Raw genomic sequence first — 57,671 nt, 5'->3', positions numbered from 1 at the left:
ACGAGGCGCACGAGCGTCTCCACGCGCCGGTCAAGGTTGCGGTGCATGAGGTCGGCCGACCCGATGAAGACCTCGGGGCCGGACTCGGGACCGTCGGCGATGGCCGGGCCGCCCGAGTTGGCGAACGCGAAGATGCGCGAGTGCTCGAGGAACCGTCCCAGGATGGACCGCACCCGGATGTTCTCGCTGAGCCCCGGCACCCCGGGGCGGATCGCGCAGATCCCGCGGACCACGAGGTCGACCTTCACGCCTGCCTGCGATGCCCGGTAGAGGGCGTCGATGATGGTCTCGTCGACGACCGAGTTGACCTTGAACTTGACCCACGCCTCGCGGCCTTCGTGGGCCGCGACGGCCTCGCGCTCGATCCGTTCGACGAGGCCCGAGCGCACCGAGCGGGGCGCGACGAGCAGGCGGTGGAACCTCGACTGGGGCGCGTAGCCGCTCAGCTGGTTGAACAGGCGCGTGAGGTCCTGGCCGACCTCGGGGTCCGCGGTCAGCAGCCCGAGGTCCGTGTAGAGGCGCGCGGTCTTGGGGTTGTAGTTGCCCGTGCCGACGTGGCAGTAGCGCACGAGCCCCTCGGGCTCCTGGCGGACCACGAGCGAGAGCTTGCAGTGCGTCTTGAGGCCGACGATCCCGTACACGACGTGCACGCCCGCCTGCTCGAGCTTGCGCGCCCAGGAGATGTTGGCCTGCTCGTCGAAGCGTGCCTTGATCTCGACGAGCGCGAGGACCTGCTTGCCGGCCTCGGCCGCGTCGATCAGGGCGTCGACGATCGGCGAGTCGCCCGACGTCCGGTACAGCGTCTGCTTGATCGCGAGCACGTTGGGGTCCGCGGCGGCCTGCTGGAGGAACGTCTGGACCGAGGTCGAGAACGAGTCGTACGGGTGGTGCAGCAGGATGTCGCGCTCGCGGATCGCCGCGAACACGTCGGTCGGGTTGGCGCTCTCCACCTCGGCGAGGAAGCGGTGCGTGGTCGGCACGAACCGCGGGTAGTGCAGGTCGGCGCGGTCCAGGTCGGCGATGAGGTTGAGGCCCGTGAAGTCGAGCGGCGCGGGCAGCTTGTAGACCTCGTCGTCCGCGACGTCGAGCTCGCGCACGAGCAGCTGGCGGATGCGGGGGCTGATCCCGTCCGCGATCTCGAGGCGCACGGGCGGCCCGAACCGCCGACGCAGCAGCTCCTTCTCCATGGCCTGGAGGAGGTTCTCGGCGTCGTCCTCCTCGACCTCGACGTCCTCGTTGCGGGTCACGCGGAACGTGTGGTGCTCGCGCACCTCCATGCCCGGGAAGAGGTGGTCGAGGTGCTGGGAGATGACGTCCTCGAGCGGCACGAACGACGTGGGGCCCTTGTCGGGGTCTGCGGCCTGCGTGCTGGGTGCGGACGGGCGGCCCCGCGAGTCGACCGCGATGAAGCGCGGCAGCAGCGGCGGCACCTTGACGCGCGCGAAGTGCTCCTTGCCCGTCGTCGGGTTGACCACGACGACCGCGAGGTTGAGCGAGAGCCCCGAGATGTACGGGAAGGGGTGCGCGGGGTCCACGGCCAGGGGCGTGAGCACGGGGAAGATCTGCTTGCGGAAGAACTTGTGCAGGCGCTCCTGCTCGCGCGTGTCGAGCTCCTCCCAGCGCAGCAGCGAGATGCCCTCGGTCGCGAGCGCGGGCTGCACCTGGTCGGCGAACACCGCGGCGTGGCGGGCCATGAGCTCGTGCGCGCGCTCGCTGATCGCGTCGAGCACCTGGCGCGGGGTGAGCCCGGAGGCGGCCGTGACGGCGAGCCCGGTCGCGATGCGTCGCTTGAGGCCGGCGACCCGGACCATGAAGAACTCGTCGAGGTTCGACGCGAAGATCGCGAGGTAGCGCACGCGCTCCAGCAGGGGCTGGTTGTCGTCCTCGGCGAGCTCGAGCACGCGCTGGTTGAACGCGAGCCAGCTCAGCTCGCGGTCGGCGAAGCGGTCCGCGGGCAGGGGCTCGGCACTGAGCACCTCCAGGTCGACGGTCCCGGTGACGGGCTCCTCCTCGGCGATGTGCTCGGCGATGTGCGCCGCGAGCTCGGGGTCGAGGGCGGGCCGGGGACGGGCGTCGCGAGGAGCCTCCGGCTGCTGGTCCGGGCGCGCGGGGGTCCGGACGCTGGGACGGACGGTGGAGTCGGTCATGGCTTCATGGTGGCATCACTCGGTGAACTTTGGGTGACGGGATGCACAGTCGGCGGGCCGTACTGCACGTCCACGGTGTCCTTGCCGAAGCCCGCTCCGAGGTAGGTGCGGGTCGCGGCGGCGTTGTCGCCGTCGACGTAGAGGACCGCGCGTTCGAGGCCCTGGCCCGCGAGGTGCGCGAGCCCGACGGCGGTCAGCACCTTCCCGAGTCCCTGGCCCTGGGCGTCGGGGTCGACGCCGACGACGTAGATCTCGCCCTCGCGCGTCGCCCCGGCAGGTGACACGGACGGGTCCGTCGGCACCTTGGTCCACAGGAACCCTGCGAGCGAGCCGTCCTCGCGCTCGAGCAGGAAGAAGCCCTCGGGGTCGAACCAGTCCTCGGCGACGCGGGCGTCGAGGTCGGCCTGGGTCAGGCGGCCCTGCTCGGGGTGATGAGCGAACGCGCGCGCGTTGACGCGGAGCCACGCTGCGTCGTCGGGCCCGGGGCGGAACGTGCGCAGCCGCAGGCCCGCGGGGACCTCGGGGCGCTCCCACGTGCCGGAGCGCAGGTCGAGGCCCATCTTCCACAGCTCGCGCACCACGACGAGCCCCGCGTCGGCCGCGAACGCGCGCGCCGCGGGCAGGTCGCCGTGCGCCCACACGTGCAGCGTGCGGCCGTGCTGGCCCGGCTCGCCCGAGCGGGCGGGCAGGGTCGCGTCGCGCTGCGCGGTGCGCAGCAGCATGCGGCCGGTCCGGCGGCGGCGCGCGGCCGGGTGCACCACGAGCTCGGCGCTCGCGACGTCGCCCCCGCGGTCGATCTGCGCGTACCCCGTGACGGTTCCCGCGTCGTCGTACGTGACGACGTGCGTGAGGTCCTCGTCGTCGACGCCGAGGCGCAGGAGCGGCTGCTCGGAGAGGGGAGCGACGCCGTCGGACTCGTGCGCGGCGGTGGACAGGGCGCGGACCTCGTCCGCGGTGGCCGGGTCGAGCGGGCCGATCTCGAGGGGGGAGTGCATGGCTCCATCCCATCACGACGGGCGCAGGGTCACCGACTCAGTCGTCAGAACCAGGGCGGGCTGTACCCCGTGCTGGTTCTGACGACTTATCAGGTCCGTCGCTCACGGCTGCGCGAGGTGCTCCGAGACGAACTCCAGCCCGTACGGCAGGCCCGCATGGACCATGGCCCACGTGTGTCCCTGGCCGGGCTCCTCGCGCAGCCCGACGGTCTGACCCCGTGCGGTGAGCGCGGCGGCGAGCCGGCGGTTGGCCTCGCGGTCGAACCGCGGGGCCTCGGTCCCGCCGTCGAGGAAGACCGCGACGGGCGCGGTGAAGTCCATGGTCGGGAGGTAGTGGCTGGGCGAGTTCGCGTCGAGCTCCTCCTGCGTCGCGAGCATCGCGCGCCCGCCGTCGCCCGGGTCACCGTAGGGCTCGAGGGCCATGATCGCGCTGAACGTGTCGAGGTGGCGCAGGCCCAGGTTGAGCGCGCAGAACCCGCCCGACGACGCCCCGCCGATCGCACGGTGGTCCCGGTCCGGGACCGTCGGGAAGCTCTTGTCGACCCACGGGATCACGATGTCGGTCACGTAGGTCTCGACCTGCGCGCCGCCCGTCGTCGAGTCCAGGCACTCGGTGTCGCGCGGTGAGGGGCCGGTCCCGTTGACGTCGACCGCGACGAGGATCATGGGCTGGACGAGCTGCGCCTCGAGCAGCGTGTCCATGACGTTGGCGCTGTCGGCCGCCGCGAACCAGTCGCTCGGTTGGCCGGGGCTGCCGTGGAACAGGTAGACGACGGGGTAGCGGGTCGGGGCCGACGGGTCGAAGCCCGGCGGCGTGTAGACCCACGTGGTGCCGTCGGCCATGCGCAGGTCCGGGGCCGGCAGCGGCGTCGAGGTCACGGATCCCGCCGCCGACGTGCCCGCGCGCTCCGAGGGCTTGTCACGATGGCTCGGCGGTGGGTCGACGATCCCCCAGCCCGCCATCGTGGTGCGGAACGCCGCAGCGTTGGGGACGTAGCCCGCGTACGCGTTGACCGCGACCGTCACGGACAGGACCACGAGGAGCCCTGACGCGACCGTCCCGACCCAGGCGCGCCACGCGCCGCGGCGGCCGGGCCTCGCGCTGTCACCGCGACCGGCGTCCGCGCTGCCGCCGCTGTCCTCGGTGCCGACGGCGCTGCGCGACGCCCGACGTCGCCGGTCCCACACGACGAGCGCGGCGACCAGGACCGCTGCGGCCGCGAGCAGCCCGGCCGTCCACCAGGACGACACCCAGTCGCTGCGTCCCGCGAGCTCGCGCAGCACGGCGGGCGGCAGGGTCGGGGCGGTGTCGGGCTCGGGCAACGGGGCTGCGTCGGCCAGCAAGGACGCACCCGGCAGGGCTGCGCCGGGAAGGACGTGGAACGGGCTCACCCTCCCAGGGTGCCCGCCGCGCACAGGTTCCACCGGGCGAACGCCCAGGTGGCCGCCAAGGTGCACGGGACGTTCACGGACGTTCACGACGTGTCCCCACGCCCGCCGCCGCGCTGTGCGGCGCGTCACGGTCACGGGCCGGATGAGTCCCGCGGCCCGCGCGGTTGGTACGGGTGTGAGCACCTCGTCCGCACCGGCACTTCCGGCACTGCTTTTCGAGCAGCCTCAGCCCGTCGAGCAGTCCCAGCGCGTGCAGTCGTCGCCGGCGGCCCAGCCCGTCGACGTCGACGTCCTCGTGGTGGGCGCGGGGCAGGCCGGGCTCTCGGCCGCGTACCACCTGCGGCGGCGGGGCTTCGTGCCGCTCGGCCTCGACGGGATCCCGTCGGCCGGGCCCGACGACGGAGCCTCCCCGGGGGACCAGCGCACCTTCGTGGTGCTCGACGGGGCGCCCGCGCCGGGTGGTGCGTGGCAGTTCCGCTGGCCGTCGCTCACCATGGCGCAGACGCACGCGGTGCACGACCTGCCCGGCCTGGCCCTGGACCCGGGCGACCCGCGCGAGAGCGCGAGCACCGCCGTCGGGCGGTACTTCGGGGCGTACGAGCAGGTCAACGACCTGCGCGTGCTGCGGCCCGTCGGCGTGCGCGAGGTGCGCGACGACCCCGGGTCGGGCGCGCTGCTGGTCGAGGCGACCACGCCCGACGGGCCCGTGACCTGGCGCGCCCGGACGCTCGTGAACGCGACCGGGACGTGGACCAAGCCGTTCTGGCCCTGGTACCCGGGGCGCGAGTCCTTCGCGGGCAGGCAGCTGCACACGCACGACTTCGGTGCGGCCGAGGACTTCGCGGGCCGGCGCGTGGTCGTGGTCGGCGGCGGTGCGTCCGCGACGCAGTTCCTGCTCCAGATCGCGCCGCACGCGGCCTCGACCACGTGGGTCACGCGCCGCGAGCCCGTGTGGGTCGGCGGTCCGTTCGACGAGAACCGGGGGCGAGACGCGGTCGCGCTCGTCGACGAGCGCACGCGCGCGGGCCTCGCGCCGGAGAGCGTCGTGTCCGTCACGGGCCTGCCGCTCACGCCTGTGTACGAGGCGGGGATCGCCTCGGGCGTCCTGCGGCGCCTGCCCATGTTCTCGCGCGTGGTGCCCGACGGCGTCGCGTGGGACCCGGGAGTCCGTCCCGACGGCGTGACGCACCAGGGCGCGGACGTGATCCTGTGGGCCACGGGCTTCCGGGCCGCGCTCGACCACCTCGGGCCGTTGGGGCTGCGCGGGCCGGGCGGCGGGATCGTCATGGACGGGCCGACCGTGGTCGCCGACCCCCGCGTCCAGCTCGTCGGGTACGGGCCGAGCGCGTCGACGATCGGGGCGAACCGGGCCGGCCGGGAGGCGGTGCGGGCGGTGCTGCGGGTGCTCGACGGTGCGGTGCCGAAGGGGCCGAGTCGGCTGGTGGTGCCGGTGGAACCGAGTGGGTCGGTGGTGCCGGGGCCGGCGTGAGCCTGCCTGCGCCGGCGGACCGTCGTGCCCTGACTGACAGATCCGGTCGTTCGAAGAGATGGGTTGTCAGAAGTGAGCCGGGGGATACCCCGGTGTGGTTCTGACAACTCAGCGAGGGTGGGGGCGCCGATACGCTTCCCAGGTGACTCCTGAACGCTTCCCCGGACCCGACGGCCTCCCTGCCGGCGACTCGGCGGGCACCCACGCCGGCGACTCGGCGGGCACCCACGCCGGCGACTCGGCGGGCACCCCTGCAGGCTTCCCCGTCGACCGCATCCAGCGACGGACCGTCACGGTCCTCGCGGCGAGCCAGGTCTTCGGCGGGATCGGGGTCGCGACCGGCATCTCGGTGAGCTCGCTCATCGCGTCCGAGCTCTCGGGCTCCGACGCGATCGCCGGCCTCGCGCAGACCACGGCCGTCGTGGGTGCCGCGATCGTCGCGCTCCCGCTCTCGCGCCTCGCCGAGCGCCACGGTCGACGGCGGTCGCTCACGTCCGGCTACGTCGTCGCACTCCTCGGCGCGGCCCTCGCAGCGGCCGCGACCTTCCTCCAGACGTGGCCGCTGCTGCTCGCCGGCATGCTGCTGTTCGGCGCAGGCTCCGCGACGGGCCTCGCCTCGCGCTTCACCGCGACAGACCTCGCCCGCCCCGAACGCCGGGCCACCGACCTGTCCGTCGTGATCTGGGCGACGACGATCGGTTCGGTGCTCGGACCGAACCTCGCCGGGGCGACCGAGAAGCTCGGCCTCTTGCCGGGCCCGGTCGGGGTGCACGGCGCGCACGGCACGTCGGCCGCACCCCTGCTCGTCGCAGCCCTGGCGTTCGCCGCGGCCGCCGCGTCCGTCTGGCTCCTGCTGCGCCCCGACCCGCTGCACGTGGCTGCGGCACGAGCAGCGGCAGGCACGACGACGGACGGCCCGGTCGACGCCGGCGCTACCGAGAGCGTTCCCGCCCGATCCAGGACGCACGTGACCGCCGCCGACGCACCTGTGGAGGCGCCGCCGTCGGGCCTCGTGGACGTGTCGCCCGCCGAGACCCAGCCCGACCCGACGCCCCCGCGACCTGGATTCCGTGCCGGTCTCGCCGCCGGCTGGGCCGTGATCCGCGCGACCACGACCGCGCAGCTCGCGCTCGCAGCGATCGTCGTGAGCCACCTGGTCATGGTCGGGCTGATGTCCATGACCCCCGTGCACATGGGGCACGGCGGTGCGAGCCTGCAGATCATCGGGATCGTCATCAGCGCGCACATCGCGGGCATGTACGTGCTCAGCCCCGTGATCGGGTGGGCTGCGGACAAGGTCGGCCACGCGCGCGTGCTCGTCCTGGGGGGAGTGATCCTGCTCGCCGCGGCCGTGATCGTCGCCGGTGCGCCGAGCGACGACTCGACGCGGCTGACCGTCGGGCTCGTGCTGCTGGGAGTCGGCTGGTCGTGCGGGCTCGTCGCCGGGTCCGCGCTCCTCATCGACGCGACGCCCGCGACCGACCGGACCCAGGTTCAGGGGCTCTCGGACTTCGCCATGAACCTCGGCGGTGCGCTCGGCGGGGTGCTCGCGGGCATCGTCATCGCGGTCTCGTCGTACGCCGCGCTCGGGTGGGGAGCCGCGGTCCTGCTCGTCGCGTACCTCGTGCTGGTCGCGGGACGGCTGCTGGGGAAAGATGGGCGGCGATCTCCCGGACGCCTGCCGACCCGATCATGAAGGAAGCACCCCCTGTGACTGCATCTGCCTTGCCAGAGACCCGCACCGCGCTCGACGTCCTGTCGACCGTCTTCGGGTACGACGAGTTCCGGGGCGACCAGGCCGAGATCATCGACACGGTCGTCCGCGGCCAGGATGCGCTCGTCCTCATGCCCACGGGTGGCGGCAAGTCGCTGTGCTACCAGATCCCAGCGCTCCTGCGGCCCGGGACAGGCGTGGTCATCTCGCCCCTGATCGCCCTCATGCAGGATCAGGTCGACGCGCTGTCCGCCCTCGGGGCACGCGCCGGGTTCCTCAACTCGACGCAGTCGGTGCCCGAGCGGCGCGTGGTCGAGGAGGCGTTCGTCGCCGGCGAGCTCGACCTGCTCTACCTCGCCCCCGAGCGCCTCGGGGTGCCCGAGACCGTGCGCCTCCTCCAGGCGGGGAAGGTCTCCCTGTTCGCGATCGACGAGGCCCACTGCGTCTCGGCCTGGGGCCACGACTTCCGGCCCGACTATCTGCGGCTGACCGTGCTCGCCGAGACGTGGCCCGACGTCCCGAGGATCGCGCTCACCGCGACGGCGACCCAGCAGACGGCCGACGAGATCGTCCGACGCCTCGAGCTGCACGACGCACGCACCTTCGTCTCGAGCTTCGACCGCCCCAACATCACCTACCGCATCGCGGCCAAGGACTCCCCGCGCACCCAGCTCGTCGACCTGATCCGGGCCGAGCACGCGGGGGATGCCGGCATCGTCTACTGCCTCTCGCGCGCCTCGGTCGAGACCACCGCGGAGCACCTGAACGCGCACGGGATCCCGGCCCTGGCCTACCACGCGGGCATGCCCGCTGGTGCCCGCGCCGCCAACCAGTCCCGCTTCCTGCGTGAGGACGGCATCGTCATGGTCGCGACGATCGCGTTCGGCATGGGCATCGACAAGCCCGACGTGCGGTTCGTCGCACACCTCGACCTGCCCAAGTCGGTCGAGGGCTACTACCAGGAGACGGGCCGCGCCGGCCGTGACGGCCTGCCGTCGACCGCGTGGCTCGCGTACGGGCTCCAGGACGTCGTCCAGCAGCGCCGCATGATCGACACGTCGGAGGGCGACGCCGCGCACAAGCGCCGCATGGGCGCGAACCTCGACGCGATGCTGGCCCTGTGCGAGACCATCACGTGCCGCAGAGCCCAGCTCCTCGCCTACTTCGGCCAGGACGGGCCCGCGTGCGGGAACTGCGACACGTGCCTGACCCCTCCCCAGTCCTGGGACGGGACCATCGCCGCGCAGAAGGTCCTCTCGACCGTCCTGCGCCTGGAACGCCAGGGGCAGCGGTACGGAGCCGGACACATCGTCGACATCCTCACCGGAAAGACGACGGCCCGGATCACCTCGCTCGGGCACGACCAGCTGCCCGTCTTCGGCGTCGGCGCGGACCTGGACGCCACCGAGTGGCGCACGGTCGTCCGGCAGATCCTCGCGCAGGGCCTGCTCGGCGTCGACAGCGACGGGTACGGCACCCTGAGCCTCGCCGAGGCCGCGGTCCCGGTGCTCGGTGGCAAGCAGGAGGTCCACCTGCGCCGGGACGTGCGAACCAAGACGTCCCGTACCCGCAAGACTGCGGCCGTGGCGGCCGACGCAGAGATGACCCCGGACGCCGCAGCACGCATGGAGACGTTGCGCGCGTGGCGAGGCGCGACCGCCAAGGAGAGCGGGGTGCCGGCCTACGTCGTCTTCCACGACGCCACCCTGCGAGCACTCGCGCAGCGCAACCCGACCTCGATCGACGACCTGTCCGACATCAGCGGGATCGGCGCGGCCAAGCGCGAGCGGTACGGTGCGGCCATCCTCGAGCTGCTCGCCGACGGGTAGCGCGCGCGGCCGGGCAGGTGGTGCCCGGCTGGTTTGGACCCGGCCGGTTTCGCCCGGCCTGGTGTGCGGCGCACGGCCGGGTGGTGCCCGGCCGGGCACCGTCAGCGTGCGCCGAGCTGCTTGTAGAAGATCGTCGTCGACACGAGCGCGCCGCCCGCGACCTTGGCGAACCCCGGGATGGCGCCGACCTCGGACCAGCCCCACCGGCGGTACAGCGACTCGGCGAGGCTGCCCGTCTCGGTGTCGAGCGTCAGGAGCGAGAGCCGCTCGGCCTTCGCGAAGCGCTCGATCGTGGCCATGAGCCCCGGCGCGAACTTGTTGCCGCGCGCCTGGCGGTGGACCAGGAGCTTGACGACCTCGGCCCGGTGCGCGCCGTTGGCCTTGGATGTCAGGGCGAGCGACGCGGTCGCCACGATCCGACCCGCGTCGTCACGCCCGACCCACGTCCGGTGGTCCGGGTCCGCCAGGAACGCCGACCACCACGCCGTCGCCTGCTCCTTGGTCGGGGCCTTGACCCAGCCGACGCTCGCGCCGCCCTGGACGCAGTCGATGAGAACGTCCGCGAGGCACGACAGGTCGGCCGTCCGCGCCGCGAGGCTGTCGAGGAGCGAGAGGCCGGCGGCCGGTGCTGCTGCCGGGCTCGGTCGGCCGGGGACACCCGGGCGACCCGACCGGACGGTGGTCCCGGCGGTCCCGCCGCGGGCGTTCGAGGAGACGAGTGCGCCACCACCGGGCGCGGGGAAGGTGAGGGGTTCGATCCGCATGGCCGTCACGGTAGCCACGGTGCGTTTCGGCCCCGTGAACGGCAGGGACTCTCCCCGTGTCGGAGGGTGTGAGTCCGAGGTCACGTCCGATCCGACGGCTCGTCACCGCGCGCAGCGCGCACTGCGCGGGAAGACTGGGGGTCGACCTTCAGGAGGCCCCGTGTTCCTCAGCCTGCTCGCCGCCGTCGCCGCCGCGATCGGCTACGGCGTCAGTACCGTCATGCAGGCCGTCGCGGCCCGCCGCGCGCAGGGGCTCGCCGTGGTGCGGCAGCCGCTCGTGATCCTCGCGTTCACGGTCGACCTCGTCGCGTGGCTGTTCTCGCTCGTCGCGCTCGACCACCTGCCCCTGTTCGTGGTCCAGGCCGTGCTCGCGAGCTCGCTCGTCGTGACGGTCCTGCTCGCGAGGGTGTTCCTGTCGGTGGCCATGCGGCGGATCGATGTAGCGGCCATGACGGCCATCGTGGCCGCGCTCGTGGTGCTGGGGATCGCGGGCGGGGAGCAGCCCGCGCCCGTGCCGCCCGACTGGTTCACGCCCGTGCTCATCGGGGTCGCCGCGGGTCTCGCGGTCGTCGCGCTGGTCTTCTACAAGGCCGGGACGCCGGTGCTGCTCGCCGTGATCGGGGCCCTCGGCTACTCGGGGGCGGCCGTCGCGGCGCGAGGCGCGCACGCGTCGGGGGACATCTGGGACACGATCTTCCAGCCGCTCGCGATCGCGATCGTGCTGTTCGGGGTCGTGGGGGCGCTCGCGTACCTGCGCTCGCTCGAGCGGGGCAAGGTCGGGACGAACGCCGCGATCCTGTCGGTCGTCGAGGTCGTGGTCCCGGGGGCCGTCGGCATCGCGGTGCTCGGGGACACGATCCGATCGGGCTGGGACCCGGCGGTCGCCGTCGCGGCTCTCGTCGCGCTCGCGGGCTGCGTGGTCCTCGCGACGAGCCCCGCGAACGAGGCGGCCGAGTCGGGGGAGGCGAGCGACGGCGTCGGGCCGTCGAAGGACGAGGCGGCCGAGCCGGCGTAGGGGGCTCTTGTCGAGGCCCGCGGGCGAGGCCACGAGGCCCGACGGCGGAGCGCACCACGTGCGGTGAGCGCGCCTCGTGGGCGGGGCCGAGTTGTCAGAACGTGGCCGGGGAATGGCCCGGTGTGGTTCTGACAACTCAACGGGCCTGCCAGGTCCCCGACGGCGGAGCGCACCACATGAGGTGCCCTCGGTCGAGGCGCATCAGTCCTCCGGCCCCGGTGTGCCCGGCGCGCCGACCAGCTCGGCGCGCCGGGCCGGGCTCAGTCCTCCGAGCCTGCCGGCTTCGCCAGCCCCGACGCGATGAGCGTCATGACGGACGAGTCCGCGAGCGTCGTCGCGTCCCCGACGGTGCGGTTCTCGGCGACGTCGCGCAGCAGGCGGCGCATGATCTTGCCCGAGCGCGTCTTGGGCAGCTCGGGGACCACGAGGATCTTGCGGGGCTTCGCGATGGGCCCGATCTCCTTGGCCACGTGGTTGCGCAGCTCGAGCTCGACGGCCGCGGCACCCGCCGGGTCCGCCGCGCGGGCCGCGTGCTCGCCGCGCAGGATGACGAACGCGACGACGGCCTGGCCGGTCAGCTCGTCCGTGGCGCCCACGACAGCGGCCTCGGCCACGAGCGGGTTCGAGACCAGCGCGGACTCGATCTCCGTGGTCGACAGGCGGTGACCCGAGACGTTCATGACGTCGTCGACGCGGCCGAGCAGCCAGATGTCGCCGTCCTCGTCCTTCTTGGCGCCGTCGCCCGCGAAGTAGATGCCCGGGAACCGGGACCAGTAGGTGTCCTTGAAGCGCTCGAGGTCTCCCCAGATGCCGCGCAGCATGGAGGGCCACGGCTCCGAGAGGACGAGGTAGCCCCCGCCGCCGTCGGGCACCGGCCGCGCGTTGTCGTCGACGACGTCCGCGACGATGCCCGGCAGCGGGACCTGCGCCGAGCCCGGCTTGGTCGCCGTGACGCCCGGCAGCGGCGAGATCATGATCGCGCCCGTCTCGGTCTGCCACCAGGTGTCGACGATCGGCGCCTTGTCGCCACCGATGACGCGGCGGTACCACATCCACGCCTCGGGGTTGATGGACTCCCCGACCGAGCCCAGGACGCGCAGGCTCGTGAGGTCGAACTTGTTCGGGATCTCCTCGCCCCACTTCATGCAGGCGCGGATCGCGGTGGGCGCGGTGTAGAAGATCGAGACCTTGTACTTCTCGATGATCTCCCACCAGCGGCCCTGGTGCGGGGAGTCGGGCGTGCCCTCGTAGATGACCTGGGTCGCGCCGTTGAGCAGCGGGCCGTAGGTCACGTAGGAGTGGCCCGTGACCCAGCCGATGTCCGCGGTGCACCAGTAGACGTCGGACTCGGCCTTGAGGTCGAACACGTTCTTGTGCGTGTACGCGGCCTGCGTCAGGTAGCCGCCCGTCGTGTGCAGGATGCCCTTGGGCTTCCCGGTGGTGCCGGACGTGTAGAGGATGAACAGCGGGTGCTCGGCCTCGACCCACACGGGGGTGTGCTGGACGTCGGCGGCCTCGAGGGCGTCGTGCCACCAGATGTCGCGGCCCTGGGTCCACTCGACGTCCTGCTCGGTGCGGCGCACCACCAGGACGTGCTCGACCGTGGTGGCCTCGGCGCCCTCCTTGGCTGCGAGGGCCTCGTCGACCGCGGGCTTGAGGGCCGACGCGGACCCGCGGCGGTAGCCGCCGTCGGCCGTGATGACGACCTTGGCCTCGGCGTCGGCGATGCGGCTGCGCAGCGCGTCGGCAGAGAACCCGCCGAACACCACCGAGTGCGGGGCCCCGATGCGCGCGCAGGCCAGCATGGCGACGACGGCCTCGACGATCATGGGCAGGTAGATGACGACGCGGTCGCCCGTGGTCACGCCGAGCGCGCTCAGCGCGTTGGCCGCGCGCGAGACCTCGCGCTGCAGGTCCGCATACGTGACGGTGCGGGTGTCACCGGGCTCGCCCTCGAAGTGGATCGCGACGCGGTCGCCGTTGCCGGCCTCGACGTGACGGTCCACGGCGTTGTAGGCGGCGTTGAGCGTGCCGTCGCCGAACCAGCGCGCGACGGGTGCGTTCGACCAGTCGAGCGTCTCGGTGAACGGTGTCTTCCACGACACGAGCTCGGTGGCCTGGCGTGCCCAGAATGCGAGACGGTCGGCTGCGGCCTCCTCGTACAGCGCCGGCCGGGCGTTGGCCTGGGCGGCGAACTCGGGGCTGGGCGGGAAGCTGCGCTCCTCGTGGAGGAGGTTCTCCAGTCCCGTGGACTCGGGCTGCCCGTCGACCTGGTTCTCGGTGGCGGTCACATTCTCAGGCACTCTTACCTCCGGTGCGCATCGACTCTGGTGCGGGGCTCATGACGTGAGATCCCCGCGGCCTGCGAGCGGCCGCAAGGGGTGCGAGACACGTCGAGCGACGGGGCCTGTCCTGCCCCGACTGGGCGAGTCTAGACCCCATCGGGTGACCCGCGTCACTGGTTCTCGAAATGGGCGAGGGTGCTGACAAAAAGGCGAGCGACGTCGTCGGGCCCGCTTGCTCATGCGACAACGTCGCAGGAGTGCCACGATGGCCGGAACCCGAACTACTGACCAGGTGGGCACTCCGCTGCTCGCTGCGAAAGGAACGTCGTGGCGCGATCTCGAGCAGTACGTCCTGTTCTTCCGGTGATCGCCCTGAGCGGCATCCTGGTCCTCACGGCCTGCACGGCACCGGGCGGGAGCGCCGACGGCGCGAGCGCCGCGGGGGCTGACGCGGCGGACGGCGGCACCGGCGGCATCGTGCTCGCCGACGGCTACGAGCTCGGCGGGTACAACCCCGTCGCGGGCTTCGGGGCGGCGGGCGAGGCCAAGATGTACGACGGCCTGGTCCGCCTCACGGGAGGCGAGGGGATGCCGGGGTTCGAGCCCGCGCTCGCCGCCGAGCTCCCCACGGCCAACGACGACGCGACCGTGTGGACCGTGAAGATCCGTCCCGACGTGACGTTCTCCGACGGCAGCACGTTCGGCCCCGAGGACGTGGTCGCGACGTACGAGGCGATCCTCGACCCGGCGTCCGCGTCCGAGGCCAGGTCGTCGTTCGACATGATCGAGGAGGTCGTCCAGACCGGCGACGACACGGTCGAGTTCCACCTCGCGTACTCGTACGCGCCGCTCCTGACGAAGATGCTCATCGGCGTGGTGCCCTCGGAGGCCGTCGCGACGCCGGGCCTCGCGGCCGAGTCCACGCTCAACACCGCACCGATCGGGACCGGGCCCTACACGCTCGTGGACCTGTCCCCGGACCGCGCGGTCCTCGAGGCCAACGAGGACTACTGGGACGGCGCGCCCGAGGTCAAGAAGCTCACGCTCCTCTACGTCCCCGACGACAACACGCGCGCGCAGCGCATGGCCTCGGGCGAGATCGACGGCACCAACCTGCCGCCGCTGCTCGCGAACACGTTCGAGGGCAAGGACGGCATGACGGTCACGGCGCACACCTCGGCCGACTGGCGCGGCCTGTCGCTCCCCACCGACAACCCCGTCGCGGGCGACCCCGCGGTCCGTATGGCGCTCAACCTGGCCGCGAACCGCCAGTCGATGATCGACAACGTCCTGGGCGGGCACGGCCGCGTGGCCGCGACGCCCATCCCCGAGGTCTACGGCGACGCGTACGAGCCCGGTGCGGTCTTCGCGTACGACCCGGCGCAGGCCCAGCAGATCCTGACGGACGCGGGCTGGGTCGAGGGAGCGGACGGGATCCGGGTCAAGGACGGGCAGCGCGCGCAGATCGCGCTCATGTACAACTCGGTCGACACGGTCCGCCGCGACCTCGCGCAGGCCTTCGCGTCCGACGCGCTCGCGGTGGGCGTCGAGGTGAACCTCGAGGCGCTGTCCTGGGACCGGATCGACCCGCGCATCAACACCGACTCGACGCTCCTGGGCGGCGGCGACGAGCCCTTCGACCCCGACACGCAGGCGTACGGCGCCCTGAGCTCGGTGTTCGTCCAGCCCGACGTCGGCAGCATCTACGACAACCCGAGCGACTACCAGGACGCGACGGTCGACGCGGCGCTCGAGGTCGGGCGGCGCAGCCTCGACCAGGCCGAGCGCGACGCGGCCTACCGCGAGGTCCAGGACGCGTACATCGACGACCCGGGGTACGTGTACCTCGTGTTCCTCGACCACACGTACGTCTCGAAGGACGCGGGCTGGACCATGTCGGGGCCCGTCCTCGAGCCGCACGCGCACGGCGTGACGTGGGGTCCGTGGTGGTCGCTGCAGTCCTGGACGCGGGACTGATGACCACGGTCCAGGCGGGGCGCGAGGAGCGCCCTGCCGGGCGCCCCGGGCAGGACGCCGGGCAGGCAGGCACGGTGCCCGACGGCGCCTCCCGCCCCGCGCCCGACGACGCACCCTCGGTGCGTGACCTGCGCCGAGGGCGCCACCGCGACATCTGGGCCATGGTGGGGCGCCGCCTGCTCTTCATCGTGCCGGTCACGGCCGCGGTCTCCGCAGGGCTGTTCGCGGCGGCCAAGTACTCGCCGTTCGACCCCCTGGTCGGGTACCTCGGGTCCCGGTACATGACCACGAGCGACGCCGACAAGGCGATCATCTCGGAGCAGCTCGGGTTCGACCGGCCCTGGTACTCGACGTACTGGGGATGGGTGCAGGACCTGTTCGGCGGGGACATGGGGCTGTCTCGGTCGTTCAACCAGCCCGTCGCTCAGGTCATCGCCGAGCGCCTGCCGTGGACGCTGCTGCTCGCGGGGGCCGCGCTCGCGCTCGCGGTCGTGGTCGCGCTCGCGCTGGGGATCGCGGCGGGCGTGCGCAGCGGCGGGATCCTGGACCGGGGCGTCACGGCGCTGTGCGTCGTGGTGCAGGGGCTGCCGCCGTTCGTCATGTCGCTCGCGGCGATCGCGGTGTTCGCGCTCGCGCTGGGGTGGCTGCCCGCGGCGGGGCTCACGGACGGGGGAGCGGACCCCACGGTCGGGGGCGTGCTGCGCCACCTGGTCCTGCCGGTCGTGGTCCTCGCGATCTCGCAGGTGCCGTGGCTGCTGCTCGCGGTGCGCGAGTCGGTCGTGACGTCGAAGGGCGAGGACTTCGTGGCCGGTGCGGTCTCGCGCGGCATCCCGACGCCGACCATCACGCGCCGCCACATCGTGCCGACCTCGCTCGCGCCGTTCGTCAACATCGTGGGCGTCCGGCTGCCCGAGCTGGTCGTGGGCGCGGTCCTGGTCGAGGAGGTCTTCAGCTGGCCAGGCGTGGCGGGGGCGATCGTCACGTCGGCCCGCGACCTCGACATGGCGCTCCTGGCGTTCCTGACGATCGGGACGACGGTCGTGGTCATGGTCGGCTCGCTCCTCGCGGACGTGGTCGTGGCCCTGATGGACCCCCGGGTGAGCACCGATGGCTAGGCGCAACCTGGTGATCGCGGGCTCGGTCCTGGCGGTCGTGGTGCTCTACGCGGTCCTGGTCCCGTGGATCGCGGGGGTCGACGACCGGGTCACGGACTTCGCGCAGGCCCGCCAGGCGCCGTCGGCGGAGCACCTGTTCGGCACCGACTCGGCCGGGCGCGACCTGTTCGTGCGCATCGCGTCGGGCATCCGGACCTCGCTCGTCGTGGCGCTCCTGTGTGCGCTGCTCGCGACCGTGATCGGGGTCGTGGTCGGTACCGCGGCCGGGTTCTGGGGCGGGTGGCCGGACCGGATCATCATGCGCAGCACCGACGCGGTCAATGCGCTGCCGCACCTGCTGCTCGGGATCGTGATCGTGGCGATGTTCCGCGGCAGCCTCCTCGCGATCGTCCTGTCGATCGCGCTGACCCACTGGACGCAGGTCGCGCGCATCATCCGCTCGGAGATCCTCAGCCTGCGCCAGCGCCCGTTCATCGACGCGGCCGTCCTCGCGGGCGCGAGCCGCCGGCAGGTCGCGGTGCGCCACCTGGTCCCCGCGACCGCGCCGCAGGCCATGATCGCGGTCGTCCTGCTGCTACCGCACGCGGTGTGGCACGAGTCCACGCTGTCCTTCCTGGGCTTCGGTCTCCCGCCGCACGAGCCCAGCCTCGGCACGCTCCTCGAGGAGGCGCGCAGCTCGCTGCTCCTGGGCGGGTGGTGGACCCTCGTCTTCCCGGCAGCCGTGCTCGTGGTCGTGACGCTCGCGGTCGCGTTCGCGGGCCAGGCGCTGCGCAAGGTCATCACCCCACCCCAACCCTCGGAGCTGAGACTATGAGCACGGCGGGCCTGCGCGTCGAGAACCTGACCGTCCGCCTTCCCCTGCCGAACGGGTCGGTCGTGCACGCCGCGAGCGACGTGAGCCTCGACGTCCCGCGCGGCACGGTCACGGCCCTCGTGGGCGAGTCGGGCTGCGGCAAGTCGATCCTGGCGTCGGCCGTCATGGACCAGCTCCCGGCGGGCGCGCGCCGTACCGGGTCGATCACGGTCACGACCCCGCAGGGGGCTCTCGACGTGTTCGCGGGCGAACCCTTCCGGGGCCTGCACGCCGCGCTCGTCCCGCAGTCCGCGGCCACGCACCTCACGCCCGTGCGCACCGCGCGCTCGCAGCTCGAGGAGACGATCGCGACGCTCGGCTCGGTGCGCACGAGCGACGAGCTGTCCGTGCGCGTCGGCCTGGACCCGTCGGCCCTGGACTGCTACCCGCACGAGCTCTCGGGCGGCATGGCCCAGCGCGTGGCCGTCGCGGGGGCGCTCGCGGGCGACCCCTCGGTGATCGTCGCGGACGAGCCCACGGCGAGCCTCGACCGCGCCCTGACCGACCGGATCCTGGGGCTGCTGCGCGAGTGCGCCGACGACGGCGCGGCGATCCTGCTCATCACGCACGACCTCGCGTCCCTGGTCCGCACGGGCGTGGCCGACCGGCTCGCGGTCATGTACGCCTCGCGCCTCATGGAGACGGGGCCTGCGGCCGAGGTGTTCGACGACCCGTGGCACGACTACACGCGCGACCTCCTGGGTGCGCTGCCCTCGCGCGGGCTGCACCCGTTGCCGGGCTCGCCGCCGCAGCTCACGGACCTGCCCGACGACTGCGTCTACCACCTGCGCCGCCCCGAGACCCGGCAGTCGGGCGGCCCGACGGCCCTGGTCCAGGTCGGCGACCGCGCCTACCGCACGCTGCGCGAGGTGGCCTGATGAGCCTCGAGGCGCGCGGCGTCGTGGCGGGCTACCGCCGCAAGCCCCCGGTCCTGACCGACGTCTCGATCAGCGTACCGGCGGGCACGATCGTGGGGCTCTCGGGCCCTTCGGGCACGGGCAAGACGACGCTCGCCCGGGTCCTGGCGCTGCTCGACGCGCCGCGCGCGGGGACCGTGAGCATCGACGACCAGGTCGCGACGGGCACGCGGTTCGCGGTCCAGGGGGACCTGCGGGGCGCGGTCGCGATGCTCTTCCAGTCCCCGCGCGCCTCGACCGACCCGCGCCTGACGCTGCGCTCGATCATCGCGCAGCCCGCCGAGGTCGCCCGTCGCCCGGTCGACGTCGAGGGGGTCGCGGCGCGCGTGGGCCTGACCCCCGACCTGCTCACGCGCAGGCCCTACCAGGTCTCCGACGGCCAGCTCCAGCGGGCCTGCCTGGCCCGGGCTCTCGCGCAGGAGCCGCGCTACCTGATCTGCGACGAGGCGACCGCGATGCTCGACGCCGCGACCACGGCGACGCTCGTGCGCCTCGTCGAGGCCGAGGCCGCGGCCCAGGGCGTGGGGGTCCTGCTCATCAGTCACGACGAGGAGCTGCTCGCGGCGTGCTGCTCGCAGGTCAGCGCGCTCGCGGACCTGCGGCGGGAGCCGGCCCCGCACTGAGCGGTCCCCGCCCGGGCGGGGCGACCGGGGGAGAGGTGCCCTGCCCGACGACGGTGCGCGGCGCCGTCGGGCACCTCGCCCCGTCGAGGGGTTCCGGCGGGCCGGGCGCCGCTCAGACGGCGGACGCGGCGGCCTCCTCCGCGCGGGCCGCGGCCTCGACGGCGGCGGCCACGACCGTCGTGACCTCGGGGTTGAACACGCTCGGCACGATGTAGGTCGCGTTGAGCTGGTCCTCGTGGATCGTCGAGGCGAGGGCCCGTGCCGCCGCGAGCAGCATGGTGTCGGTGATCTTGTGCGACTGCGCGTCGAGCAGCCCACGGAACACCCCGGGGAAAGCGAGCACGTTGTTGATCTGGTTGGCGAAGTCGCTGCGGCCCGTGCCGACGATCGCGGCGTGCTGCGCGGCGTCGACCGGGTCCACCTCGGGTGTGGGGTTGGCCATGGCGAACACGATCGAGTCGGGTGCCATGGTCGCGATGTCGTCGCCCGTGAGGATGTCGGGGGCCGAGACCCCGATGAAGACGTCGGCCCCGGCGAGGGCCTCGACGAGCGTGCCGCTCACGCGGCGCGGGTTGGTGCTGATCGCCGTCCAGGCGAGCGCGGGGGACAGGCCCGGGCGGTCGGGGTGGATCACGCCGTCGACGTCGGCGACCACGACGTCGTGCGCGCCCGCGGCCAGGAGCAGCTTGAGGACCGCCGTCCCCGCGGCCCCCGCCCCCGACAGCACGATCCGCACCTCGGCCAGGTCCTTGCCCACGACCTTGAGCGCGTTCGTCAGGGCCGCGAGCGCGACGATCGCGGTGCCGTGCTGGTCGTCGTGGAACACCGGGATGCTCAGCTCGGCGCGCAGGCGGCGCTCGATCTCGAAGCAGCGCGGCGCCGAGATGTCCTCGAGGTTGATGCCCGCGAACACCGGCGCGATGGCCTTGACCGTGCGCACGATCTCGTCGACGTCCTGCGTGTCCAGGGCGATGGGGAACGCGTCGATGTCCGCGAACCGCTTGAAGAGGGCGGCCTTGCCCTCCATGACGGGCAGCGACGCGAGCGGCCCGATGTCGCCGAGGCCCAGGACGGCCGACCCGTCCGTGACGACCGCGATCGTGTTGCGCTTGATGGTCAGGCGTCGGGCGTCCTCGGGGTGCGCGGCGATGGCCTCGCAGACCCGCGCGACGCCCGGGGTGTAGATCATCGACAGGTCGTCGCGGTTGCGGATGGGGACCTTGGACTCGATCTGGAGCTTGCCGCCCAGGTGCAGCAGGAACGTGCGGTCCGAGACCCGGTCCACCGTCACGCCGTGCAGGGCGCGCAGCGCCGCGACGATCTCCTCGGCGTGCGACTCGCCGCGCGTCGCGACCGTGACGTCGACCGTGATGCGCTCGTGGCCCGAGGCCGTGACGTCCAGGGCCGAGACGATCCCGCCCGACTGCTCGATGGCCGTCGTGAGCTCGCTGACCGCGGTGGGCCTGGCCTCGACCTGGAGGCGGACGGTGATGGACGAGGAAACGCTCGGCGCTGAGGTCATGTGGTCAGCGTATTCGCCTGTCGTGCGCGGCCGGTGCACCGGGCGGGTGAGCGGCGGGCTCGGCGTGGCGGTGGCGCCCGCAGAGGCCCCGGACACGGGAACGGCGCCCCCGGAGGGACGCCGTGCTCGCCAGCGGGACGGGGGTTAACAAGCGTGCTGCGAGGGTAGGTGCTGCAACGGGGCGAGCCCGGTCAGCCAGTCCTATGCGTGGACTTCTCGCGCGTGGGTTCCGCCCGTCCCTGATGCTGTTGTCCCTCAGTGATACGCCGCTCCGGGGCGCCGCGCAAGGGGTGGCAGGGAGAACGGGGGAACCTCCACGGGGTGTTCGATCCCGAGCCGGGAGGAGCCGGACAACGGGGACCCCGCGGGTTCGAACAGGCCGCGTGCGGGGCCGTCCTGCGGGCCGGGGCCTCGCTACCCGGAGCGCCCCGAGCGCTTGCGCACCGCGCGCCACACGAGCCAGGCCACGACCGTGACGACGACGGCCCCGCCGACCACGACCGCGCTCCGAGGCGGCGCGAGCTGGGTGCGCAGCGTGACGGGGCGCACGAAGGTGAGCGTGCCCCAGCCGCTCTCGCCCGCGAGGCGGCGCAGCGTCCGGTCGGGGTTGACCGCGAACCCGTGGCCGACCTCCGCGAGCATGGGCGCGTCCGTGATCGAGTCCGAGTAGGCGTAGGACGCGTCGAGGTCGTAGCCGTTGGCCTCGGCCAGCTCGCGGATCGCGAGGGCCTTGTTCTCGCCGTACGCGTAGAAGTCGATCTCGCCCGTGTAGCGGCCGTCGACGATCTCCATGCGCGTCGCGACGTAGTGGTCCGCGCCGAGCACCGCGGCGATGGGCTCGACGACCTCGGAGCCCGAGGCCGAGACGATCACGACGTCGTGCCCCCGGTCGTGGTGGCTCACGATGAGCTCGACGGCCTCGGCGTAGACGACCGGGTCGATGTACTCGTGCAGCGTCTCCTCGACGATCTGCGAGACCGTGCGCACGTCCCACCCCGTCACGAGCGAGCTGAGGTGCGCGCGCATGCGCTCGGTCTGGTCCGCGTCCGCGCCGCCGACCATGTAGAGGAAGTGCGCGTACGCGCTGCGCAGCACGTCACCGCGGCTGATGAGCCCGCCCGCGTAGAAGGGCTTGGAGAACGCGGCGGTCGACGAGGTCGCGATGATCGTCTTGTCCAGGTCGAAGAACGCGGCGACCTTGCGCGGGCGGGTCTCGCGGGCACCTGGACGGGGAGGCGCCTGAGGCGCGCTGCGCGGACCGGTCTGCGGTGAGTCCTGGGGCTGGGTCACCCGGTGAGCCTATCCGGCGAGCGCACGAGATGTCCCGGTTCGGCAGCGTCGTCGTGCCGCGGCTCCGCGCGGCGTGCCGGGAGTGCGTCGCCCGACGGGATGTCGACGTGCCGCCCGCGCGGTACGTTCGGCCCGGACGGACCGTGGCCCAGCCCCGTGGGAGGCACGCATGATCACGCTCGACGAGCTCCGCGCCATCTCGATCTTCGAGCCCCTCCCCCCGGAGCCGCTCGAGTTCCTCGTCGGTGCGGTCGAGGACATCCGGCTCCTGCCGGGCGAGTACTTCGCGCACGAGGGCGACGAGCGCGCGTTCTTCGTCGTGATCGAGGGACGTGCGGAGATCACCAAGATGATCAACGGGGACGAGCGCGTGATCGGGGTGCGGACCCCCGGCATGTTCTTCGGCGAGGTGCCCATGACGCTCAGCACGAACTTCCCGGCGAGCGGCCGCGCGACCGAGGCCACGCGCATCATGAAGCTCGACGCGACCGTCTTCTACGGCCTCGCGGCCATGGCCCCCGCCGTCCCCGCGCACGTCGCGACGCTCGCGCGCAGCTACCTCGACGCGCTCCAGGCGCACGCGTCGGAGAAGCCCGTGGCCGAGGCGCACGTGATCGGGCCCCGGCTCGACGCGGGGGTCCGGGACCTGGCGACGTTCCTGACGCGCAACCACGTGCCGTTCGACCGGGTCGTGGTGGAGGCGCCCGCCGAGCACCCGGTGGGGGCCGAGCCTGCCCACCCGGTCCTCGAGCTGCGCGACGGTTCGCGGCTCGTCGCCCCGGTGATGCGCGAGGTCGCGCACGCGGTCGGCCTGGCCGTGGAGCCCACCGAGACGGACTACGACGTCGTGATCCTCGGCGGCGGGCCGGCCGGGCTGACCGCGGCGGTCAACGCTGCGGCCGAGGGCCTGCGCACGCTCGTCGTCGAGAGCCTGGCCCCGGGCGGGCAGGCGGGGACCTCGACCCGGATCGAGAACTACACGGGGTTCCCTTACGGCATCTCGGGGGACGACCTCGCGAGCCGGGCACTGACCCAGGCGCAGCGGCTGGGCGCCGAGATCGTCGTGACGCGCACGGTCGAGTCGATCGACCCGGGCTCGCACCGGGTCGTGCTCGACGGCGGCGACGCGCTCGGGGCGCAGGTCGTGATCGTCGCGACGGGGGTCGAGTGGCGCACGCTCGCCCTGCCGGCCGTGGACCGCTACCTGGGCAACGGGCTGTACTACGGGGCCGCGCGCAGCGACGCCGCGCTCGCCCAGGGGCAGGACGTCTGCATCGTCGGCGCGGGGAACTCGGCGGGGCAGGCGGCGATCTTCTTCTCGCGGCACGCCCGGTCCGTCACGATGCTCGTGCGCGGGGAGTCGCTCGGCGCGAGCATGTCGCGCTACCTGATCGACCAGATCGCGGCCAACCCCGGCATCCGGGTCGAGACCCGCGCGCAGATCGTCGACCTGCACGGCGACGAGGGCCTCGAGTCCCTCGACGTGCTCGACGCGCGGACGGGGGAGAGCGCCGGCCGCGCGCTCTCGGTCGTGTTCGTGATGATCGGCGCGGACGCCGTCACGGGCTGGCTGCCCTCGGAGGTCGCGCGCGACTCGCACGGGTTCGTCCTCACCGGGGCCGAGGCCGCGGCCGCGTCGCAGTGGACCGCCGAACGTCGGCCGTTCGCCCTGGAGACGAGCGCCCCGGGGGTCTTCGCGATCGGCGACGTGCGCTCGGGATCGGTCAAGCGCGTCGCGGCGGGGGTGGGCGAGGGCGGGATGGCGATCGCGTACGCGCACCAGTACCTCGCGCTGGCGCACTGACGGCAGGCTCGTCCACAGGGGCGCGGCCTGCGTGGTTGTCCACAGGCCCGACGGCGCGGCCCCACGCCCGCTCGTCTCGCCCCAGGATGGTGGTCGGCCCGTGCGGACGGGCCGGCGCGGAGAGAGCCGCGGCCCGCCCGGCGGGCTGACGACCGCCTCCGCGCCCGCGTCGACGGGAGGAGGAGCCGTGGGACGGGAAGAAGCGGTCGTGGTGGGGGTCGTCGGGGCGTGCGGTGGAGCCGGGGCGAGCACCCTGGCCGCGGCGCTCGCGGACGGGCTCCGGCGAGACGGGCGGCGACCGGTCCTGGTGGACCTCGCGACGCGGGGCGGAGGGATCGACGTGCTCCTCGGGATCGACCACCGGGAGGGTCCGCGCTGGGCGGACCTCCGTGACGCGCGGGGCGAGGTGGACGGCCGGGCGCTCGTGGGTCTGCTGCCGACCTGGTGCGCGGTGCCGGTGCTCAGCGCGCACCGAACCGACCCGGCCGCCCTCGACCAGGGCGTGGTCGTCGACGTGTGCTCGGCCCTCGCGGACGCGTGCGACGTGCTGGTCCTCGACCTGCCGCGCGCGGCGCTCGCCGCGGGTGCGGGCGGAGGTGCCGACCTGAGCACGGGAGCAGCGGCCGGAGCGGGAGCGGACGCCGAGCACGCGGCGCTCGTCGGGGCGTGCGACGCGCTCTTCCTCGTGACCCCGCTCGAGCTGCCGGCGGTCGCGGGCGCCGTCGCGGCCGTCGCGCTCGCGCGCCGCTCAGGAGCCGACCGGTCGATGCGCCTCGTCGCGCGGCGACCCGCTCCCGGGCGGCTCGACCCGTGGGAGGTGAGCGACGTCGTCGGGCTGCCGCTCGCGTGCGTCGTGGGGTGGGACCGGACGCTCGCGGCGCGCGTCGACCGCGGGCAGGGCCCACCCGTCGGTGCGCGGCGCCCCCTGGGGCGCGCAGGACGTGAGCTCGGCGCGCTCGTCACCGCCGGGACGCCCGCCAGGACCCCGGCCGTGGCATGAGCCCGATCGACGACGGTCTGCTGGCCGAGGTGCGTGGTCGGGTCGTCGGCGGGGCCCCTGCCGACGACACCGAGCTCCGGGCGGCGCTGCGCGGCTCGGGGCGCGTGCTCGGCAGCGACGCGCTGAGCGACCTGACCCGGCGCGCACGCGCCGAGCTGTACGGGGCCGGACCCCTCCAGCCCTTGCTCGAGGACCCCGAGGTCACCGACGTCCTGGTCAACTCGCCTGCCGAGGTCTGGGTCGACCGAGGGGTGGGCCTCGAACGTGCGCCCGTGCACCTGGGGAGCGCGGCCCAGGTGCGGGCGCTCGCGGTCCGGCTCGCGGCCGCGGGCGGTCAGCGGCTCGACGACGCGAGCCCGCTCGTGGACGCGCGCCTGCCCGACGGCACCCGGCTGCACGCCGCGATCGCTCCCGTGTGCGAGTCCGGAGCCGTGATCTCGCTGCGCGTCCTCCGCTCGCGGGCCTTCACGCTCGACGAGCTCGTGGGCTCGGGTGCGCTGCCCGCACCGTGGGCCCCGGTGCTCCGGCGCCTCGTGTCCGCGCGCGCCAACATGCTGGTCTCGGGAGGCACGGGGACCGGTAAGACGACGCTGCTCGCCGCGCTGCTGTCCCTCGTGCCGGGGCACGAGCGTGTCGTGTGCGTCGAGGAGGCGCGCGAGCTCGTGCCCGACCACCCGCACGTCGTCCCCCTGACCGCGCGGCGCCCCAACGTCGAGGGCGCGGGGGCGGTCGACCTGGCGGACCTGGTCCGCAACGCGCTGCGCATGCGCCCCGACCGGATCGTCCTGGGCGAGTGCCGCGGCGCCGAGGTCCGCGAGGTCCTCATGGCCCTCAACACGGGGCACGACGGCGGCCTGGCCACGATCCACGCCAACTCCGCGTCGGTCGTCCCCGCGCGGCTCGAGGCTCTCGCCGCGCTGGCAGGGATGACGCGCGAGGCCGTGGCCGCCCAGGCCGCGGGGGCGCTCGACGTGGTGCTGCACCTGCGGCGGTCCGGGCGGGTGCGGTACCTGGCCGAGATCGGGGTCGTGCGGCGCGACGCGCGGGGCGAGCTGGTGGTCGAGCCCGTCGCGACGTGGGACGGCGTGCGGGAACCGGTCGCCACCGAGGACTGGGACGCGTTCGCCGACCGGTGGGGCGGGGCGTGACCGGCGACCTCGCCGTCGCGCTCACGGTCGCCGGCGTGGTCTGGGTGGCGGTCGTTCCTGCGGGGCGTCGCGCCGCGGACGTGACGGACGGTCTGGGGGTGGGGCCCTCGGCGGGCCGGAAGGGATCGGGGGTGGTCGCGCGGGCTCTCGGGCGACGGACGGTCGCTGGACGCTCGGTGCGTCTGCTCGTGTCCCACGTCGCGTCGCTCGTGCGCTCGGGGAGCGCGCCCGGGGCCGCGTGGGCGACGGCCGCCGGCGTGCGGGTGGACTCCAGGGGCGTCCCCGATGCGGCCGACCTGCTCGCAGTCGTGGGTGCTCGTGGCTCGGGCGAGGCGCCGGGGCAGGTCGCGGCGGTCGTCGCGGCGAGCCGGTTGGCGGCCGACGTGGGGGCGCCTCTCGGCGCAGTCCTCGAGTCGATCGCGCAGGCGTTGTCCGCGGAGTCCGAGGCGCGAGCCGACCGGGAGGCGTCGCTCGCGGGCCCGCAGGCGACGGCGCGCGTGCTGCTGTGGCTGCCCGTCGTCGGGGTGCTGCTCGGCGCGGTCCTCGGGGTCGATCCGGTGGCGACCGCGCTCGGTGGCGGGGTGGGATCGGCGGGTCTGCTGGCCGGCGGGGTGCAGCTCCTGGTGGGGCGCCGGTGGTCGGGTCGACTGGTCGCGCGTGCCAGGGCGGCGGGGGCGCCTCCGTGAGCGTCGACTGGCTGCTCGTGGCGGCGTTGTCGTGCGGGTTCCTGGTCGCCGCGAGCCCGTGGTGCCTCGCACGGGCAGGGGTCCGGGCTCGGCTCGGCGACCTGGCGGTCGCGACGGCTCCGGGGCGAGAGCCGGCGACGGGCGGACCGGTCGAGATCGGTGTCCTGCTCGAGCTGCTCGGGGCGGCGGTCCGCGCGGGGACGAGCGTCCCGCGCGCGCTCGAGGCTGTGGGGCAGGCGGTCGGAGGGCCCGACGGCGTCGCCCTCCACCGTGCCGGGGCTGCGGTCGTGCTCGGGGCAGGCTGGGCCGAGGCCTGGTCCGGGTCACCGGCGCGGCTGGACGTGGTGCGCGCGGCGCTGGCCCCGGCCTGGGAGCAGGGGGCCGCGCCGGGGGAGTCGCTGCGCGTGGCGGGCGAGCAGCTCCGGCGTGACCAGCAGGCGGCTGCACGGCAGGCCGCTGCGAGGCTCGCGGTGCACCTGGTCCTGCCGCTGGGCGTGTGCTTCCTGCCGGCGTTCGTGCTCATCGGGCTGCTGCCCGTGCTGCTGTCGCTGGGCGGTGGAATGCTCGGTGGAGGGTGAGGGCTGGCGGCGAGGTGCTGAGCGATGGGCGAGGCCTGGGGGTGAGGGCAGGTGCGCTGCTCCGTGAGGGGTGATGCCTGGCGACGTGGGCTGGTGCGGCGTGGGGCCGCGCGGGTCTGGTCGTGCGGTGGCGGTGGGCAGGGGCCGGTAGTGCGGTGAGTCGACGCCGTGGGAGTCAGCGGCGCCCACGCTGCGAGCCGTCGTCGAGGAGGTCGTCGACGGGACAGCCGAATGCCGCGGCGATGGCGCCGAGGTCGTCGAGCGACCACGCGACCTTGCCCGTGAAGCGCTGCGAGATCGCGCTCCGTGACCGGCCGAGCAGCTCGGCGAGGTCCTCTTGGCTGATGTCGCGCCGTGCGGACTCGAGCCGGACCGCACCGGCAGCGACGCGGCTGAGTGGTACCCCGTAGGCGGCGGGCAGGGAACGATCGTCGAGGGGCCCTGGCGGGCTCGGCGGGCTCGGCGAGCTCGGCGGACGCGCGGGGCCGGTCGGCTGGGGGAGCATGTGTGCCTCGCAGAGGTGTGTGGGAATCGGGAGCGGTGTTCGATGAGCGGGCCGTGGTTTCGCTGAGCGAACAGCGCTCGTCGCAACATCTGCGAGCGCTCGTGCATCGCCCTGGACGGCACGTCGCGATGTCCTGAACTCGTGGAGTCTCTGAGGCAGCCTGCCGCACGGACGAGGTTCAGCGATGCTGCTGATCGGACGCCACTGATCCATGGTGGCCGGTCAGCAGGCCATGGCTCAGGCTTTCCACAGGGCCACAGGGCCACAGGGCCACAGGGCCACAGGGCCACAGGGCCACAAGGCGCGTCCGCCCGAGCTAGCCGAGCAAGTCCTCACGGACCTCCGCGAGCCGCCGCTTCAGATGCTCTTGCTCGGCCGCGTTCCCGCACCGGCCGATCGCCTCCTCGAACGACGCCACGGCCTCGGCGGGTCGGCCCGCCCGCGCCAGCAGCTCGGCCCGGGTCGCGGGCAGCCGATGGCTCGTCCGGAGGGACTCGTCGATCCCTTCGAAGCCGTCGATCAGCGCGAGCCCAGCGGTCGGCCCCTCGGCCTCCGCGACCGCGACCGACCGGGCGAGCCGGACCATGGGCGAGCCCGTGGCCGTCTCCAGCTCGGCGTACAGGTCGGCGATCCCGCCCCAGTCCGTGTCGGTAGCGCGTCCTGCGACAGCGTGCGCGGCGGCGATCGACGCCTGGAGGCGGTACTCGTGCGCGAGGCCAGTGACGCCGTCGGGCACGGAGGCGAGCAGCGCGAGACCCGACGCGATCTCCTCGCCGTGCCACCGCGACCTGTCCTGGTCCGTCAGCAGCACGAGCGACCCGTCCGCAGCCACGCGCGCGTCACGACGCGAGTGCTGGAGCACCAGGAGGGCGAGCAGCGACCGCACCACGGGACGCCCCGGCAGGAGCTCGTCGAGCAGGCGCGCCAGGCGGATCGCCTCGCCGGCCAGGGCCACCCGCAGCACGTCGGGCCCCGTGCCCGGCGCGTACCCCGCGGTGAAGGCCAGGTAGACGACAGAGGCGACGTCGTCGAGGCGGTCGTCCAGGCGCTCGGGCGGCGGCACCTCGAACGGGATGCCCGCGGCGACCAGGCGCTTCTTCGCCCGTGTCAGGCGCGCTGCCATGGTCGTGTCCTGGACCAGGAAGAGCCGCGCGATGTCCGGCACGGGCAGGCCCGCGACGAACCGCAGGGTCAACGCCGCACGCGACTCGACCGACAACGCCGGGTGGCAGCACGAGAAGACGAGGCGGAGCCGGTCGTCGGGCAGGTGAGCGCCGTCGTCGCCCACCCCCGGCGTACCGTCCGTCGCCTCCGCCGCGGACCGCGCCTCCACGATCATGAGCGGCTCCTTCTGGACAGCGACCGCCTCGGCGCGCAAGCGGTCGAGCACGCGCCGCCCGGCCGCGGTGCGCAGCCAGGCGGCGGGGGAGTCCGGCACGCCGTCGACGGGCCACGTCCTCGCCGCAGCCGCGAACGCGTCCGCGAGCGCGTCCTCCGCGAGGTCCGGACGGCGGTAGCGCGCGACGAGCATCGCGAGCAACCGCGCCCAGTGCTCGCGCCACGCCGAGGTGAGCGCGTCGTCGACGAGCGTCACGGGCGCGCGACCGGCGACGAGGTCACAGGTCGTCCACGTCCACGACCGGACGCAGCTCGACCGTGTACTGCGGCAGGAGAGCGACAGCCTCGATCGCGGTGTCGATGCTCGGCAGCACCGCGACGTAGAAGCCGCCGAGCTGCTCGGCGAGCTCGGCGAACGGACCCTCGGTCACGGTCACCGTGCCCTCCCGGCTGCGGACCGTCGTGGCCGCGGCGACCGTGCTGAGCGCCTCCGCGGCCACGATGCTCCCACGGTTCCTGAGGAACGCGGCGAACTCGTCGTGCTGCGCCATGAACCGCGAACGTTCCTCCGCGGAGGCAGCAGCCCAGACCTGCTCGTCCCCGTACAGCAGGAACATGACCTTCACGGCTCAGGCCTCCGCCCCTGCGGGCGTGGTCACGGCGGCGGCGTCTGCCCCGCCGTGATCCACCGTGGGGCGGATCTCGTACGTGCAGCCGTCGCCCGCGAAGACCTCGTCGATGATCGTCACGAGCCCCGGCAGGTCGTCGCTCACGACCAGGTAGATGCCGCCGATCTGCTCGGCGAGCTCCGTGAACGGGCCCTCGGTCGTCCCGACCCCCGGGCGCACCAGGGTTGCCGTCCCGGCGGCCTCGAGCTCGACACCGCCCGAGATCCGGTGGCCCTCCACCTCGACGCGGCGCGTGAACTCCTCGTGCTGGGCCATGATCTCCTCGGCCAGGTCCGGGCGCATGGCGGGCGTGCCGTCTTCCGGGGCGTGGATGAGGACTGCGTACTCGGTGCTCATGATTCCTCCAGGTGAGTGGGTGGTTGGTCCTTCATCTCGATGACGCGTGACCACCGACGGAATCGACAGCCGCTCGCGACCAGTTTCGCCGGTGGCCGCGGGAGGCGCGCGGAGAACAGGACACGGGTTGACCGGTACGGGTCGCACGATGGCGACATGAACTCATCGACAAGTCCCGGTGCCCGATGGAGAGAAACCACGATGCCCGACCCCAGCGACTTCCCCGAGTCGACCCTCGTCCCGGTCAACGGTGTGGAGCTCGAGGTCTTCGAAGCCGGCCGGCACAACGCAGGACGACCCGTCGTGCTGTGCCACGGCTGGCCGGAGCACGCCTACTCCTGGCGTCACCAGGTGCCCGCCCTCGTCGAGGCGGGCTACCACGTCATCGTCCCGAACCAGCGAGGCTACGGCGGCTCGTCCCGTCCGGCCGAGGTGACGGCGTACGACGTCGAACACCTGTCAGGCGACCTGGTGGCGCTGCTCGACCACTACGGATACGACGACGCCACCTTCATCGGTCACGACTGGGGTGCCTTCGTCGTCTGGGGACTGACGCTGCTGCATCCGCACCGGGTCAACGGAGTGATCAACCTGAGCCTGCCGTATCAGGAGCGCGGCGAGCGGCCCTGGATCGAGGTCATGGAAGAGGTGATGGGCGGTGACTTCTACTTCGTCCACTTCAACCGACAGCCAGGCGTCGCGGACGCCGTGCTCGACGCGAACACCTCCCGGTTCCTTCGCAACCTGTACCGGAAGAACGAGCCCCCCAGAGAACCTCAGCCCGGCATGGCGATGGCGAACCTCGCCAGAGCGCAGACGCCGCTCGGTGAGCCCGTCATGAGCGACAGCGAGCTGGCCGTCTTCGTGTCCGCCTTCGAGTCGACCGGTTTCACGGGCAGCATCAACTGGTACCGGAACCTGGACCGCAACTGGCGCCTGCTGGCGGACGTGGACCCGATCATCCAGCAGCCCGTGCTCATGATCTACGGCGACCGGGACCTGGTCGCGAGGTCCGAGCGGCTGGCCGAGTTCGTCCCTCAGGTCGAGGTGGTCACCCTGGACTGCGGTCACTGGATCCAGCAAGAGCTGCCGGACGAGACCAACCGGGCGATCCTCACCTGGCTGGAGCAGCAGGGGGCCTAGCTTCGAGGGGGCGCCGCCGAGCCACGCGAGGCCATGACGGCGCCCCGGCGATGCGGGGTATGCACAGGACGCCTCGTGGGGGCGTGTTCCACAATGTCGCCTGCTGTGCGAGCGGGGCGCGGCGCGGGCTCGCCACAGTGGGCGGCACGGCCCACGACAGGTGGGTCACGAGAGCCAGGAGGCACCCATGAAGACCATGCACCGAGTGAGGGCGACCGGAGCGGAGCTGCTCGTCCGCGTCCGCGGCGAGGACCCGGAGGCCGGTCTCGCGACCGCCGAGTACGCGGTGGCGACCATCGCGGCCGTCGGGTTCGCGGGCCTGCTCATCGCGATCCTCAAGAGCGGCGAGGTGCGCGAGATGCTGCTCGGCATCATCCAGCGCGCCCTGTCGATCGGGTGAGCGTGGCGGCCGGCAGGGCGGGGGCGTCGCGGGCGGCGACGTCGCTGCGGGGGACGCGGGGGCGGTCGTGGCGTCCGCTCGAGTGGAGGTCCCCGGACCGTGAGGGCGGCACCGTGACCGCCGAGCTCGCCCTCGCGCTGCCCGCGGTCGTCCTCGTCCTGGTGGCCGTCCTCACGCTCGCCGCAGCGGCGAACGCACAGCTCCAGGCCGCCGACGCCGCTCGCGCCGCTGCCCGGGCCGTCGCGATCGGTGAGGACGACGCGGTGGTGCGCGCCGTCGTCGGGCAGGTGGCCGGGGCAGACGCCACGGTGACCGTCTCCCGCGGCGACCCGTGGATCGAGGTGCGGGTCGCCAAGCCCGTGGTCGGCGGCTGGCTGTCGAGCTCGCCGCTCCAGGCGCGCGGGGCCGCGGTCGCGTGGGACGAACCCTGAGGCCCGCCGACCAGGGATCCGGGACCGTGCTCGCGCTCGGCCTGATCGCGGTCTCGCTCGTGCTGGGGCTCGCGCTCGCGGCCCTGTCGTCCGCGCAGGGCGCGCGAGGGCAGGCTCAGACGGCAGCGGACCTCGCGGCCGTCGCCGGGGCGACAGCCCTCCAGGGAGGCCGGGACGCGTGCCCGACGGCGCACGAGACCGCGGAGCGCAACGGCGCCGTGGTCGCGGCGTGCGTCGAGCAGGGCGACGGCGTGGTCAGGGTCGACGTCACCCGCGAGGCGACGGGATGGGCCGGGGCGCTCGGGACGGCGCGGGCCGCCGCACGGGCGGGACCGGCGTCGGCGCGGTGAGAGGCGCCGACGATCGGTGACGTCGAGTGCATGATTCGGCCGCGGCACGCCCGGCGAGTCGCAGCCGAATCACGCACTCGACACACGGCCCGGGCCCGGGCCCGAGCCCGAGCCCGAGCCCCGGCCCCGGTCACGCAGGCGCGTACGCGAGCACCGCATCGAGGAGCCGGACCGCCGCAGCCTTGTCGAGCGGGTTGTTGAAGCTGCCGCACTTGGGCGACTGCACGCACGCGGGGCAGCCGTCCGCGCACGGGCAGCGCGAGATCGCGGCCCGGGTCGCGCGCAGCCACGTCGCGCCCAGGTGGAAGCCGCGCTCGGCGAAGCCCGCGCCGCCCGGGTACGCGTCGTACACGAACACCGTCGCCTGCTCGGTATCGACGTGCATCGCGGTCGAGACCCCGCCCAGGTCCCAGCGGTCGCACGTCGCGAGCAGCGGCAGGAGACCGATCGACGCGTGCTCGGCCGCGTGCAGCGCACCCGGCGCCGTCTCGGCGTCGATGCCCGCGGCCTCGAGGACCTCGGCCGGGACCGTCCACCACACGGCGGTCGTCGGGAGCGTGTGCTCGGGCAGGTCGAGCGGTTCGGTGCCCAGGATCTGCAGGTCCGGCAGGCGCCGGCGCTGGAAGCTCACGACCTGGCTCGTGACCTCGACCGGCCCGAACCCCCAGCCGATCGGCCCCCACCAGCGCTGGATCGCGGGGTGCGCGGCGTCGTTCGGGGCCGAGCCCCGCGGGACGGACGGCTCGTCGCCCGGGGCGGGCTCCGCCGTCGGGCCGTCGCCCGTCGCGTCGCCCGTCGGGGCGTCGCCGGACGGGGCGGACCCGACCGGGGCCGGGGCCTCGCTCTCCTCCTCGTCGCGGATCCCGTGGATAGCGATCTCCGTGACCGAGCGCGACCACGTCCCGAAGTCGACGTCCCGGCGTGCGACGAGCGCGACGCCGTCGCGCAGGTCGAGCGTCTCCACGACGTAGCTCACGCCCTGGTGCACGTAGACCGCGCCGTCGTGCACCGAGCCGTCGGCCGAGGCCGCGTCGACCGTGCCGAGGAGGCGCCCCGTGCCGGCCTCGACCACGCGCACGGGCGAGCCGCCCGAGCCGCGCAGGTCGGTCATGGCGGCGGCGGACTGGGCGTGGGTCCAGTACCACCCGGACGCCCGACGGCGCAGCGCACCTCGCGCGACCAGCACACCCAGGAGCTCGGTCACCGCGGCGGGGTCGCCGAACACGGCGAGGTCGGACTGCCTGAGCGGGACCTCGGCGGCCGCCGCGCACAGGTGCGGCGCGAGGACGTACGGGTTGGCGGGGTCGAACACCGTGGCCTCGAGCGGGGCTGCGAAGATCGCCTCGGGGTGGTGCACGAGGTAGGTGTCGAGCGGGTCCTCGCGCGCGACGAATGCGACCAGGCCGTCGGCTCCCGCGCGCCCCGCGCGCCCCGCCTGCTGCCAGACCGACATGCGCGTGCCCGGCCAGCCCGCGATGAGGACCGCGTCGAGGCCCGAGATGTCGACGCCCAGCTCGAGCGCGTTGGTCGTCGCGAGGCCCCGGATCGCGCCGCTGCGCAGGGCCTGCTCGAGCGCCCGGCGCTCCTCGGGCAGGTAGCCGCCGCGGTAGGCGGCGACCCGGCGTGCGAGCTGCGGCGAGACGACGCGCAGGTGGTCCTGGGTCTGCGTCGCGACGGCCTCGGCCCCGCGGCGCGAGCGCGTGAACGCGAGGGTCCGGGCGCCTGCCGCCGTGAGGTCGGCCAGGAGGTCCGCTGCCTCGGCCGTGGCCGACCGGCGTGGGCGCTCGGGCGAGTCGCCGGGCGTCGCGGGCTCGTCGGGGTCGCTCATCAGGCCCAGCTCGTCGTGGGCCGTGGGGTCGATCAGCAGGGACTCCGCGAGGGCCGCGTCGGCCGCCGGGTCGTTCGCTGCCGCGGCGCGGGCCTGTGCTGCCTCGTAGCCCAGGACCTCGGGGGGCTGCCAGAGCGCGAACGTCTTGCGGCCCGCGGGGCTCGTGTCGGTGTCGACCGTGACGATCTGCTCGGACGGGACCCCAATGAGCCGGCCGGCGCTCGCCGCAGGGTCGGCGGTGGTGGCCGAGGCGACGACGAACGTGAGGCGGTTCCGGGGCGCGCCGGCCGAGCTGCCAGGACGAGCGTGACCTGAGGGGCTCGATGGTCCCGACGGCCCGGACGCCGACAAGTTGTCAGAAGCGGGCCGGTCCATACCCCGGGGTGCTTCTGACAACCCCGCCGGTGGCGCGGGTGCGTAGTGCGCCGAGAGTCGGGCGAGGCGTCGCAGCACGAGCGCCACGTGCGCCCCGAACACCCCCCGGTAGGAGTGCCCCTCGTCGACGACGACGAAGCGCAGGTTGCGCAGGAACCGCGCCCAGCGCCGGTGGTTGGGCATGAGCGCGAAGTGCAGGAAGTCGGGGTTGGTCAGCACGACGTCGGCGTACTCCTGGACCCACTTGCGCTCCTCGAACGAGGTGTCGCCGTCGCACGTCGAGACCTTGACGTCGTTCGCGCGCGACGCGTCGAGGAGGCGCTGGAGGCCGTCGACCTGGTCGGCCGCGAGAGCCTTGGTGGGGCTCAGGTAGAGGACCGTGCCGCGCGTCCGGGCGCTCTCGATCCGGCCGGGGGCCAGGGTCTCGGCCGCGCGGTCCGCACGCACCGCGGTGAGTGCGGGCAACCAGAACGCGAGCGACTTGCCCGAGCCGGTCGAGGTCGCTAGCGCGACGTGCCGACCGGACCAGGCGGCCTCGGCCGCCTCGACCTGGTGCGCCCACGGTCGCTCCACACCCATCGAGCGGTAGCCCGCCACGAGCGACGCGTCGGCCCAGCGGGGCCAGTCGGCGTGCTGACCGGGGCGTCCGGGCAGGTGCTCGACGTGCGTCAGCCGGTCGGCGCGGCGGCCGCCCGCGAGCAGGACGTCGAGCAGGGCGCCGGGGCGGTCGGAGACGGTCGGCAGACCGGTGCTCGTGCTGTCGCGAGCGTCCGGGGCGCCGGGCCTCGAGAAGCCGCTCGACGGGCTGGTCGACGCGGCGTCCGGTTCCGGGGTTCGCGACGGGCTGGGCACGTCTCCGAGTCTCCCACCTGGGGCGTGCCGGGCCGAACCGTCGAGCGGACGCTGCCGCTGGCGGGCGACGAGGTAGACCCGTGTGCGCGAGGTAGTGCCCCAGGGGGGTCTACCTCGCGCACACGGGTCTACCTCGGCAGGAACAGCATGCAGCGATACGTCAGCGCGTGTCCTCCGTCCTCAGCCCGCGAACACCTGCCCGATCGCCCGCGACAGGTAGTACGGGTCCGCGACGGCCGTCAGCTCGCGCGCCGAGTGCATCGAGAGGATGGGCGCGCCCACGTCGACCGTCCGGATCCCGAGCCGGGTCGCGGTGAGCGGACCGATCGTCGACCCGCAGGGCACGGTGTTCTCCGAGACGAACTCCTGGCTCGGCACGCCGGCTGCCGCGCAGGCCGCGGCCCAGGCTGCCGCGCCGTGGGCGTCGGTCGCGTACCGCTGGTTGGCGTTGATCTTGAGGATGGGACCGCCGCCGGCCAGCGGCCGGTTGGCCGGGTCGTGGCGCTCGGGGTAGTTGGGGTGGACCGAGTGGCCGACGTCGCTCGACACGCACAGCGACCCCGCGAGCGCACGGTGCCGGTCCTCCTCGCCGGCGCCGAAGCCGGCGCTGATGCGCGCGAGCACGTCGGCGAGGAACGGGCCGCTGGCCCCCGAGCGGGTCTCGCTGCCGATCTCCTCGTGGTCGAACGCCGCGAGCACGGCGACGGGCGCCCCGTGCCGCCCACGACGGGCCCCCGTGGACGCCCCAGGCGCCCCCGCCGCCACCTCGAGCAGCGCCGTGAGCCCGGCATGCACCGACAGCAGGTTGTCGAGCCGACCCGAGGCGAGCAGCTCCTCGTGCGCCCCGAAGATCCGCGGGGCCTGGGTGTCGGCTACGACCAGGTCGTACCCGCCGACGTCCGCGGCTCGCACGCCCGCGTGCTCGGCGAGCAGCGCGAGCAGGTCCGCGTCGGGGGCTCCGAGCGCGCCGAGACCCCACACGGGCTGGGTGTGGCGCTGCTTGTCGAGCGTCAGACCCTCGTTCGCGCTCCGGTCGAGGTGGATCGCAAGCTGGGGGATGCGCAGCAGGGGGCCGGTGCGGACCAGGTGGCTGCGGCCGTCCAGCGTCACGAGGCGCCCGGCGAGCTCGAGCTCGCGGTCGAGCCACGAGTTGAGCAGGGGACCGCCGTACACCTCGACGCCCGCCTGCCACCAGCCCTCGCGGCCCGTGGTCGGCTTGGGCTTGAGCTTGAAGCCGGGGGAGTCGGTGTGCGCGCCGAGGATCGCGAAGGGCGTCGTGGCGCTCGCCCCCGCGGGCGTCGCCCACGCGATGACGGCACCGTCACGCACGACGACGTAGCGCCCCTCCGCGCTCGCGAGCGGCCAGGCGTCGGCCTCGTCGAGCAGCGTGAAGCCCGCCTCGACCGCGCGCCGGGCGACCTCGTGGGCCGCGTGGAACGACGAGGGCGAGGCCTCGACGAACCGGGCGAGGTCCTCGGCGTGGGTGCGGGCCTGCGGGGACGGACCCCGTGGGGTGGCGACCACGGGAGTGGTGGGGCGGGCGGGGACGGGGGCTGCGGCGTCGGGCACGGGTCCATTATCCGCCCGCGCGCCCTGCCCACCGGGTAGTAGCGTGAGTCTCCCCATGACCCCGTCGGACATCGTGCTCACCCTCCGCGCCGCAGGCTGCGTGTTCGCCGAGGACGAGGCAGACCTGATCGTCGCCGCAGCGACCTCCCCCGCCGAGCTCGACGACATGGTCTCGCGCCGGGTCGCGGGGCTCCCGCTCGAGCAGGTCCTCGGCTGGGCCGAGTTCTGCGGCCTGCGCATCCTCGTCGAGCCCACGGTGTTCGTGCCCCGCAGGCGTTCGGAGCTCCTCGCGTCCTCCGCCGTGGAGGTCACGGGGGAGGACGCGACGGTCGTGGACCTGTGCTGCGGCACGGGCGCTCTCGGGGCGGTGCTGCGCGCAGCCCGTCCCGGCATCGACCTGCACGCCGCTGACATCGACCCCGCGGCCGTGCGCTGCGCGCGCCGGAACCTTCATGGACAGGTCTATGAGGGCGACTTGTACGACGCCCTCCCCGACCAGCTGCGAGGACGGGTCGACGTGCTCGTCGTCAACGCCCCGTACGTCCCGACCGAAGCGATCGGGACCATGCCCCCCGAGGCCCGGCTGCACGAGGCCCGGGTCGCGCTCGACGGGGGCGCAGACGGGCTCGACGTGCACCGACGGGTCGCCGCCGACGCCGCGGCCTGGCTCGCCCCGGGCGGTCACCTCCTGATCGAGACCAGTGCGCGCCAGGCTCCCGTCGCCGTCGGGCTCTTCGAGCGGGCCGGGCTCGTCGCCCGGACCCTGACCGACGACGACCTCGGCGCGACCGTGGTGATCGGCACGAGCTGCCGGTAGCGGTCGCCCGGCCCGCGCGTTCCCCAGGCCCGCGCGTCCCGGACCACGGACGTCCCCGGCCCGCACGTTCCCGGCCCGCACGCTGGGCCGGTCCGTGAGGCCCGCCCCGTAGACTCGGGGGAATGCAGTGCCCCCACTTCGACGCCCACGAGTGCCGTTCGTGCACCCTCATGGGGCAGGGCTACGCCGCGCAGCTCGCCGACAAGCAGCGGCACGCGGGCGACCTCCTCGCGGCGCACGACGGACTGCGGTGGGACCGCCCGTTCCCGAGCCAGGAGTACGGCTTCCGCAACAAGGCCAAGATGGTCGTGGGCGGCACGGTCGAGCACCCGACGCTCGGCATCCTCGACGCGGGCGGGCGTGGCGTCGACCTCCAGGACTGCGGCCTGTACCCGGCCGACCTCCAGGCAGTCTTCCCCGTCCTCGCGGCGTTCGTCACGCGCGCGGCCCTCACGCCGTACGACGTGACGACGCGGCGCGGCGAGCTCAAGAACGTGCTGGTCACGCAGTCGCCCGACCGCGAGCTCATGGTGCGCTTCGTGCTCCGGTCGCAGGAGCCGGTGTCGCGCCTGCGCAAGCACCTGCCGAGCCTGCTCGACGCGCTGCCGCAGGCGCGCGTGGTGTCGGCCAACATCCTGCCCGAGCACAAGGCGGCGCTCGAGGGCGACCAGGAGATCCTGCTCACCGAGGCCGACACCCTGACCATGCGGGTCAACGGCATCGAGATGCACCTGCGCCAGCAGAGCTTCTTCCAGACCAACACCGAGGTCGCCGCGGCGCTGTACCGGCAGGGGCGCGAGTGGGTCGACGAGGCCGCGCCGTCGAGCGTCTGGGACCTGTACTGCGGCGTCGGCGGGTTCGCGCTGCACTGCGCGTCGCCGGGGCGTGACGTGGTCGGGATCGAGTCGAGCCGTGAGGCGATCGTGAGCGCCGAGCGCAGCGCCGCGCAGGCCGGGTTCGACGACGTGACGTTCCGGGCCGGTGACGCCACGGCGTTCGCCCTCGCGGCCGAGCGGGTCCCCGACCTGGTGATCGTGAACCCGCCGCGGCGGGGGATCGGCGCGGAGCTCGCGGGCTGGCTCGAGTCCTCGACCGTTCAGCAGGTCGTCTACTCGAGCTGCAACGCCGAGTCGCTGGCCCGCGACCTCGCGGCCATGCCGTCGCTGCGCCCCGTGCGAGGGCGGGTGCTCGACATGTTCCCGCAGACCTCGCACTACGAGGTCATGGTCCTGCTCGAGCGCGCCTGAGACCTGGGCCGTCAGCGGTCCAGAGCCGTGAGCCGCTCGGCGGCGGCGAGGGCCGCCGCGGCGAGCACGGCTCGCAGTGCCGCGACGTCGACAGGGGTCCCGTCGGGGGTCCGGTCCGGGACGCCGGGGAGCAGGTCGGCTGCCGCGGGCGGTTCGGGGACGTCGGGCGGCGGGGGCAGCTCGCCCAGGACACGGGGGCCCGACGGCGCCGCTCCTGTCCCTGTGTCGCTCGCCGGGTCGTCGCCCGGGTCGGGCGACGGGTGGTCGGCCATGCCCTCGCCGCCGGTTCCGGTGGGGCCGCTCGTGGCGGTGCGCGACGTGAGGTCGCCCGCCGTGAGGTCGCTTGGTGTCGACATCCCCCGCAGCGCGTCGAGCACCTGCTCGCGCGAGCGTCCGCGCAGCAGGAAGAGCACGAACGGGTCGGCGTCGAGCAGCCAGCCCGCCTGGTAGCTGAGCGCCGCCGCGTGCAGGCAGGGCAGGTCCCAGGTGGGGCAGTCGCACGCGGGTTCGAGGTCGCCGATCCCGGGGAGCAGCGTGACGTCGGCGTCGAGGGCCGCAGCGACGACGTCGCGCGGCATCTCCCCGGCGAGCAGGGCAGCGAGCCGCCCGGACCGCGAGGCGAGGGCTTCGAGGAACCTGTCCCACTCGTCGTCGGACAACGGTTCGAGCGAGACGACCGTGTGGTACATCTCCCCGTCATCATCTTGTACGCGCGCCTGGACCGCGCCGGGGCTGACCGTGATCGGCCCGACCCGACCGGTGCGCGCGTAGGCGCGTCCCTTCTTGAGCGGGCCTGCGTCGAGCGCGAACTCCTCCATGGCGCGCACCCAGGAGCGCGCCCACCAGGACTGCCCCCGGCGGACGGCGCCCTGGGCGGTACCGGTCGGGGGGAAGGCGGGGAAGCCCACGGCGCTCATGAGCGCCCCCTCTCGCCGGCGGCGGACGATCGCTCGCCGCCGTCGGCTCCCCGCAACGACACCAGCTCGGCCAGGTCGGCCGTGCTGAGCTCGGAGATCGCGCCCTCGACACCGCCCGGCGCCAGGACCGCGTCGGCGAGCTCGCGCTTGGACTCGATCATGCGGGCGATGTGCTCCTCGATGGTTCCCTCGCTGGTCAGGCGGTGCACCTGGACGGGCCGGGTCTGGCCGATCCGGTACGCCCGGTCGGTGGCCTGCTCCTCGACGGCCGGGTTCCACCAGCGGTCGTAGTGGATCACGTGGTCGGCCCGCGTGAGGTTGAGCCCGGTGCCCGCGGCCTTGAGCGAGAGCAGGAACACGGGCGGCATCTCCTCGGTGGCCTGGAACCGGGCGACCATCTGCTCGCGCTGGGCCACGGGCGTGCCTCCGTGCAGCAGCATGGTCGGGACGCCACGACGCGCGAGGTAGGACTCGAGGAGTCGGGCCATCGCGACGTACTGCGTGAACACGAGGATCGCGCCCTCCTCGGCCCGGACGGTCGCGACGAGCTCGGTGAACGCGTCGAGCTTGCCGGATCGCCCGGACAGCCGCGGTTCGTCCTCGTGCAGGTACTGGGCGGGGTGGTTGCAGATCTGCTTGAGGTGCGTGAGCAGCCCACCGATCCTGGCGCGCCGCCCCATGCCCTCGGCCCGGTCGATCTCCTCGAGCGCCGACCGCACGGCGCCCTCGTAGAGCCCCACCTGCTCGGCCGTGAGCGGCACGACCTGGTCGGTCACGGTCTTGGGCGGCAGCTCGGGCGCGATCCCGGGGTCGGACTTGCGTCGCCGCAGCAGGAACGGTCGGACCAGCCGGGATAGCCTCTCGGCCAGCACGGGGTCGCGGGTCTGCTCGATCGGGTCGGCCCACCGGCGCCGGAACTGCCCGCGCGAACCCAGCAGCCCGGGGACGAGCCAGTCCATGACGGCCCACAGCTCGGTGAGGTTGTTCTCGACGGGCGTCCCGGACAGGGCCACGCGCGCTTCCGCGGGGACCGTCCGCAGCGCCTTCGCGGTGCCCGAGCCCGGGTTCTTGACGTGCTGGGCCTCGTCCGCGACGACGAGCCCCCAGCGGTGCGCCGCGAGCACCGGGTGGGCCTGCGAGGAGTCCGACAGGACCGTCCCGTAGGTCGTGAGCACGAACCCGTCGGTGACCCCGCGCAGGTCGCGCGACGCGCCGTGGAAGCGCCGCACAGCGACGCCCGGCGCGAACCGGCGGATCTCCTGCTCCCAGTTGCCCAGGAGCGAGGCCGGGCACACGACCAGGGTGGGCCCGGCGCCCGCCGCCTCCCCGGTGGGAGCAGCGGCGTCGTCGGGCCGGGGGCGAGCGCGGTGCAGGTGGAGCGCGATGAGCGTGACGGTCTTGCCCAGGCCCATGTCGTCCGCGAGACACGCGCCCAGGCCCAGCCCTGTCAGGCGTGCGAGCCAGCGCAGGCCGTCGAGCTGGTAGTCGCGCAGCGACGCGTGGAGTCCCTCGGGCGCGACGACGTCACGCGCCGGGGACGGGTCCTCGAGCTCGGCGCGCAGCCGGTCGAGCCAGGGCGTCGGGGTCACGGCGAGCTCGTGGTCGCCCACGCGGGCGACGCCGGTGAGCGCGGCCGCGACGGCGTCGAGCGCGGAGACGGGCTGGGGCGAGCGCCGCGTCGCGGCCGTGGCCGCGGCGGGATCCGCGAGGACCCAGCGCCCACGCAGCTGCACGACGGCGGAGCGCCCCTCCGCGTGGACGCGCGCCAGGTGCTCGCGCTCGTCCGCGGTGAGCCGCACGCCGTCGAGCGTCAGCTCGTGCGTGAGCGTCATGGGTGACGGCGAGCCAGACCGCGGACGGCCGTGGCCGGGGGAGCCGAGCAGCGCGGGAAGGGCCCAGCGTTCCTCGTCAGGGTCGTCACCGGGGACCTCGGTCGGGGAGAAGACCGCGACGGACCGCACCTGACCCGCGAGGTGGGCGGGCCACCCGACCGCGATCCCGGTCGCCGCCAGCGACGCGGAGCCCTCGGCGAGAAGCTCGCGGACGTCGGCCGGGGCGAGCACGAGCGAGCCCGGGACGGCCTGGTCGAGCAGCCCGTCGAGCGGGGGCCAGGCCACCGCTCCCGCGCGCAGCCGGACCAGGACGTCACCGATCGCCTCCTGGGCCTCGCGTGCTCCCTCGCCGGTCCGGGCCGACGCCCACAGGTCCGCGGCAGGGCGGGTCCCGGTGGGGCCGCGGACGATCACGGTCGCGAGCCAGTCGCACGTGGCCAGGTCTTCGTGGCGGTCGCCGTCGGCCGGAGACCCGTCGCCCTCGGCAGCACCTGCATCGGTCGCACGGCGCACGAGCGGCTCGAGCCGCAGGCTCACGGCCACCCGTGGGTCGAGGAGCGCCGCGGCATCGTGCGCCCAGTCCGTGAGCTGGTCGGGAACCGGGGGCGCGCCGGCTCCCGGCGCCGCGACCAGGCCGCGGGCCACCCCGCGAGGCACTCCGGTGCTCGCTCCGGCCTCCCTGACGAGGGCGTCCGCCACGGCATCCATGGCGGCCCGGACCAGGGCGGTCCGCGCGTCTGCGTCACTCCTCGGGCCCGCCCCTCGTTCGTCGAGCGGTATGGCGCCGGCGAGCGCGTGCACACGGTCGAGCGAGGGGCCGTCGAGCGGCCCGAGCCGCCACCTGGCCGAGGGTGGTGTGTCGGCGGTCCCGGCAGAGCCCGCCGACCCGGCGGTGCTCGCCGACCCGGCGGTGCTCGCCGACCCCGCGGTGTTTGCCGGCCTCCCGGTACCCGACCCGACCGAGGCCGCCCCGACCACGGGCACCAGGTGTCCTGCCGCGACGTGGCTCAGGGCCTCGGCGCACACCGCGCCCCAGAACACCTCGGAGGGCGACGCGTCGCCCGAGGCCCACGCGTCGAGCAGCGCGTCGACGGTCCCCGTGTCCCAGCGTGCCCGTGCGGCATGGCCGTCGGTGCCGTGCTCGCCGGACCCGCCAGGTCCGGCTCCGGCCGGGTTGCGTGCTGCGAGGGTCACGTGGCCTTCCTGGTACGCCGTCCGTCGACGTTTCCCGAGCCGATCAACGTACGATGTACGCAGATCATTCCCGACAGTTCGGGTGAACGTCGGGCACTCCTCGATGATCCCCGACCCCGACCGAGGAGGCAGCCCGTGCCGACCCCGACGCCCAGCCCCGCACCTCCCGCGACGCCGCGCGACCCCGCGCGGACCCTCGCCCTCCTCTGGGGTCTGCACGCCGACCGTGGCGCACGGGGGCCCCAGCAGTCCCGGACGCCCGACGAGGTGGCGCGCGCCGCCGTCGGGCTCGCGGACGAGGACGGGGCGCTCACGGGGCTCTCGATGCGCAAGGTCGCAGCCGCGCTGGGCATCGGGACCATGTCGCTCTACACCTACGTGCAGAACAAGGACGACCTCGTCGACCTCGTGGTCGACCGCGCCTACGGCGAGCTCTACCCCCAGGGGCACGCGCCCGGGGCGACCTGGCAGGACCGGCTGCGTTCCGTCGCGCGAGCCAACTGGGACCTGTTCGCGGCCCACCCGTGGCTGCTCGACATCGACCTCGCGCGCCCCGTCCTGGGGCCGGGGGAGACGCGCAAGTACGACGTCGAGCTCCGCGCGATCGAGGGCGTCGGCCTCGACGACGTCGCGATGGACGCGACCGTGACGCTCGTCGTGGGACAGGCGACGACCGCGGCCCGGCGCGCTCGTGCGGCCAGCGCCGCGCACGAGGCGAGCGGCCAGACCGACGACGAGTGGTGGGCCGCGAACGCCCCGCTGCTCGAACGCATCAGCGCGATGAGCACGTTCACGGTCGCGGGACGCGTCGGGGCGACTGTCGGCGAGGCCCAGCAGTCGGCGTACTCGCCCGAGGCCGAGCTCGACTTCGGGATCGAGCGCATCGTCGCGGGCGTCGAGGCACTCGTGGCCTGAGGTCGTCCGACTCTCACGGGCCCAGGCTGACGAAGCCACCGATCTCCGTACCGACCCGGGCGACGTCGGCATCCGAGACCCGCCAGGGCCCTCCTGGCACGACGATCGGGGACTTCCCGGTGGCCGGAGCGAGGTCGAGGGTGCCGTACGCGACGATCCTCGACGGGTCGAGCTGCGTCGCGTCGACGCCGGGGCACCAGTCGGGGGCCGCGAAGCTGACCGGCACCGAGTCGTGCGGAGCGAGCGTCGACCGGGAGCCTGTGTCAGGGAAGCCGACGGTCTGAGCCACCACGACGCCACCCTGCACGAGGTGGACTGCGCCCCAGCCGACGTCGACCGTGACCGACGAAGCGGTCCCGTTGGTGAGGGACAGCGACAGGTCCGGTGTCTGGTCCCCGGGCAGGGTCCCGGTCGAACCGGCGACGAGCTGCAGCCCGGCCTCGACGACCAGGTGGTCCGGGACCGACGCACCGCACGCGAACGAGGACGCGTCGACAATGTCGGTGACCTCCAGCGAGGAGGGCGCCGAGACGATACTGACGGGCGTGCCATTGGTGCCGTCCCAGGTGTCGAGCGCGTCAGGCCCGGCCAGCTCGTCGACCTGGAGCACGCGATAGGCCGTGTACGTCCCCGCCGGGACGACGGAGGTCCCGTCGTCCTCCCCACCCGTGCACACCTGGGCCCCTGCGACGCCCAGCACCTGTGACTCGCCAGGTCCCACGTCGACGGGGACGAGCGGCTGCCCCTCCATCAGCGTCATGGCGACCACCCGACCGTCCTGGACCAGCACCGTGCGCGCCGACCCGTTGGAGGCGGCGAAGAACGGGGTGTCGGAGACGTTCGTGACCTCGACCTCCCAGGGGTTGACGTCGGTGAGGGTGAGCGTCGTCGTCGGGACGATCTCGCTCTCGGGTGTCCCGCACTGGATGGTGTCACCCGCGAGCGGTTCCACGACGGCCGGCGCCTCTGCGGGCGCCGGAGCGTCGGTTCGGATCGCAGACCAGTCCACGGCTCCTGCCGCCACGGCCACGGCGAGCGACAGGGCTCCCAGCGTGCCTCCGACGGCCGTACGACGGCGACGCCGCACCCTTCGCACCTGGAGGGCGACCACCTCGGGCGACAACCCTGTCGTCTCGTGCGCCACGCTCCTGCTCAGCGCCTGCAGCTGATCGTCGATCCTGGTCATGAGTCAGCACTCCGGGGGGTGGGGCGGGAGATGAGAGGGAGGACGGCGACGTCCTCGTCGTGCTCGGCGTCGCCGTCGTCCAACGGGCCGAGGATCGTCTCGAGCCGGGAGACGGCGTTGTGGAGGTAGCGCTTGACCGTGCCGGGATGCAGCTTCATCCGTTCGGCGGTCTGCGGCACGGTCAGGTCGTCGAAGTACCGAAGGACTACGCACGCGCGCTCCTGGGTCGAGAGGCAACCGAGGGCCGAGCGGATGTCGGCGGCCTGGTCGACGTCGATGCGTTGATCGTGCTGCTCCGGCATCGTGAACAGGTGGCGGATCCCTGCCCACCGTCGGGACCTGCGATAGGCATCGATGTGGAGGGTGAGGATCGTCCGTCGCACGTAGGCCTCCATCGCGTCGGGCGAAGCACCGTCCCGCATCCTGACGAACACCTTCACGAACGCCTCCTGGACGAGGTCCTCCGCTGCCTTCTGCTCCCCGACGAGCAGGTAGGCATAGCCGACCAGGGCGGGGCCACGGGCCCGGACCAGCTCGGTCAGGCGGTCGTCCACCGCGCGACCGCGCCGTCCGTCGCTGTCGGTCCTGCTCGACATGGGGCTCCTCAGGGGTGGAAGAACTATCCTCTCGTCACCGGAGACGAACAGGTGCAGCGAAACGTTGTAGTCGTCGCGGGGTGAAGTGGACCGAGCGCCGAAGAGGTGGTCGGACGAGAGAGGGTGGTGGCGGTCGGATGGCGACTGGGTCGACGACCGGGCAGCACCGGCTGGTCACGGCGGCGCAGGTCCTGCTCACCCTCGCCGGGGTCCTCTACCTCGGGGTCGTCGTCGAGGCGGCGGCGGGCTGGCCCCTCGACCCCGCGCGGTCCTACCTGTCCGAGCTGGCCGCGCTCGACCAGGCCACCTCGCCGCTCTTCCGGTCCACGGACGTGGCGGCGGGCGCCCTGGTGCTCGTCGGCCTCGCCCTCCTGGGGACGGCCTACCGGCTGGCCCGTCGAGCGGGCGAGCCGACCGCCACGCTCGTGCAGAAGGTGACGTTCTGGGCGTTCGTCGCGTTCGGCCTCGCGACCGTGGCGGACGCGCTGCTGCCGCTCGACTGCGCGCTCTCGGTGGGCGACTGCGCCGCACGCGAGGAGGCCGGGGAGCTCAGCCTCGCTCATCAGGCCCACACCTTCTCGAGCGTGGCCTCGGGCGTCAGCTCGTTCGTCGCGAGCGCGGGGGTCGTGTGGCTCGCCCGCGTCCGACGGCGCACCCCCCTCGGCATCTCGGCCCGCCTCGCGGGCGCGCTGGGACCGCTCCTGGGGGTCGTGACGGGCACGATCGGCCTGTTCGGCAGCCCGCTCCCCGTGGGGACCGGGATCGTCCAGCGGGTCCAGATCGTCGCGTTCTCCGTGGTGCTCGTGCTGGCCGCGCAGGTCCTGACGCTGCGCCAGCCGCACCACGGGGCACCGGAGACGGACGTTCCCCAGGACCGCAGAGCGCGCTCACCGGCGTCGCACAGCGAGCCGTGATGGACTGTGCCGCATGGCTTCGGCGATCACCACACCGGCACCCACGACCTGGGTCGTCCTCCCCGGTCTCCTGCTCGCTCCCTCGGACATGGAACCCGTCGCCCGGGTCGTGCGCGAGCAGTTCCCGGACGCGACGGTCCGGGTGCTCGACTCCTGGGACACCGCCGTCACGGCCCCCGTCGCGGCGATCCGTGCCGAGCTCGGGCTGGCGGACGACCAGGCGCCGGGCAGCGTCGGGCTCGTGGGGCACAGCGTGGGCGGTCTGGCCGCGATCGAGTGGGCGCTGACCCACCCCGAGGAGCTCGGGGCCGTGCTGCTGCTCGACCCCACGACCCCGTTCCTTCCGCGCCGTCCCGAGCGGCCTGCGCCCGTGGGGCTCACGCTCCTCGCCGAGCGTGTCGTCCACACGAGCGGGCTCCTGCTCTCGCGCTGCCGGGCGGTGACGAGGCGGGGACCCGCACTGCGTCGTCGGGCCTGGTACGACGCGACGAACCGCCCCGACCCCCTGCCCGACGACGAGGCCGTCCGCCGCTACGGCACGCCCGAGGCGTGGCGCCTGCTCACCGGGCAGTACGAGCAGAGCTGGGCGCAGGCCGAACGGGTCACCACGCTCTTCGCGCGCGACGCGAGGGCGCTGCGGCGGCTCGCGGTGCGCCCCGTCCAGCTCGTCGGCTGGGGCAGGCGTGGTCAGGGCGCGTTCTTGCGGGACGAGCGTGAGCTCGGTGCGCGCCTGGGCGCGAGCGTCTACGGACTGCGGGGCGAGGGGCACATGTTCCCGCTCACCCGTCCCGACGTCGTCGCGCAGGTGCTGCGTGGGGAGGTGCCCGACGGGGCGGTGGCTCCCGTCGTGGAGGCAGAGTTCCGCTGAGCGCGCGCTACCAGCCGGACGCGTACTCGAAGTGCCACGGCTCGGGCTTGGACCCGTTGCTGCGGGCCCACGGCGGGTTGTCCCAGCCGTAGAGCGGGGCGTTGGCGCGCAGCCACTTGTACTGGGCCGAGCCGGGGTTCGAGGCGGGCGAGGTCAGGTCGATCGCCAGGCCCCATCCGTGGTTCGACGTGCCAGGGACCGCCGCGAGGCCGGGCTTGGCGGCGCGGGTCGAGACCTGGCTGGAGTACGAGCGGTACGAGTCGGTCAGGCCGATCGGCTCGCCGAAGCGCTGCTGGTAGGCCGCGGACAGCTCCTCGAGCATCGCCGCCGCGTCGCAGCGCAGCATGTGGCTCCGGGCGAACGAGAGACTCGTGAGCGCGGAAGCCGGGATCCGCCCGTTCGCGAAGTTCGTGGACCCGCACTGGGCGAGCAGGTTCGCGGCGCGCACGCGACGTTCGGCAGCGAGCTCGGCGGGAGTCGCCGGTGCCGGTGTGACGCCGGAGGCTGCCGTCTCGCCGAAGTCCTGGAGCAGGACCGCGACACGGTTCGCCGCGCGGGCGACGTCCTCGCTGGTCGCGGGAGCGACTGCCTCGGTGTCGACCTCCGCTGCGGTCTCCGTCGTCAGGGCCGTGCGCTCGCTCGAACGTGAGGCGCGGTCCGTGCCCTGAGCACGCTCGGCGATCAGGGACTCGGTGAGCGCGGCCAGCTCGGCCTTCGCGTCCGCGAGGTCCTGCGGGCTGGTGGCACGCTCCGCAGCCGGCCCGTCGGCGCGGGTGAGCAGGTCCTGTGCCTGGCTGAGGAGCTGCTCCTCGGCGTCGACCTCTTGCTGGGCGAGCTCGGTCGTCGCGTCGCCGGTCTCGTCGTCCGCGAGGTCCGTCCGCAGACCGCCCGGGGCGAAGTCTCCCGAGGCGGTGCCGGGGAGGACCAGGGGGACGCACGCCAGAGCGCCCACGAAGGCAGCGCCCGTCGCGGCGCGGGCCACGAACTTGGAGCCGAACAGGGGGCCGCGCGTGGGCATGGCCGAGGCGACGACCGGGGTGGGACCCGTGGCCGGTCCGCCGGCCTTGCGCTCGCGCCGCGTGAGGGGGGCGAACGGGTGCTCGTCCGTCGTGGCCGCGCTGAACCCGGTGGCGACGAACGGTGCGGGCGGGGTGGCGACGACGGGCGTGGGAGCGGAGCGCAGGGGGGTCGGCGCCGGGACCAGGACGACCGGGATCTCACCCGAGGGGGTCTGCAGCGGCGCGACGGGCTCGGCGGCACGCTGGATCCCCGTGGGCGGGAAGGGAGAGGTTCGTGGGGCCGCAGGCCGGGCCGCGACCGGCGTCTCGACGGGAGCCATGGCGCGGGCCGCGGCGGCCGGGGAGAGTGCCTGACGGGTCGGTGCGGGCGCAGCGTGCGTGCTCGTGAACGGTGCGGGAGCGGAGAACGGGGCCTCGACGCGGGCCGGCGCGTGAGGTGCTGCGGCGACCTGAGGTACCGCGAACGTCGAGGGGCGGGGCGAGGTGTGGCGGTGCTCGACGTGCAGGGTGTCTGCGTGGGCGCGTCCGTCGACCCCGGCCGCGGCGAGCTCTCGCGCGCGGAGCTCGGCCTGACGTTGACGCCGCGTGGGGGTCGGCACTGCGCCGTGCGGGCGCTGCTGGACCGGTGCGGACGTTTCCACCTGACGTGACTCCTGTGCTCTGGACGACCTCCCGGGGGAGGACTCTGCTGACTGCCGTGGTGCGGGAGCCAGTGGTCGTTGCCGTCCGTGCTGCGCCCGATCGCCGCCTACGTTACCCGTTCGTTATCGCTCCGTGTGACGCCATCCACACCCCGTGCCGAACTCTCCGCACGGTGGTGCGGAAAACTCGTGCGGAGGTTCGCTCGGCGGGACGCGGGGCAAGCCCGCGGTCGTCCGGTACGCGAAGGTTGCCGGGATGCGGGGGCGGGGCCACCGAGGTCCCGCTCAGCCGCGACCCGACGGCCGGACGAACGGGAACGCGAGCGTCTCGCGGATGCTCGCCCCGATGAGCATCATGTAGACGCGATCCACCCCGATCCCGAGCCCGCCCGTGGGGGGCATCGCGAACTCCAGGGCGGACAGGAACTCCTCGTCGACCTCCATGGCCTCCGGGTCGCCCGCGGCGGCCAGCAGGGACTGCTGCGTGAGGCGCTCGCGCTGGTCCACGGGGTCGATGAGCTCGGAGTACGCGGTGCCCAGCTCGGCGCCGAACGCCACGAGGTCCCACCGTTCGGCGAGCCGCGGGTCGCGGCGGTGCGTGCGCGTCAGCGGCGAGGTCTCGAGCGGGAAGTCGGTGTAGAACGTGGGCTCGACGGTCTGCCCCTCGACGAACGCGTCATAGAGCTCGGTGACGATCGCGCCGTGCGTCATGGTCGGGGTCCAGTGGACGCCCTTCTCCTCGCAGATGGCCTGGAGGGTCTCGAGCGGGGTGTCCGGCGTGACCTCCTGGCCCACGGCCCGGGACACGGCCCCGTGCACGGTGTGGACGGGCCACTCGCCGTCGAGCCGGACGACGGTCCCGTCGGCCCGGCGCGAGATCGGCTCGCCGTGCACCGCGATCGCGGCCTCGATGATGAGGTCGCGCGTGAGGACGCGCATCGAGGTGTAGTCGCCGTACGCCTGGTAGGCCTCGAGCGACGTGAACTCGGGGTTGTGGGTCGCGTCGGCGCCCTCGTTGCGGAAGTTGCGGCCCAGCTCGAAGACCTTGCCGACCCCGCCGATCGCGAGTCGCTTGAGGAACAGCTCGGGGGCGATGCGCAGGTACAGGTCCACGTCGTACGCGTTGATGTGCGTCGTGAAGGGGCGGGCGTTGGCCCCGCCGTGCACGCGCTGCAGGATCGGGGTCTCGACCTCGATGAACTCGCGCGCGGCGAGCGAGTCGCGGAGCGACTTCACGGCCGCGCTGCGTCCGCGCAGGACCTGGGCCGTGCGGGTGTCGAGGGCGAGCTCCATGTGCTTGAGCCGGACCTTGGCCTCGGCGTCGGCGAGCCCGCGGTGCTTGTCGGGAGGGGAGGTCAGGGCCTTGGAGGCCATGCACCAGGCGGTGCCGTGCAGCGAGAGCTCGCCGCGTCGGCTGCGGGTGAGGTCGCCCGTGACGCTCACCTGGTCGCCGAGGTCGACGGCTCGGCGCCACAGCGCGAGGTCCGGGCCCGGCCGGTCCGCGGTGAACATGACCTGGATCTCGTCGGTGCCCTCGCGCAGGTCGGCGAAGATCACGCCGCCGTGGTCGCGCAGCCGGACCACGCGCCCGACGACGGACAGGTCGCCCCCGGTGGCCACGTCGCCCGGTGAGGTGCTCGCCCCGGCCGGCGCGCCGCCGTCGGGCACCTGGGTGCCCTGGTGCACGGCCTCGCCGATCGAGACGGTCCGGGGGACCGAGACCGGGTAGGGCTCCATGCCCGCGGCCCGCAGGACGCCGAGCTTGGCGTGGCGCGTGGCCTGTTGCTCGGTCAGGCGGCGCGTGGGCGCCGAGACCGTGAGCAGTGCGGTCTCCTGGGCGCGCACGGCATCGGCGAAGGCCGCGGAGATCTCGGGCCGGTGCAGGTCCGGAGAGCGGTCTCGGCGGTGGAGGAGGTTCGGGGTGTTCGGCAGGAAGCCCTCGGCCTGCCCGACCGCGAAGATGATCTGCGTGAGCTGGCCCGCGTTCTGGTAGCAGAGCAGGCGGGGCTTCCAGTCCGGCAGGTACTTCTCGTTCGACTTGTAGAGCGAGTCGAGCTGCCAGAACCGCGACGCGATCAGCAGCACCCGGCGGTTGAAGCGCTGGACCGGCGTCGCCCCGATGCGGGCACCCTGCTCGAACGACCCGCGGAACATCGCGAAGTTCATCGAGATGCGGTCGATCCCCATGCCGCGGCCCGCGGCCACGAGCTCGGTGACCATGAACTCGGTGACGCCGCTGACTGCCTGCGGGTGGCGGCGCATGACGTCGAGCGACAGGCCGCGGCGTCCCCACGGCACGAACGACAGGAGGCCGCGCGGGTTCCCGTCGGCGTCGTGCGCCGAGACGATCATCTCGCGCGGGTCCGCAGGGTCCCCGAGGCGGCTCAACGACATGGAGAAGCCGCGCTCCTCGCCGTGGCGCCACTCGTCGGCCACGGCGACCAGCTTCGCGAGCTCGTCGGGGGCGATCTCCGACTGGCGGCGGACCAGGACGCGGTAGCCCTCGCGCTCGGGGCGCGCGACCGCGTGCCGGACGGACCGCATGGCCGGGCCGTCGAGGTTGAAGGTGCGCGTGTTGATGATGGCCTCGTCGCCCAGCGCGATCGGGTGCAGGTCCACGGCCTGGAAGGCCTTGGCGCCGAGCTCGCTCGTCGAGAGCACCGCGGGGACCCAGCCGAACCTGCGGGCGTGCGCGCGCCACTGCTCGATCGCGTCGGGCCAGCTCGCCTTGTCGCCGATCGGGTCCCCTGCGGCGAGGCACACGCCCGAGATGACCCGGTAGGAGATCGCCGCGCGCTGGTCCTGCGAGAAGACCGCGCTGCGGTCCCAGCGGGTCGCGAAGTACTCGAGCGAGTCGTCGCTCGGGTGCTCGAGCAGCAGCTTGCGCACCGCGAGCTCGTCCGCGGCCTCGACCTTGGCGTCGTGGGGTGCCGATCGCATGAAGACCGCGATCGCCAGGACGAGCGCCAGGGCCGAGATCAGGCCCGCGACGAGCGCGAGCCACGCGGGACCCGTGCCGTCCGCGTGCAGCGGGTAGTCGCTGGGTGCGAGGCCCGTCGCGACCGACAGGCTCCAGTTCACCCGGTTGCGGATCCCGTGCAGGGTGTTGGGGACGACCTCCAGGAGGAGGAGGGTGATGAGTGCCGAGAGCGCGACGCCGACGACGAGCACGAGGATCGCGCGCCACCAGGCTCCCTTGCTGACCTTGGCGGGGAACGCCGAGCGAGCCGCGATGAGCAGGACGACCGCGACGACCGCGACGACCCAGGACGCGATCTCCAGAGGAGAGAGGACCAGGCCGTCGGAGCGCAGGGCCTGCTTGTCGTCGTCGAACACCCAGAGCAGCCCGACCGCCAGCCCCAGCACCGCGACCGGGAGCTGCCACAGGAGGACCACGAACCACAGGGCCGCCCGTTGCCTGCGCAGGAGCCCGCTCGCGATCACACCGACCAGGACCACGGAGAACACGCTCGGGAACGTCGGGAGGTTGAGCACCGCGAGCCAGTCGCTCACGGTCCGCACGAACCCCGGGGCGAACAGGAGCAGGATCAGCGCCAGCACGAGCCAGAACGCGACGGCCTGCACGATCCTGCCCGTCCAGGACGCGACCGCCTCCGCCCAGGGAGGGGCGGACGTGCGGGAGAGAGAGGTCGAGCGGGGCATGCGTGCTCCTTGAGGCCGGCGGTGCACCCATTCAAGCGCAGGAGCGGTGGTTGCGAGAGGTGAGCCGGCCGTGGGTCGGCCGGACGACACCTGGCGGTGACGTCCGGCCGTGCTCACTCGATCGTGAGCCGGATCGGCTCGGAGACGACGTCCCGATCGAAGAAGCCGAACGGAGGCCGCGTCAGGTCGGCCTCGACGGTCGCCCCCCAGGTGCCGTCGTGGAGGCGGACCGAGTAGCTGACGGGGCGGTACATCTCGATGCCGTAGAGCTCGTAGTCACCCGCGGGGAGGACGTCCTCGAGAGTGACCGGTGAGCCGTCGTGGTCGCACCGGATCGCGTGCGTCTCCGCGACGTCGTGCTGCGCCGAGCTCTCGTCGAGCGACACCATGGTCGAGGTGTCCGTGCTGCCGAAGGAGTACGAGACCACGCGGCCGTCCTTCACGACGGCCCAACCGATCTCGCCCGTGAAGTCCTGGTAGGTCACCCGTGCGGCGGGGACAGCGGCGAGCGTGAGCGCCATGGTGGTCGACGAACCGCGCGTGAGGCGAAGTCGAGGCTGGTCGAACGTCAGTCGTGCGAGCATCTCGGGGCCGGTCGGTTCCGGCACCGGACCCAGGCACCGGATGTCGGCCCTCGTGGCCTCCGCAGGGAACGGGAACGAGACCGTGGGGGACGCGAAGGCGCCGGGAACGACCGGGTCCGGTCCTTCCGTGACCGTGAGGGGCACCGGGTCGGCGACGAGCCACCCGTCGAACAGCGACCCGGTCGTCTCCTCGCCCCAGGTCCCGTCCGGCTGGATGGCCGAGAGGCCCGTGAGCGGGAACCGGTGCAGCGCGAACACCTCGTAGTCACCCGGGGGGAGCGGCGAGGGCTGCGCGCCTGCCGGGCCGCACGACGCTGACGACGCCACGTCGATCTCCCAGGCCGCCGAGGAGCCGGGGGCCGGCGTGGCCTCACCTGTCGTCTCGGCAGCGGGGAGCGCCGAGCTGACGATGACCCCGCCCTGGGCGACCACGTACGCGCCCGTCGCCGAGTCGGCGTACCGGAGGCGTGCGTCGCCGTCGAACCGCAGGAGGGTCGGTGCGGTCGCGGAGCCGGCGGTCTGCACCGTGAGGTCCGGCACCCCGACGCTCAGACGGGCGGGCAGGTCGTCGCCCGTCGGGGTCGGAGCCGGCTGCTGGCACGCGAGCGCCGCGGCGTCGATCCCGGCGGGGAACGTCGGGGTCGGTGCGGGCGTCTCCGTCGGGTCCGCGGAGGGCGACGGGGACTCGGCCGGGGCCACGGGCTCGGGCCGTACGTCCTGCGGGAGCGCGATCGCCGCGACGCCGAGCGCCCCGGCGACGCACAGCGTGGTCGCCCCGAGGGCGACCTTCTTCGCTGCCCGACGGCGTCGCGTCCGTCCGCGGACGACGTCGAGGTGGGTGTCGAGACCGGGGAGGGACGCGTCGTCGACCAGGTCGCGCAGCGCGCGGCTCAGGTCGTCGTCGTGGTTCGAGGGTCCGTGGTCGGTGGCGCTCACTGGGTGTTCCTCCCGTTCGTGGTGCTCGGTGTCGTCTCGACGGGCTGGGTCGGGTCGGGTTCTGGACCCGACCCGACCACTGCCGGGCGCGTCGGCGTCGTCGTGAGGGCCGGATCCCCCTGTGTCGTCGTGACGACCGCAGGTGTCGCGCCGAGCGTCTGCTGCATGACGGCCATCGCGTCGGACAGGTGCCGCTTGACGGTCCCCTCGGCGCACCCGAGCTCCTCGGCGATGCGGGGCACGGTCAGGTCCTCGTAGTACCGGAGCACGACGCACGCGCGCTGTCGCGGCGTCAGTCCGGCGAGCGCCTTGGCCGTGTCGGCGCGGGCCGACGCAGGTGCCTCCGGGCCGGGGACGGTCTCTCGCTGCCCGACGAGGTGCCTCAGCCCGAGCCAGCTCCGTCGCCGGCGGTAGCCGTCGAGGTAGAGCGTGAGGATCGCTCGTCGTACGTACCCCTCGAGGTGCGCGACGGGGCGGTCGGCCTCGCTGCCGGGGGCGTCGTCGAGCGTGAAGAGCCTCGTCCCGCCCTCGGGTGCCGTGGCCGCGGGCTGTCGCGACGGCGTCGGACCCCTTCCGCGAAGCCGTGAGAAGACCTTGACGAGTGCGTCCTGCACCACGTCCTCCGCATCGCGCCTGTTCCCGCAGAGCAGGTAGGCGTACCCCGTGAGCGCTTGCCCGCGCTGTGCTGTCAGCGCGGCGAGCTCGTCGTCCCAGGTGGCCACCGGTCCCCCTTCGTCGTGCACCGGACCACCCGTGGTGGGTGGTGTCACTGATCATGACGGGCGACCGCGCCGGATCGTTGGGGTGCTCGCTCGTGAAGACCTGCACGACGTCGCGTGACGTGCGCCACACATGGCTAGACTCGGGCGCATCCTCCGGGGGTGCCGGAGGCCAGCCGGTGACCCCGGTCCAGCAGTCGTCAAGGAGGACGGATGCTCACGCTCAGCTCCACCAGTCTCACGATCGTCGCGGTGATCGGGGCCATCGGGCTCGCCGCGCTGGTCTTCGCCTTCGTGCTCAGACGCCAGGTCCTCGCGGCGCCCGAGGGGACCGCGAAGATGCAGGACATCGCGCAAGCGATCCAGGAAGGTGCGTCGGCCTACCTCAACCGGCAGTTCCGCACGCTCGCCCTGTTCGCGGTGATCGTGTTTGGTCTCCTGTTCCTGCTGCCGGGGGACGCAGGCATCAAGGTCGGTCGTTCGGTCGCGTTCCTCGTGGGGGCCGGGTTCTCTGCGTGCATCGGCTACCTGGGGATGTGGCTCGCGGTGCGCGCGAACGTGCGCGTCGCGTCGGCTGCGACCAGACCCGGCGGCCGTGCCGAGGGGGCCCGCGTGGCCTTCCGCACCGGAGGCGTGGTGGGGATGTCCGTCGTGGGTTTAGGGCTGCTCGGTGCGGCAGGGGTCGTCCTGCTGTACCGAGGGGACGCGCCGGCTGTGCTCGAGGGGTTCGGGTTCGGGGCTGCTCTGCTCGCGATGTTCATGCGCGTGGGTGGCGGGATCTTCACCAAGGCGGCGGACGTCGGTGCCGACCTGGTGGGCAAGGTCGAGCAGGGGATCCCCGAGGATGACCCGCGCAACGCGGCGACCATCGCGGACAACGTGGGCGACAACGTGGGGGACTGCGCGGGCATGGCCGCGGACCTGTTCGAGTCCTACGCCGTCATGCTCGTCGCGGCCCTCATCCTGGGCAAGGCCGCGATGGGCGAGCAGGGGCTCGTCTTCCCGCTGATCGTCACGGCGATCGGCGCGTTCGTCGCGGTGCTGGGCGTGTTCATCACGCGTATCCGTGGCGAGGAGAACGGCCTGCGGGCCATCTACCGCGGGTTCTACCTCTCGGCGCTGCTCGGTGCGGTCCTGGCGGGCGTCGCGGCGTTCGCGTACCTGCCGTCGTCGTTCTCGGAGCTGTCGGGCACCGCGGACCTGGGCGACGTCACGAGCGACCCGCGCGTGGTCGCGGCGCTCGCTGTCCTCATCGGCGTGGTCCTGGCGGGCATCATCCTGTGGGTCACGGGCTACTTCACGGGCACGACGTCGAAGCCCACCCTCCACGTCGCCGCCACCTCGCGCACGGGGGCGGCCACGGTCGTCCTGTCCGGCATCGGGGTCGGGTTCGAGTCCGCGGTGTACACCGCGGGCATCATCGCGGCAGCGATCTGCGGCGTCTTCCTCATCGCGGGCGGCTCGGTCTGGCTGTCGCTGTTCCTCATCGCGCTCGCGGGCTGCGGGCTCCTGACGACCGTGGGCGTGATCGTCGCGATGGACACGTTCGGACCGGTCTCCGACAACGCGCAGGGGATCTACGAGATGTCCGTCGGCGAGGCGGGCGACGGCGACCCGGAGGCCGCGCAGATCCTCACGGACCTCGACGCCGTGGGCAACACGACCAAGGCCATCACCAAGGGCATCGCGATCGCGACCGCGGTCCTTGCTGCGACCGCGCTGTTCGGGTCCTATGCGGACGCGGTGGGCGGAGCGCTCGCGGACATCACGAACCCGGCAGGGGGGCTCGTGGTCTCGATGCTCGACTACTCGATCATCTCGCCCATCACCCTGGTCGGCGTGATCCTCGGGGCGGCGACCGTGTTCCTGTTCTCGGGCCTCGCGATCGACGCCGTGACCCGTGCGGCCGGCGCGATCGTCTACGAGGTGCGCCGCCAGTTCCGCGAGCACCCGGGGATCATGACGTACGACGAGCGGCCCGAGTACGGCAAGGTCGTGGACATCTGCACGCGCGACTCGTTGCGCGAGCTCGCGACGCCCGGCCTGCTGGCCGCGTTCGCGCCCATCGCCGTGGGCTTCGGCCTGGGGGTGGGCCCGCTCGCGGGCTTCCTCGCGGGGGCCATCGGCGCGGGCGTGCTCATGGCGGTCTTCCTGGCGAACTCCGGCGGGGCGTGGGACAACGCGAAGAAGATCGTCGAGGACGGCGCGTACGGCGGCAAGGGGTCCCCGGCGCACGAGGCGACCGTCGTCGGCGACACCGTGGGCGACCCGTTCAAGGACACGGCCGGGCCGGCGATCAACCCGCTGCTCAAGGTCATGAACCTGGTCTCTGTGCTCATCGCCCCCGCTGTCGTGCTCCTGAGCGTCCCCGAGGACGCCAACCACGCCCTGCGCATCGGCATCGCGGTGGTGGCCGCGGGCATCGCGTTCGGGGCGGTCATCCTCTCGAGGCTGCGCGCGGCGCGCGTCGACCGTGAGCAGATGTCGGAGGAGCCGCAGGCGGTGCGCACGAGCTGAGACTCGTTCACCGACGAGTTGTCAGAAGTGGGGGGGGGGGGGGCCCCCCCCCCCCCCGGGGGGCCCCCGGGGGGGGGGGGGGGGGGGGGCGGGGCCGGGGGGGCGGGGGGGCGGGGGGGCGGCGGGGGGGGCGGGGGCCCCACCGGG

45 protein-coding genes (1 of these 45 running past the window's edge) are annotated in these 57,671 nt (G+C 73.7%); 24 read left to right on the top strand and 21 right to left on the bottom strand.

The genetic code is table 11. The features are described from left to right. From ACIPWA_RS13275 to ACIPWA_RS13265, 3 genes are all read right to left on the bottom strand, one after another. Positions 1–2,147: the 5' portion of an RNA degradosome polyphosphate kinase gene (locus ACIPWA_RS13275; protein WP_400290842.1), read on the bottom strand. 187 nt of this gene lie to the left of the window's left edge; 2,147 of the gene's 2,334 nt are visible here — the first part of the coding sequence; it begins with the start codon at positions 2,145–2,147; its stop codon lies beyond the left edge, outside the window. Beyond that, a complete protein-coding gene (mshD, locus tag ACIPWA_RS13270) occupies positions 2,144–3,142 on the bottom strand; it encodes a mycothiol synthase (RefSeq protein WP_400290839.1) in 999 nt (332 codons plus the stop codon). Before mshD ends, ACIPWA_RS13275 begins: the two co-directional genes overlap by 4 nt. A 102-nt stretch (positions 3,143–3,244) precedes the next feature. Beyond that, a complete protein-coding gene (locus tag ACIPWA_RS13265) occupies positions 3,245–4,534 on the bottom strand; it encodes an alpha/beta hydrolase (protein ID WP_400290837.1) in 1,290 nt (429 codons plus the stop codon). Positions 4,535–4,709: 175 nt separating this feature from the next. Between ACIPWA_RS13265 and ACIPWA_RS13260 the strand changes: the two genes are divergently transcribed. From ACIPWA_RS13260 to recQ, 3 genes are all read left to right on the top strand, one after another. Next, complete coding sequence (locus tag ACIPWA_RS13260) at positions 4,710–6,023, top strand: NAD(P)-binding domain-containing protein (protein ID WP_400290835.1); 1,314 nt, start codon at positions 4,710–4,712, stop codon at positions 6,021–6,023. A 142-nt stretch (positions 6,024–6,165) separates the two neighbouring features. Continuing rightward, complete coding sequence (locus ACIPWA_RS13255; RefSeq protein ID WP_400290832.1) at positions 6,166–7,719, top strand: MFS transporter; 1,554 nt, start codon at positions 6,166–6,168, stop codon at positions 7,717–7,719. Further along, positions 7,716–9,566, top strand: coding sequence for a DNA helicase RecQ (recQ, locus tag ACIPWA_RS13250; protein WP_400290830.1), 1,851 nt, complete (start codon positions 7,716–7,718; stop codon positions 9,564–9,566). The genes ACIPWA_RS13255 and recQ overlap by 4 nt, the downstream gene beginning before the upstream one ends. A gap of 101 nt (positions 9,567–9,667) precedes the next feature. Here the strand turns inward: recQ and ACIPWA_RS13245 are convergent, their stop codons facing one another. Beyond that, positions 9,668–10,330 carry a GNAT family N-acetyltransferase gene (locus tag ACIPWA_RS13245; protein WP_082608822.1) on the bottom strand — a complete coding sequence of 221 codons (663 nt, stop codon included), beginning with the start codon at positions 10,328–10,330 and terminating at the stop codon, positions 9,668–9,670. 160 nt (positions 10,331–10,490) lie between these two features. Here ACIPWA_RS13245 and ACIPWA_RS13240 point away from each other — a divergent pair, with 160 nt between their 5' ends. Beyond that, positions 10,491–11,345, top strand: a complete 855-nt coding sequence (locus ACIPWA_RS13240; RefSeq protein WP_400290828.1) for a hypothetical protein — start codon at positions 10,491–10,493, stop codon at positions 11,343–11,345. A 260-nt stretch (positions 11,346–11,605) separates the two neighbouring features. Here ACIPWA_RS13240 and acs read toward each other — a convergent pair whose 3' ends face one another. After that, a complete protein-coding gene (acs, locus tag ACIPWA_RS13235) occupies positions 11,606–13,636 on the bottom strand; it encodes an acetate--CoA ligase (RefSeq protein WP_082848888.1) in 2,031 nt (676 codons plus the stop codon). Positions 13,637–13,993: 357 nt separating this feature from the next. Between acs and ACIPWA_RS13230 the strand changes: the two genes are divergently transcribed. From ACIPWA_RS13230 to ACIPWA_RS13210, 5 genes are read left to right on the top strand one after another with little or no spacing between them, the layout of a single operon-like run. Beyond that, positions 13,994–15,607 (top strand): ABC transporter substrate-binding protein, encoded by a 1,614-nt coding sequence (locus ACIPWA_RS13230; RefSeq protein ID WP_400290825.1) that lies wholly within the window; start codon positions 13,994–13,996, stop codon positions 15,605–15,607. Continuing rightward, positions 15,574–16,722, top strand: a complete 1,149-nt coding sequence (locus ACIPWA_RS13225; protein ID WP_400290823.1) for an ABC transporter permease — start codon at positions 15,574–15,576, stop codon at positions 16,720–16,722. The genes ACIPWA_RS13230 and ACIPWA_RS13225 overlap by 34 nt, the downstream gene beginning before the upstream one ends. Further along, entirely contained in the window at positions 16,715–17,536 is an 822-nt protein-coding gene (locus tag ACIPWA_RS13220; RefSeq protein ID WP_056762877.1) for an ABC transporter permease, read from the top strand. The genes ACIPWA_RS13225 and ACIPWA_RS13220 overlap by 8 nt, the downstream gene beginning before the upstream one ends. Continuing rightward, complete coding sequence (locus tag ACIPWA_RS13215) at positions 17,533–18,453, top strand: ATP-binding cassette domain-containing protein (RefSeq protein WP_400290821.1); 921 nt, start codon at positions 17,533–17,535, stop codon at positions 18,451–18,453. The genes ACIPWA_RS13220 and ACIPWA_RS13215 overlap by 4 nt, the downstream gene beginning before the upstream one ends. Beyond that, the gene (locus tag ACIPWA_RS13210) at positions 18,453–19,115 is read left to right on the top strand and encodes an ABC transporter ATP-binding protein (RefSeq protein WP_068708049.1); all 663 of its coding nucleotides are present in this window, start codon (positions 18,453–18,455) and stop codon (positions 19,113–19,115) included. Before ACIPWA_RS13215 ends, ACIPWA_RS13210 begins: the two co-directional genes overlap by 1 nt. Before the next feature lie 112 nt (positions 19,116–19,227). On the opposite strand, the gene ACIPWA_RS13205 is transcribed toward ACIPWA_RS13210, so the two are convergent. Beyond that, entirely contained in the window at positions 19,228–20,637 is a 1,410-nt protein-coding gene (locus ACIPWA_RS13205) for an NAD-dependent malic enzyme (RefSeq protein ID WP_056649219.1), read from the bottom strand. Positions 20,638–21,051: 414 nt separating this feature from the next. Then, positions 21,052–21,927 carry an HAD family hydrolase gene (locus ACIPWA_RS13200; RefSeq protein ID WP_400290818.1) on the bottom strand — a complete coding sequence of 292 codons (876 nt, stop codon included), beginning with the start codon at positions 21,925–21,927 and terminating at the stop codon, positions 21,052–21,054. Positions 21,928–22,096: 169 nt separating this feature from the next. Between ACIPWA_RS13200 and ACIPWA_RS13195 the strand changes: the two genes are divergently transcribed. The 5 genes from ACIPWA_RS13195 to ACIPWA_RS13175 all read left to right on the top strand — a co-directional run bounded on the left by ACIPWA_RS13195 (position 22,097) and on the right by ACIPWA_RS13175 (position 27,143). Beyond that, positions 22,097–23,731 (top strand): FAD-dependent oxidoreductase, encoded by a 1,635-nt coding sequence (locus ACIPWA_RS13195; RefSeq protein WP_400290816.1) that lies wholly within the window; start codon positions 22,097–22,099, stop codon positions 23,729–23,731. 187 nt (positions 23,732–23,918) lie between these two features. After that, positions 23,919–24,731 (top strand): septum site-determining protein Ssd, encoded by an 813-nt coding sequence (gene ssd, locus ACIPWA_RS13190; protein WP_400290814.1) that lies wholly within the window; start codon positions 23,919–23,921, stop codon positions 24,729–24,731. Continuing rightward, positions 24,728–25,879, top strand: a complete 1,152-nt coding sequence (locus ACIPWA_RS13185) for a TadA family conjugal transfer-associated ATPase (RefSeq protein ID WP_400290812.1) — start codon at positions 24,728–24,730, stop codon at positions 25,877–25,879. Before ssd ends, ACIPWA_RS13185 begins: the two co-directional genes overlap by 4 nt. Further along, on the top strand, positions 25,876–26,565 hold the full coding sequence (locus tag ACIPWA_RS13180) for a type II secretion system F family protein (protein ID WP_400290810.1): 690 nt from the start codon (positions 25,876–25,878) through the stop codon (positions 26,563–26,565). The genes ACIPWA_RS13185 and ACIPWA_RS13180 overlap by 4 nt, the downstream gene beginning before the upstream one ends. Beyond that, positions 26,562–27,143, top strand: coding sequence for a type II secretion system F family protein (locus ACIPWA_RS13175; RefSeq protein WP_400290808.1), 582 nt, complete (start codon positions 26,562–26,564; stop codon positions 27,141–27,143). Before ACIPWA_RS13180 ends, ACIPWA_RS13175 begins: the two co-directional genes overlap by 4 nt. A 175-nt stretch (positions 27,144–27,318) precedes the next feature. On the opposite strand, the gene ACIPWA_RS13170 is transcribed toward ACIPWA_RS13175, so the two are convergent. The 4 genes from ACIPWA_RS13170 to ACIPWA_RS13155 form a co-directional block, all read right to left on the bottom strand. Further along, positions 27,319–27,648, bottom strand: a complete 330-nt coding sequence (locus tag ACIPWA_RS13170; protein WP_400290806.1) for a helix-turn-helix transcriptional regulator — start codon at positions 27,646–27,648, stop codon at positions 27,319–27,321. 316 nt (positions 27,649–27,964) lie between these two features. Beyond that, positions 27,965–29,242 carry an RNA polymerase sigma factor gene (locus tag ACIPWA_RS13165; protein WP_400290804.1) on the bottom strand — a complete coding sequence of 426 codons (1,278 nt, stop codon included), beginning with the start codon at positions 29,240–29,242 and terminating at the stop codon, positions 27,965–27,967. Positions 29,243–29,264: 22 nt separating this feature from the next. Then, positions 29,265–29,603 (bottom strand): YciI family protein, encoded by a 339-nt coding sequence (locus tag ACIPWA_RS13160; RefSeq protein WP_056763193.1) that lies wholly within the window; start codon positions 29,601–29,603, stop codon positions 29,265–29,267. A 12-nt stretch (positions 29,604–29,615) separates the two neighbouring features. Further along, positions 29,616–30,011 carry a YciI family protein gene (locus ACIPWA_RS13155; protein WP_056649246.1) on the bottom strand — a complete coding sequence of 132 codons (396 nt, stop codon included), beginning with the start codon at positions 30,009–30,011 and terminating at the stop codon, positions 29,616–29,618. Between the two features lie 201 nt (positions 30,012–30,212). Here ACIPWA_RS13155 and ACIPWA_RS13150 point away from each other — a divergent pair, with 201 nt between their 5' ends. The 4 genes from ACIPWA_RS13150 to ACIPWA_RS13135 all read left to right on the top strand — a co-directional run bounded on the left by ACIPWA_RS13150 (position 30,213) and on the right by ACIPWA_RS13135 (position 32,335). Continuing rightward, positions 30,213–31,154 carry an alpha/beta fold hydrolase gene (locus tag ACIPWA_RS13150; protein WP_400290802.1) on the top strand — a complete coding sequence of 314 codons (942 nt, stop codon included), beginning with the start codon at positions 30,213–30,215 and terminating at the stop codon, positions 31,152–31,154. Between the two features lie 187 nt (positions 31,155–31,341). After that, positions 31,342–31,554, top strand: coding sequence for a DUF4244 domain-containing protein (locus ACIPWA_RS13145; RefSeq protein ID WP_400290800.1), 213 nt, complete (start codon positions 31,342–31,344; stop codon positions 31,552–31,554). A 113-nt stretch (positions 31,555–31,667) separates the two neighbouring features. Further along, positions 31,668–31,985, top strand: coding sequence for a TadE family type IV pilus minor pilin (locus tag ACIPWA_RS13140; RefSeq protein ID WP_400290798.1), 318 nt, complete (start codon positions 31,668–31,670; stop codon positions 31,983–31,985). After that, positions 31,970–32,335 (top strand): Rv3654c family TadE-like protein, encoded by a 366-nt coding sequence (locus tag ACIPWA_RS13135; protein WP_400290796.1) that lies wholly within the window; start codon positions 31,970–31,972, stop codon positions 32,333–32,335. The genes ACIPWA_RS13140 and ACIPWA_RS13135 overlap by 16 nt, the downstream gene beginning before the upstream one ends. Before the next feature lie 130 nt (positions 32,336–32,465). Here the strand turns inward: ACIPWA_RS13135 and ACIPWA_RS13130 are convergent, their stop codons facing one another. Both ACIPWA_RS13130 and ACIPWA_RS13125 read right to left on the bottom strand, forming a co-directional pair. Continuing rightward, the gene (locus ACIPWA_RS13130) at positions 32,466–35,282 is read right to left on the bottom strand and encodes a DEAD/DEAH box helicase (protein WP_400291600.1); all 2,817 of its coding nucleotides are present in this window, start codon (positions 35,280–35,282) and stop codon (positions 32,466–32,468) included. A 288-nt stretch (positions 35,283–35,570) separates the two neighbouring features. Next, positions 35,571–37,016 (bottom strand): M18 family aminopeptidase, encoded by a 1,446-nt coding sequence (locus ACIPWA_RS13125; protein ID WP_400291599.1) that lies wholly within the window; start codon positions 37,014–37,016, stop codon positions 35,571–35,573. Here ACIPWA_RS13125 and ACIPWA_RS13120 point away from each other — a divergent pair. Beyond that, positions 37,015–37,776 carry a putative protein N(5)-glutamine methyltransferase gene (locus tag ACIPWA_RS13120; RefSeq protein ID WP_400290794.1) on the top strand — a complete coding sequence of 254 codons (762 nt, stop codon included), beginning with the start codon at positions 37,015–37,017 and terminating at the stop codon, positions 37,774–37,776. The two genes, ACIPWA_RS13125 and ACIPWA_RS13120, sit on opposite strands and share 2 nt — an antisense overlap. Before the next feature lie 122 nt (positions 37,777–37,898). Then, positions 37,899–39,023, top strand: a complete 1,125-nt coding sequence (gene rlmC / locus ACIPWA_RS13115; protein ID WP_400290792.1) for a 23S rRNA (uracil(747)-C(5))-methyltransferase RlmC — start codon at positions 37,899–37,901, stop codon at positions 39,021–39,023. Positions 39,024–39,034: 11 nt separating this feature from the next. Here rlmC and ACIPWA_RS13110 read toward each other — a convergent pair whose 3' ends face one another. Then, the gene (locus tag ACIPWA_RS13110) at positions 39,035–39,940 is read right to left on the bottom strand and encodes an SWIM zinc finger family protein (RefSeq protein ID WP_400290790.1); all 906 of its coding nucleotides are present in this window, start codon (positions 39,938–39,940) and stop codon (positions 39,035–39,037) included. Beyond that, on the bottom strand, positions 39,937–42,966 hold the full coding sequence (locus tag ACIPWA_RS13105) for a DEAD/DEAH box helicase (protein WP_400290788.1): 3,030 nt from the start codon (positions 42,964–42,966) through the stop codon (positions 39,937–39,939). Before ACIPWA_RS13105 ends, ACIPWA_RS13110 begins: the two co-directional genes overlap by 4 nt. 135 nt (positions 42,967–43,101) lie before the next feature. Here ACIPWA_RS13105 and ACIPWA_RS13100 point away from each other — a divergent pair, with 135 nt between their 5' ends. Continuing rightward, on the top strand, positions 43,102–43,881 hold the full coding sequence (locus tag ACIPWA_RS13100; RefSeq protein WP_400290785.1) for a TetR/AcrR family transcriptional regulator: 780 nt from the start codon (positions 43,102–43,104) through the stop codon (positions 43,879–43,881). 13 nt (positions 43,882–43,894) lie between these two features. On the opposite strand, the gene ACIPWA_RS13095 is transcribed toward ACIPWA_RS13100, so the two are convergent. Beyond that, entirely contained in the window at positions 43,895–45,067 is a 1,173-nt protein-coding gene (locus tag ACIPWA_RS13095; protein WP_400290783.1) for a hypothetical protein, read from the bottom strand. After that, positions 45,064–45,663, bottom strand: a complete 600-nt coding sequence (locus ACIPWA_RS13090) for a SigE family RNA polymerase sigma factor (RefSeq protein WP_400290780.1) — start codon at positions 45,661–45,663, stop codon at positions 45,064–45,066. Before ACIPWA_RS13090 ends, ACIPWA_RS13095 begins: the two co-directional genes overlap by 4 nt. A gap of 137 nt (positions 45,664–45,800) precedes the next feature. Here ACIPWA_RS13090 and ACIPWA_RS13085 point away from each other — a divergent pair, with 137 nt between their 5' ends. Further along, positions 45,801–46,577: a DUF998 domain-containing protein gene (locus ACIPWA_RS13085; RefSeq protein ID WP_400290778.1), complete on the top strand. Its 777-nt coding sequence runs from the start codon at positions 45,801–45,803 to the stop codon at positions 46,575–46,577. A gap of 13 nt (positions 46,578–46,590) precedes the next feature. After that, on the top strand, positions 46,591–47,445 hold the full coding sequence (locus ACIPWA_RS13080; RefSeq protein ID WP_400290775.1) for an alpha/beta fold hydrolase: 855 nt from the start codon (positions 46,591–46,593) through the stop codon (positions 47,443–47,445). 7 nt (positions 47,446–47,452) lie between these two features. Here the strand turns inward: ACIPWA_RS13080 and ACIPWA_RS13075 are convergent, their stop codons facing one another. The 4 genes from ACIPWA_RS13075 to ACIPWA_RS13060 form a co-directional block, all read right to left on the bottom strand. Further along, positions 47,453–49,105 (bottom strand): M15 family metallopeptidase, encoded by a 1,653-nt coding sequence (locus tag ACIPWA_RS13075; protein WP_400290773.1) that lies wholly within the window; start codon positions 49,103–49,105, stop codon positions 47,453–47,455. Between the two features lie 285 nt (positions 49,106–49,390). After that, the gene (gene lysX, locus ACIPWA_RS13070) at positions 49,391–52,768 is read right to left on the bottom strand and encodes a bifunctional lysylphosphatidylglycerol synthetase/lysine--tRNA ligase LysX (protein WP_400290770.1); all 3,378 of its coding nucleotides are present in this window, start codon (positions 52,766–52,768) and stop codon (positions 49,391–49,393) included. A 113-nt stretch (positions 52,769–52,881) separates the two neighbouring features. Next, a complete protein-coding gene (locus ACIPWA_RS13065) occupies positions 52,882–54,288 on the bottom strand; it encodes a hypothetical protein (RefSeq protein ID WP_400290768.1) in 1,407 nt (468 codons plus the stop codon). Continuing rightward, positions 54,285–55,010 (bottom strand): RNA polymerase sigma factor, encoded by a 726-nt coding sequence (locus ACIPWA_RS13060; protein ID WP_400290766.1) that lies wholly within the window; start codon positions 55,008–55,010, stop codon positions 54,285–54,287. Before ACIPWA_RS13060 ends, ACIPWA_RS13065 begins: the two co-directional genes overlap by 4 nt. 210 nt (positions 55,011–55,220) lie before the next feature. Between ACIPWA_RS13060 and ACIPWA_RS13055 the strand changes: the two genes are divergently transcribed. Beyond that, the gene (locus ACIPWA_RS13055) at positions 55,221–57,524 is read left to right on the top strand and encodes a sodium-translocating pyrophosphatase (RefSeq protein ID WP_400290765.1); all 2,304 of its coding nucleotides are present in this window, start codon (positions 55,221–55,223) and stop codon (positions 57,522–57,524) included. Positions 57,525–57,671 lie beyond the last annotated feature (147 nt).

The sequence above is a fragment of the Oerskovia enterophila genome (assembly GCF_044748475.1).
Classification (GTDB): domain Bacteria; phylum Actinomycetota; class Actinomycetes; order Actinomycetales; family Cellulomonadaceae; genus Oerskovia; species Oerskovia enterophila.
Note: the sequence above shows the minus strand (reverse complement) of the source record. Positions and strands in the feature narration are given on the sequence as shown.

What these genes read in the sequence shown, in the direction of transcription:
- rlmC (WP_400290792.1), top strand. Translation starts at nt 37,899, where the DNA reads ATGCAGTGCCCCCACTTCGACGCCCACGAGTGCCGTTCGTGCACCCTC.
- ACIPWA_RS13245 (WP_082608822.1), bottom strand. Translation starts at nt 10,330, where the DNA reads ATGCGGATCGAACCCCTCACCTTCCCCGCGCCCGGTGGTGGCGCACTC.
- ACIPWA_RS13215 (WP_400290821.1), top strand. Translation starts at nt 17,533, where the DNA reads ATGAGCACGGCGGGCCTGCGCGTCGAGAACCTGACCGTCCGCCTTCCC.
- ACIPWA_RS13080 (WP_400290775.1), top strand. Translation starts at nt 46,591, where the DNA reads ATGGCTTCGGCGATCACCACACCGGCACCCACGACCTGGGTCGTCCTC.
- ACIPWA_RS13160 (WP_056763193.1), bottom strand. Translation starts at nt 29,603, where the DNA reads ATGTTCCTGCTGTACGGGGACGAGCAGGTCTGGGCTGCTGCCTCCGCG.
- ACIPWA_RS13055 (WP_400290765.1), top strand. Translation starts at nt 55,221, where the DNA reads ATGCTCACGCTCAGCTCCACCAGTCTCACGATCGTCGCGGTGATCGGG.
- ACIPWA_RS13220 (WP_056762877.1), top strand. Translation starts at nt 16,715, where the DNA reads ATGGCTAGGCGCAACCTGGTGATCGCGGGCTCGGTCCTGGCGGTCGTG.
- mshD (WP_400290839.1), bottom strand. Translation starts at nt 3,142, where the DNA reads ATGCACTCCCCCCTCGAGATCGGCCCGCTCGACCCGGCCACCGCGGAC.
- ACIPWA_RS13120 (WP_400290794.1), top strand. Translation starts at nt 37,015, where the DNA reads ATGACCCCGTCGGACATCGTGCTCACCCTCCGCGCCGCAGGCTGCGTG.
- ACIPWA_RS13155 (WP_056649246.1), bottom strand. Translation starts at nt 30,011, where the DNA reads ATGAGCACCGAGTACGCAGTCCTCATCCACGCCCCGGAAGACGGCACG.
- ACIPWA_RS13090 (WP_400290780.1), bottom strand. Translation starts at nt 45,663, where the DNA reads ATGTCGAGCAGGACCGACAGCGACGGACGGCGCGGTCGCGCGGTGGAC.
- recQ (WP_400290830.1), top strand. Translation starts at nt 7,716, where the DNA reads ATGAAGGAAGCACCCCCTGTGACTGCATCTGCCTTGCCAGAGACCCGC.
- ACIPWA_RS13210 (WP_068708049.1), top strand. Translation starts at nt 18,453, where the DNA reads ATGAGCCTCGAGGCGCGCGGCGTCGTGGCGGGCTACCGCCGCAAGCCC.
- ACIPWA_RS13085 (WP_400290778.1), top strand. Translation starts at nt 45,801, where the DNA reads ATGGCGACTGGGTCGACGACCGGGCAGCACCGGCTGGTCACGGCGGCG.
- ACIPWA_RS13125 (WP_400291599.1), bottom strand. Translation starts at nt 37,016, where the DNA reads ATGGGGAGACTCACGCTACTACCCGGTGGGCAGGGCGCGCGGGCGGAT.
- ACIPWA_RS13150 (WP_400290802.1), top strand. Translation starts at nt 30,213, where the DNA reads ATGCCCGACCCCAGCGACTTCCCCGAGTCGACCCTCGTCCCGGTCAAC.
- ACIPWA_RS13185 (WP_400290812.1), top strand. Translation starts at nt 24,728, where the DNA reads ATGAGCCCGATCGACGACGGTCTGCTGGCCGAGGTGCGTGGTCGGGTC.
- ACIPWA_RS13170 (WP_400290806.1), bottom strand. Translation starts at nt 27,648, where the DNA reads ATGCTCCCCCAGCCGACCGGCCCCGCGCGTCCGCCGAGCTCGCCGAGC.
- ACIPWA_RS13195 (WP_400290816.1), top strand. Translation starts at nt 22,097, where the DNA reads ATGATCACGCTCGACGAGCTCCGCGCCATCTCGATCTTCGAGCCCCTC.
- ACIPWA_RS13110 (WP_400290790.1), bottom strand. Translation starts at nt 39,940, where the DNA reads ATGAGCGCCGTGGGCTTCCCCGCCTTCCCCCCGACCGGTACCGCCCAG.
- ACIPWA_RS13205 (WP_056649219.1), bottom strand. Translation starts at nt 20,637, where the DNA reads ATGACCTCAGCGCCGAGCGTTTCCTCGTCCATCACCGTCCGCCTCCAG.
- ACIPWA_RS13145 (WP_400290800.1), top strand. Translation starts at nt 31,342, where the DNA reads ATGAAGACCATGCACCGAGTGAGGGCGACCGGAGCGGAGCTGCTCGTC.
- ACIPWA_RS13095 (WP_400290783.1), bottom strand. Translation starts at nt 45,067, where the DNA reads ATGACCAGGATCGACGATCAGCTGCAGGCGCTGAGCAGGAGCGTGGCG.
- lysX (WP_400290770.1), bottom strand. Translation starts at nt 52,768, where the DNA reads ATGCCCCGCTCGACCTCTCTCTCCCGCACGTCCGCCCCTCCCTGGGCG.